The following is a 57,671-nucleotide window of genomic DNA, read 5'->3' on the forward strand; positions in this document are numbered from 1 at the left end:
AGACAATCAAGCATCAGTTGAAACGTCGCTTTTTTAACACCTATCAACAATTTGAAATTCTCTGAGTTTAATTTTAAGGCTTTTTCGTATGTTGTTTCCATAGCTTTAGTATACCACTTTTGAGTTACCGAACAATTCTAGTATGTAATCCTAGAATTCACTATAGATAAATTCTTGAATATTCGAAAAATCAGTCACAAAACAGTAAATCACGATGCTTAAGATAACCGTATAGAAAAATAGCGTCCACAAGATTAAACGGTGTGTGTTAGTTATCTTGGTTTGCAAATTTGTAAAGTTCTTTTTCAACTTCCATCCATCCTTTCACCCCAACGTGCATCACGTCAAATAAAAAGTAATCATCATACTCTCTGTTTCCATAGTTTAGTACTGTTGCACCATGGTTTTTTGCGACATCTTCTATTTTTTTATAAGTTTTTTCTCGCATCTCTCTTGAGACACCTGTGTAGTCGTTCCATTTCCCATTTACTGGGAAAATAATAACCTCAACTTCAATTCCCAATTCCTTAGCAACTGTCAAGAAAAGTTCCATATCTGAATATTCTGGTGACTCTAGGTAACTCAAATCTTTATTAGAATCTTTCAGTGATGCATAGCGGTCTTTTAAGTAAGTATTGTAGTAGTTATTATCAACAGCATAGTCATTATTGTCTGTTTTCTTTTTGACCTCTTCCACAAACTGATTCGTCATCTTCTGCCAATCATAGTCTGGGGTTTTGTCTCCTAGCGAAGGATAATCTGATTTGGCATGCTTTTGATAAAAAGTCTGTTTGAGCTTAAAGGAATACATCGCGTTATCTAACTCTAATAGTTTTTTATCAACAATAGTTCCTTTTCCATCTATGAAATAACTTTTATATTTTTTGTAGATATCATTTTGTTGCTTGTTCCCCTTGGTAATCTCGATAATACGATTGATCAGTTTTTCTTTCGTTTCCTTACTAATCTTGTCATTATCTAGCATGTGGAAGATATGTTCCTGAGAAGCCTTGTTCAAAAAGGCATCTTGATGGGTCCCATCTTTTTCAAACCACTGAACCGACTCTACTATAGCTACTTTTCGCTTACTCATAGATCCTTCAATAGAGCCCAAGGTCGTAGCCTGAATGATGTTTTGAGAATAACTAGTCCCAATCTGCATGATATTAAAATCGTTGTAGTTAAAAATTTTATTTGGATGATAGTCTTCATTTATCGTTGCAACCAACTCTGAAGAACCCAATAAAACCAGTGTATTGGGGGTGATATTGCTTGTTAAAATATCTCTACTTTTATACTTTTCATACGAGGTGCTATAACAAATACTGTTATCCTTGACTTTATAATAATCATCAATCTTCTTGACATACGTCACATTTAAAAGGGCAAGCGTCGCAATTACGAGCACAAGCGATAGTAAAAATGCTTTTAATTTAATCATCTCGTTTTATCCTATCCCTTCAATCTAGCAGATTTCTTTTCAATCTCTTATCTCTATAAAATCGTCAGTAAGATTTTATAGAGTTCACCCGAAAAGATAAAGAAACCAATCATAACCAAATGTATGGTCACAAACCAACTTAATAGCTTATACCAGTTTTTGTTTTTATTTTTTTTATAAAAAGTGCTTTTCTTTTGATACACTTCAAATCCAGCCATCAAGGCACCATGATAAAAACCATAAACAATGTAGCTCACACTGAGACCATGCCAAAAACCCATGACCAACATATTGACCATATAGGCATAGGTTGCATTATGTAATCTATTTTTAAACCATTTTTTCCTGATAACCTGCATCAATACTCTTGAAAATACAAAATCTCTCAACCAGGTCGACAAGGTGATATGCCATCTGGTCCAGAAATCCTTGATATCGACACTCAAGAAAGGTTTGTTAAAATTCATTGGTGTCTGAATACCTAGAATATTACTACTTCCAACGGCCATTAGACTATAGCCTGCAAAGTCGAAGAACAGATACAAGGTATAAAGGTACATGTACTTGATTGAGTAAACGACTGTGCCAGTATTGCTTAGAGCAAGTAATATCTGGTACACATAGGTTGACAAAACAACCTTGTAAAGAAGGCCTAGAACGATACGATACACACCGTTCCCTGCTAACTCTAGATACTCTTTTCGGGGCATGACTTCGTTTATCTCTTTTAAAAATCTCCTACTCCGATCAATCGGACCAGCACTAACTGTTGGGAAAAAGAGCAAAAACTGTAAGTAATCTTTTACACTGATTTTTTCTTTGATCAAGCCATCCGATATTTCTAGCATAATCTGAATGGTCTTAAAGGACATGTAAGAAATTCCAATAAAGGCCAACAAATGCAGAGAAGTCAGGGCAAAAACTTTATTGATCACTAAAGGAAGAATAGAAAGGAAAATCAGAGGTTTCAGCCGCTTTACTTCTATCCTCTGTGCTAGAAAAACTAGAAAATATTGATAAATGACAAAGGCGAGTAAATAGACAATCATTGCTCTACTCTTGCCATAAATAGCTCCTGCAAATAAGAGGGAGAGCACCAAAATATAGTAGTCCTTACGTTTTTCAAAAAAGTTTACCACAAAACCAATCAGTAAAACTGCAAACAGAAGAAGGAAAAACTCATTCCCCTCGAAATAATTCATACCAGCCAAACTCCTTTTTTCTTTTTCTCATCTCTTGATTTATCTTTTGAGGATTAGTTCCTATCATATTACCAAGGATAGTTAACTTTACTCATTATATCATAATTTAAAAACTATAAATACTTCTATTATCTCATTTCCTAAAATAAAAAATTCAACTGACTCTTAGTAATGAGACGAAATTATTCACACCATAAATAAAATTCAAGAACAAAAAATTGATGAAGGAACCAGTGAAGGATTCTGCCTTTTTACTGAAATAGTAATCAACACCAGTATATAAACTTAAAAAATCAAAACGACCAAAATGAAGTGAGAAAGTACTCCTTATTTTGGTCGTTTTTTGTAAGTTATGTTTATTGAGGTATGAATAATTGAGTTTTAATATCTTAGAAAAGTGAGAATACAAGCACAGCTAAGGCTGCACCGATAACAGGTCCCACAACAGGAATCCAAGCATAAGACCAGTCTCCGTCTCCCTTGTTTGAAATTGGCAGAAGGCTATGCATGATACGAGGGCCAAGGTCACGCGCAGGGTTCAAGGCATAACCTGTTGTACCACCTAGTGATAGACCGATACCGACAATCAACGTTCCCACTGCAAAGGTTCCGATACCTGCCTGAAAATCATAAAGTCCCAAAGCAAAGATTGTCAACACCAAAACAAAGGTTCCAAGGATTTCACTGATCAAGTTAGAAACTGTATCCTTGATGGCTGGACCAGTACTGAAAGTTGCCAGTATATTACCTGCATTTTCTTCTGCCTCATAATGCGGTTTAAATTGCAACCAAACCAAAATCTGACCAATCATAGCCCCTGCGAACTGAGCTAGGATGTAAGGGAAAACGGAAGCCCAAGGCAAACCACCTTTTAAGGCCACACCAATAGTCACAGCTGGGTTTAAATGAGCTGGACTGAGCTTGCCAGATACAAATGCTGCAACCGCAACTGCAATCCCCCAACCCATGGTAATCACAATCCAACCTGAGCTGTTGCTCTTGGTTTTAGGAAGAACCACACCTGCAACAACACCATTTCCTAGAAGAATCAGGATTAAAGTTCCTAAAAATTCTCCAAATAATTCATTCATCATCTTTCTGTCTCCATTAAAAAGAAGGGGTGGGCGACAAGGAATGCTGCCCTCCACCTCTTTGATTTTTTCTTAATTTTTTAATTCTGCTAAATCGTTTTGAGCAAGAGCTGCTTCGACATCCGCACGGTAGGCTGCTTTTTCTTCTTCAGTCCAGTCATAGAATCGTCCCATTTCATCCAAAACTGGCTCAACGATGCTATCCAAGCTATCACGCATAAAGAGCATATGGTTGGTACGACGAAGAAGGAAGTCAACTGGGCTAAGTGCCAACTCATTGCGCATTGCATAGTGAAGGGACAAGGTATCTGCCAAGCTGAGACCTGGTGCTTGTTCCAAGCTATGAGCAAGGGCAAAGACCTTAGGTGCATTTGAACCGTAAAGATTTGCCAGATAGTGAGCTTCCTTGCTATCCAATCCACGTGAAACTCCAAGTTGAGCAAAAGCTTCAATTTCTGAGTCAACATTTGCTGGGTTCAATTCTCCACCTGAAACAGGGTAAGTCTTAGAGTTGATGAGTTTGAAACTACGGTCAAATTCTTCTTTGAGGATATCGACCACGCGCTCCATAGCTCCTTCTGCCATCTTACGGTAGTCTGTGATTTTACCACCAGCAAGGGTCAACAGGCCATTCTCATCACGGTCCAAGCTGGAACCACGAGAAACTGCAGATGGATCCAAATGTTTCTCAGATGTGCTGCTTTCAAGCTTGCTGACAGCAGACTCAACATCTTCACGCGTTTTTTCTTTAGAGAGATAAGATTCAACAGTCGCAATCAAGTTGTTAAAGCTTTCATCACTGATGGTTCCGTTGTTTCCACCATTGTAGTCAGAAGCGCTATTACCTGCAATCAATGGACGAAGACCTGCCCAGCTGCTTTCGATATCATCAATGGTGATATTAGCTTCTGGGAAGCGGTTGTTGACAATGCCAAGTAGGTAATCTACATCTTCTTGAGTTACTTTTGGATGTTCCAAATCACCTGTGTAGTCTGTATCAGTTGTACCGAAGTAGGTCTTGTTTTCACGTGGGAGAACAAAGACCATACGACCGTCACCCAAGCCTGTATCAAAGTAAACTGGTTGAGAAACCTTGATTTTGCTTGAATCCACTACCAAGTGAACTCCCTTAGTTGGACGCATTTGTGAGAATTGGGTTCCCTTATTAGACAAATTACGCACCTTGTCGCTCCAAGGACCTGTTGTGTTGATCACCAGACGCGCCTTGATTTCAAAGACTTGGTCTGTCAACAAATCACGAGCTACAACACCAATAATCTTGCCACTTTCGTCAAAGAGGAATCCTTCTGCCTTAACATGGTTGGCAATGAGGGCACCATCTTGGTTGGCACGTTTGATATTTTCAATCACAAGACGCGCATCGTTGTTACGGAAGTCAAGATAAACCCCACCTCCTACCAAGCCTTCTTTCTTCAAGTTTGGCTGGCGTTCCAAGACTTCTTCCTTGCTCAAGACCTTGTTGGCAGCTGGGGTGTTGCTAACACCTGCCAAGAGGTCGTACAAATCCATAGCTACTTTCAAACGGAAGAGGCTAAAGGTCGCTCCATCCTCATCGTAAACTGGCAAGAGCATTGGATCTGGTTTTGGAATGTGTGGAGCGATTTGTTGAACCACTGCACGTTCTGAAACCGTATCTGATACCACTTCTACGTCGAATTGCTTAAGATAACGAAGTCCTCCGTGAACCAATTTTGTTGAACGGCTGGATGTTCCTTCTGCGAAGTCCTGCATTTCGATCAAACCAGTTTCAAGACCACTAGCTGCCGCCTGCAAGGCTACACCAGCCCCTGTGATTCCTCCACCGATAATCAAGAGATCCAGAGTACGTTCCTGCATTTTTTTAATTGATAATTCACGTGTTTTCTTTGAAAATTCCATATTTACACACTTTCTAACTGAGTCGCTTTATTCTTCCAGTATTAGTCATCGATTTCCGCAAAGACTTGCGTTGCTTTCACAGCTTTCTTCCAGCCCTTGTAGAGTTGTTCCTTGCGCGATTCGTTCATCGATGGCTCAAAGAGTTCTCCTGTCTCGTTCAAGAGTTTCAACTCATCCAAGTCTTTCCAGTAGCCTACTGACAAACCTGCTAGGAAGGCTGCTCCTAGGGCAGTTGTTTCCAAGTTTTTGGCGCGTGCGATGTCGATTCCCAAGATGTCTGCTTGGAACTGCATGAGGAAATTATTCATAGCTGCACCACCATCCACCTTCAAGACTTGGATAGCTGTCTGAGCATCTACTTGCATCGTATCGATAATGTCACGCACTTGATAAGCGATCGATTGCAAGGTTGCCTTGATAAAGTCTTCCTTACTTGTTCCACGAGTCAAACCAAAGACAGAACCGCGAGCATTTTGGTTCCAGTATGGTGCTCCTAGTCCTGTAAAGGCTGGAACTACATAAACTTCATCATCATTGTGAGAATCACGAGCGTATTTTTCAGATTCTGGTGAGTTCTCTACCATACGAAGTCCATCACGAAGCCATTGAATCGCACTTCCTGCGATGAAGATAGAACCTTCCAAGGCATAGTAAACCTTGCCGTTGATTCCGTAACCAATGGTTGTCAAGAGGTTATTTTCAGACAACTGCATTTCTTCACCAGTATTCATAATGATGAAAGAACCTGTTCCATAAGTATTCTTGACCATACCAGGCTCAAAAGCTAACTGGCCAAAGAGGGCTGCCTGTTGGTCACCAGCCATACCTGAGATTGGCACTTGTCCACCGTAGAAATGGAATGGCGCTGTCTTACCGTAGATTTCAGAGTTAGAACGCACTTCTGGAAGCATAGCCTTAGGAATATTGAGAATTTCCAAAATCTCATCATCCCATTTGAGTTCTTTAATGTTATAAAGCATGGTACGGGCTGCATTTGAGTAGTCCGTCACGTGAGCCACACCATCAGTCAATTTCCAAACCAACCAAGTATCAATGGTACCAAAGAGCAATTCTCCCTTTTCAGCTCGCTCTTGAGCGCCTTCTACATGGTCCAAAATCCAACGAACCTTGGTAGCTGAGAAGTAAGCATCGATGATCAAACCAGTCTTTTCATGGAATTTTTCCACATAACCTTGGCTTTTTAGTTGCTCAGCCAAAGGAGCTGTCTGGCGTGACTGCCAAACGATAGCGTTATAGATAGGAAGCCCTGTTTTCTTATCCCAGACAACCGTTGTTTCACGCTGGTTGGTAATCCCGATTGCTTCGATTTGATTTGGCTTGACACCACTTTCGATGAAAGCTCCAGCAATAACTGACTGGACAGAGTTCCAAATTTCATTGGCATTGTGCTCAACCCAACCTGCCTGAGGAAAAATCTGAGTAAACTCTTTTTGACTCGAGCTAACCTTTTCTCCTTTTTTGTTAAAAATAATGGCACGAGAACTTGTAGTCCCCTGGTCAATGGCCATGATGTATTTTTCTTGTGACATGTGCTGTCCTCCTGATAAAAATCTTGAGGATGTCTCCTCTTTACACTAACTAGTATACAAAATAAAGCGCTTTCTTGTTTATCAACTTTTTTTAATTTTTAAAAAAATGTGAGGAGATTGTGTGAATTTCACAAAAAGACCTGGAACAACCAAGCCTTTTAAGTGAATAATAACTGACGGATCAATGCCAAATCTTCCATATCCAAGTCATTTTTTAAATAATAAACTGGTGTTTGTTCCTTCTTATGAATCGGATTATTGGTAACCAGCAAATCATAATGCCGAGTTCGGTCATAGGCTTCAATGGTAATGAAACGATTGTATTCCAAATACCGTTTCAAAATGGCAGCCATCCTAGAAAAGACAAGGAAACCAGATGTCAAATCCAGACCAATTCGCATATGCTGACCACCATTTTCTGCCATATATTCTATCAACTGGAGCCATTCCCAGAGAATTTTTTTATCTAAAGCTGTCCCCTGATGAAAAGCGGGCAAGGCATGAAAAATCTTCTCTACTATCCCCTTAAAATCATGTTCCATCAGCAAATAAGGATGACGATTCTCTAACTGGTACTTATAGCGGTCCTGTAAAATATAGCCCTTATATAGGTAGACTTGACCACAAAGCTGACTAAGTTCATAGGTGACATGGTCCTCTGTATAATCACCCAGCAGCTCCTCTTTCTTCATTTCTTGAATCAATTGTGTCAGCAAATCTGCCAACTGACCTCCAAAACCAAGAATATATTCCATAGTATGGAGGGGAAGAATGCGATGAGTTAGGAGGAAAGAGAAAAATATCATCATCTCACCATCCTCAGTTCCTAGAGGAAGGTGTTGCCCAGCAAAAAAGGACGGAGCCTTTCGATGCAAACGAAGGTAGAAAATATTGTCAAAATACCCTCGCATTTTCTCTTCTATAACTTGAAACTGACAGGCATTGACCCGTAGACGTTGTTGACTGATGTGAGTCCAGAGAACCAAGTCCAATTTCTGCCCCGAAGACAAGCTGGCACCGCAGATTTCTTCTAGTGTAGCAATCTCCTGCTTTCTCTCTGGCTTCTGCATGTGACCTTCCCATTCCTGACTCGACCAAACCTTGCGGAAAAGACAGAAATAGAAATAGCGAATCTGATGCTCCGGACCTCGCCAACGGCCATTTTGGATGGATAAATCAAATTCTGACAAAATCTGATTTAAACTAGCCAAGTGGCGACCAAGCGTAGCCTCACTAATCATCAATTCTTGAGCCAGCTGATGGGCTAAAAACTGTTGGTGATAGAGAAGATAAACAAGAATTTGATATTTAACAGCATTCTCCAAAAACAAGCTCCGAATATCTCTTCCCTTGGTAGTTGCACCGATCGATAGACGCAGATTCTCATCTTCTAAGTAGATCGTCAGCTCTAAGCCACTATCCAAAGCCTTGTCATTAAGCAGGGTGACATATTTGGTTAGGGTTGCTTTTGAAAATCCTGTCTCCTCCATTACAGCCTTGACAGTCGTCTGAGACTCTTGTAATAGAAAGGAAAGGATTAAAAATTGGCCAGATTCGGCCTTTTCCATCAAATCTCCTAAATACATTTGTTACCCCTTTCATTTTCTACCTTAAGCATAGCATAAATCTTACAAATGCTGAAATAATCTGCTTCTCTTTTTATTTTCCTGCTGATTTCCTGGTCCATTATCCTGAAAATCAGCAAACACACGTCTCCCCCTTTGGGCATTTTTATGCTAAAATAGTAGCTATGGATAAAATTATTAAAACAATATCAGAAAGCGGAGCCTTTCGTGCTTTTGTCCTTGACAGCACAGAAACCGTCCGCACTGCTCAAGAAAAACATCAAACCCAAGCTAGCTCAACAGTAGCGCTTGGTCGAACTCTTATCGCTAGCCAGATTCTCGCAGCCAATGAAAAAGGAAATACTAAACTTACAGTTAAGGTGCTGGGATCTAGCTCTCTAGGCGCTATCATCACCGTCGCTGATACCAAGGGGAACGTTAAAGGATACGTTCAAAATCCTGGTGTCGACATCAAAAAGACTGCAACTGGTGAAGTCCTAGTCGGACCTTTTGTCGGCAATGGTCAATTCCTTGTTATCACAGACTATGGTACTGGAAATCCTTACAACTCTATGACTCCTCTCATCTCTGGAGAAATCGGTGAAGACTTGGCCTACTACCTGACCGAAAGTCAACAAACTCCTTCAGCCGTCGGCCTCAATGTTCTTTTGGATAAAGACGACAAGGTCAAAGTCGCCGGAGGTTTCCTTCTCCAAGTCTTGCCAGGAGCCAAGGAAGAAGAGATTGCTCGCTTTGAAAAACGTATCCAAGCAATGCCAGCTATCTCAGCCCTTCTGGAAAGTGAAGACCATATCGAAGCCCTCCTCAAGGCTATCTATGGTGACGAATCTTACAAACGTCTATCTGAAGAAGAAATTCGTTTCCAATGTGACTGCAGCAAAGACCGTTTTATGAACGCTCTTGCTAGCCTTCCAAATTCAGACCTTGAGGAAATGAAAGAGGAAGACCACGGGGCAGAAATCACTTGTCAATTCTGCCAAACAACTTATAACTTTGATGAAAACGACCTGGAGGAACTCATTCGTGACAAATCTTAATACACCTTTTATGATTGGCAATGTTGAGATTCCCAATCGTACTGTTTTAGCACCCATGGCTGGCGTGACCAACTCAGCCTTTCGTACCATCGCAAAAGAGCTCGGAGCTGGACTCGTTGTCATGGAAATGGTCTCTGACAAGGGAATCCAATACAACAATGAAAAAACCCTGCACATGCTTCATATCGATGAAGGCGAAAACCCAGTCTCTATCCAACTTTTTGGTAGCGATGAAGACAGCCTCGCACGCGCAGCAGAATTCATCCAAGAAAACACTAAGACCGATATCGTCGATATCAACATGGGCTGCCCTGTTAACAAAATCGTGAAGAACGAAGCTGGCGCTATGTGGCTCAAAGACCCAGACAAGATCTACTCTATCATCAACAAGGTCCAATCTGTCCTTGATATCCCCCTTACTGTCAAAATGCGTACCGGCTGGGCTGACCCGTCTCTTGCAGTAGAAAATGCTCTCGCTGCTGAAGCTGCAGGTGTTTCTGCCCTTGCCATGCATGGACGTACCCGTGAACAAATGTACACTGGCCACGCTGACCTTGAGACCCTTCACAAGGTCGCTCAAGCACTGACCAAGATTCCATTCATCGCCAACGGTGACATCCGTACGGTACAAGAAGCCAAACAGCGTATCGAAGAAGTCGGTGCTGACGCAGTCATGATTGGTCGCGCAGCCATGGGTAATCCCTACCTCTTCAACCAGATCAACCACTACTTTGAAACAGGAGAAATCCTACCTGATTTGACCTTTGAAGACAAGATGAAAATTGCCTACGAACACTTGAAACGCTTGATTAACCTCAAAGGGGAAAATGTCGCAGTTCGTGAATTCCGTGGCCTCGCTCCTCACTACCTTCGTGGTACATCTGGTGCAGCCAAGCTTCGTGGAGCCATTTCACAAGCTAGCACTCTTGCAGAAATTGAGGACCTCTTGCAACTAGACAAAGCATAGTCTCACATCTACAACTCACAAAAACGGCAAAGCTCAAAAATGAGTCTTGCCGTTTTTTATATGTTTTCATCTTGTAAATCTAATTGCTTCACTCTAGCTATATAGTAGGACATAATCAAAAACAAATTGAGGCTGACAATCCATATAGACCATTCATGAAGAAAATGCATCAATACAGCCAAGCTGATTGCACCCACTATGAAACTTCCCACAACAATCCCATAATTTAAGGCCTGACGACGGTATTCTTGGATATTTCCTTCTCTTCTAGCAATGCGATACAAAGCGGCCAACATCTTTCGGTAATTTCCAGACGTCATAAAAATGACATAGGGATGATCTTCAATCAAACTGCCCGTAAATGTTAGCATCATCATTCCTGTTCCAAAAGCGATGAAAGGAACTTCTAATAGAGGAAATCGTGAAAAGAAAGGTAGAATAAGAGTTCCAATAAATAAAGGGAGTAGCATCTTAACCCGCCAGTAGGCCGTTTTACGGTATTCTTTCATGTGCAATGCAAACAGAAATCCTAGAGAAAAGAAAATAATGGAGCAGAATCGTAGCATCGTATTGATGACATTTGAGTCGTGCCAATCAGATATCAGTAGGAGAATATTCCCTGTCTGTGTCGCTACCAAACTATGGTATTGAATATGGCAAAATACATCCAAAGAACCACCTACAAATCCAAGAAATACCCCCATCAGTCGTGTGTTTTGAGGTAAGATTAATTTATCCGCCATGTATTATCACTCGTTTTCCTTTGATTTTTTTATTATACCACTTTCTATTGGAGAAACTAAGTGAAAAACAGTTGACTCACTCTTTTACAGAACGATTTCTAGTAAAAGTTAAAACACCAAATTTTATTATTGAATCAAGGCAACGCTTGAAACTTTACCATCCGCACCTGTTGTAATTTGGATGATTTTTCCTCCTCCGATTTTGGCATTATACTTGCCATCATCAAGAGTGTAAGAGTAGCCTCTAATAGAGTAGTTTTCTTTCTTTCCATCTGCAGTTTCTACTGTAAATTGGCCCCCTGATGAAACCGTAATAGTTTCGCCATTCGCTCCCTTCCAGTTGCCTGCAGCTGCTGATAAATCACCATCGACCATGGTTAAAACACCCTTGTAGCGTTTGTTGTGTTCTGCTTGCTTGTCTTGAAGTTTGCGGTCAGTTGTTGGATCATAGCCTGACTGGTTAGACTGGACTTGAGAATCTTGCTGAGTTGAAGGTGCCTGAGATGGGGCTTGTTGACTAGGAGTTGCTTGTTCTTGTCTTGATTCAGGTGCCGGTTTCGCTTGTGACTGGTCTATCGTTGTAGAAGACTGACCAGAAGATGCCTGGGCCTTTTCAGATGAAGCTGAGCTTGAAGATTTTTGAGTCTTGCTTTCTTTGCTAGAAGAAGCCGCTTTAGAGCTTGATGATTGACTTGTCTTTGCAGAGCTACTGGTTTGAGTGGTTTCGTTTTTATTTCCACAGGCTCCCAGTAGTAAGGTAGAAGCCAATACAGTCGCTGCCATCAATTTGATATAGGTTTTCTTTTTCATTTTTCACTCCTTTGTAATGTTTTCGAAATATTAAGAAACGCTTTTGTAACACAATTGTAACATCGAGGTTTGAATCTGTCAACTATTTAGAGAATCTATTTTAAAAATTGTTCCCTCCACTATTTCAATTCGTAATCGAAACGAAAAAATAGAAAATTTTTTAGATTAGAGTCCTATTTTTTGCATCGCTCTTGTGTAATTCTAAGAAAGATAGCCATTCATAAAAATGATGATAAATAAAGAGGTCGGGAACTTTGTCCCGGCCTCACTTTTTATTTCAATCGATAGGTTTTTCTTGGTTTCTTTTTAGGTACTCGTTTGAGCCCGACTTCTTCTACATATTCTCCGTATTTTACGAGAAAGTTATTGCTGACGATGGGCCGACCAGGATTGATGAGATTGACCAGCTCAGTCCCTTCGTAGACAGTAAACTCCTCCTCCAGCAGATAGAGGAAGGTCGGGTTCCAGTCGAGACGGCCTTGGATTCGTTTGATGGATTCTTGGATAATAGCATAATGGTCAAAAGCAAAGGCTCTCTCGTCCAGCTCCACTCCCTCTAGGTAGCATTTGCCTGTCTGAAAATCGACATCTACGAAAACGACATCCTTGGCATCGTCACCCGCCTGAACGAGGTCTAAGGCACGACTAGGTAGGTACACCAAGTGGGCAATGGTCACTGTCCACCCCCGTGGATCACGCCCAGGGGTCGATACGGTCATCAATTGCTCGATTTTTTCCAAAGGTAGATCGAGATTGACTTCTTCACTCACCTCGCGTTGACAGGCATGTGCAGCATCTTCTCCCTTGTCCATAAAGCCTCCAACTAAGGCCAAACAGTTCTGATAAGGGTGAGCCTTGCGACGGATTAGCAAGAGCTTGATTTGTCCTTCGACAAAGCAGTAGGCTACCATATCCACTGTCACACTTGGTTTTTCATATTGAGGGAGTTCCTGCTTGTAGTACCAGTCTAAAAACTCCTCCTGACTGGCATGAATTTCAAAATATTCTTTTTCCGTCATCCCGGCTGGAATCATCGTATCTGCCATCTTATGCCTCCTTTCGAACTGCCTTGGTCCATTGGTACCAACCCACTAGACTATTGAGTGTGTAAACCCAGTACATCCCTTGGATGTGGATATTTTCACCCCACCAGAGATAAATACTAAAGAGATTGGTTGCAATCCAGAAAATCCATTGCTCACGGTAGAGACGTGTCATCAAAAGCTGACCAACACCATTGGTCGCATCAGTAACACTATCACGGAAAGGGCGAGCGCTATTGATACTTTGGTAAGCCAAGCCCATACCAATCCAGATAATGGCAGTCAAGGCCAAGTACTTGAGCCAGTCAAGAACAGATAATTCCTTAGCTTCAAAGTGGGATTCTTCTGGTTTTTCCTGCTCATTGATACGATTGGACAGCCAAGCATAGAGACCAATCGGCTGCATGACAAAGAAGTAAACGGTCGTCAAAACTTCTCCATAAAAAGTCGCATTCATGGCCAAGATCAAGTAGATAGCCGAGTTAATGGCCCCAAAGAGATAATTGCTTGCACGACCTTCTGCTACCAAGATAACACAGACAATCCCAGTCCAGGATGCAAACAAGCTCAGCCAGTCATGACTTTCCGTATTTTGCGTGAACTCTAAGATCAAAGGAACACTTGAGAGGGCGATGAGATACAACCACTGGAAAAGGCTACGGCCGACAAAGAGATCTCTCCATAGCAAGCGCATGATTCCTGCAAAACCGATCTTACGGGCTTCGGCATGGACATTTTTAAAGTTTTCGATAAATTGTGTGATTTTTTCAGTTAGCTTTTTCATAATTTTCTCCTAATCTGCTTGGTAAATGGCATCGATAGCCACTTTTGCTGCTTCATAATTGCCTAGATAATCCTCCGCTAAATAAACTAGTGGAATGTTGGTTAAATATCGCTCCCTCATCTGATCCAAATGCTGGGAAAAACTGTAGCGAATGTGCTCTTCCGCCATGGTCATATCTCTAAACCCGTCATTGACATAGGAGCCAACAGGCTGCACAAAGAGAATCAAATCCCATTTTTCCTTGGCCAAGATAGAGGCAAAGAGATTGTCAAATGTCTCCCCTGATAAGTCCCCTTGATCCTCGGTCTCCATGTAATAGTCATAATAGCCCTTGGTTACCAAGGAATTGGTATCGGCTATCACTAGGCCTCGATTGGCATTGCTATCGATTAGCTTGGAGGTCTGGTCATACTGTCCCAACAGGAGATAATAATAATCCTTTGGAGTCAATTCATCGTCGCGGACATTGTTTTTGATCTGGTACTCACGCGCGTATTCCAGACTAACGGGCGCATCGTAATACCTAGCCAAATCCTTGGCCAGAGTGGTCTTCCCATTACTGGCACTTCCCATGATCAAGACTTTCTTGGTAAACTGACGACGGAAGGGTTGAGCGATGTATTTCCAATATTTGCTTGGATTTTCTCGAATCATAGTCGCTGAGATACCAAACTTTCTTTCTTGCAAGACAGTACCAAATCCACGTTTAGATAGCTCTTGCTGGTATTCTTCTTCTCCCACAAAAAAAGTCAATTTTTGCTGGGTTTCATCATAGGAAATCTCCGCTAACATCTGGTCCAACCACTCCTGCCAGCCCATAGGATAACGGGGAATGTTGGTCTCATCCAGCTTGCAGACAGAGGTCAACTCGTCATCCCAAAAAGCCTCTCGGATATAGCGAAATCGTTTTTGAAGACTTAAACCTACCTGCTCACCTCGATCTCCCTCGTAGCCTGAAACGACTACCCAGACCTGGTCACACTGGCGCTTCGCTCGCTGAATCAGATCGATATGCCCTTGATGGAGAGGTGCGAAGGTTCCAAATACCACTGCTGTTTTCTTTTTCATAAACGTTTTACCTTTTTATAGTTTTTGATATTTTTATTTTCTATGTTTTTATTATATACTATATTTTTGTTTTGTCAATAGTTTTTTATCATTTTTTATAAAAAGGTGTCAAAAAAAGAGAAGGCCATCTTTATACTACCCCTCAAAAGTTGGACATAAAAACTCTAACTTTTGCGGTTCACTAGCCTTCTCTTTTTATATCTTAGATTCATCTCTATATGAAATGACTTATAATTATTAGATACCAATTATAAGTAAAATCTTTAGGATCTTCAATGGTTAACCAATCAAATGCTAAATATCGAAAGTGGATATTTTTAAAAAACTGAATCATTATTTTCTTCTTTTCATCGCGATGAATGAAGTTCCAATCAAACCAAGGAGACCAAGGATCTCAAGAACTAGATTAGACGCTACTCCTGTAGATGGCAATTTCTTCTTAGTTGCTGATGTAGGATTTCCTTTTGCTACTGTTTCATTTTCAGTAGCCAATGGTTTATGATTAACTTCTTTATTCTGGAATTTTCCAGTTTGGCTCTCTCCTATCTGTGTCTGACTATCTTGGATAGACGGCTTAGTCTGCTTAGGTGTAGTTACATTTTGATTCTTAGAAAGTGTCTTAATCGCAAACAAACTGAAGTGGTTCGTTTTAAAGACAACTTGCCCATTTTCAACTTTAGAAGGAATACGCTCAAGGTCGCCATTTCCCTTTACGTGATAGACGTGAACATCTGAGCCAGTCTGCCCAAGCGCGAGCCGAACAGTTCGTTCTCCATTGACATGAGTTTCCTTGCCTCCTTTAGAAAGAGATAAGTCAAACACACGAACTGTTCCTCCTCCTGTTTTACGAGCAATTTTATCAGCCAACTCTTTCGTCGTTACTTCCTTGAGATGTAACTTATCAGCATCTGTAGGTTTATCAAATACAACCGTAACCTTAGTATTTCCATCAGTTGATGTAAATACTGCTTGTCCAACTTTATTTAACCCATCCGGAGCCTTTGGTACATCTGGGCTCTTAGGTGTATCCGGAACCTGTGGTGCTTCCGGAGCCTTTGGTACATCTGGGCTCTTAGGTGTATCCGGACATCTGGGCTCTTAGGTGTATCCGGAACCTGTGGTGCTTCCGGAGCCTTTGGTACATCTGGGCTCTTAGGTGTATCTGGAGTTTCTGGTTTAGTGGAAGCACTAGAACTTCCTGAAGAGTTGGTGGAACCTGATTGACCTCCTGCAGTGGATCCTGATGGGTTCTGCTCTTTTTCAGCTGGTTTACTTGGAGTACTTCCATCTGATTTTTCTGGTACTTTTGGTTCAGACGAGTTAGCAGAATTTCCTGATGAGCTATTTGAGCCTGAAGCACTAGGATAAGAGTCCGATGAAGAACCTGTGTGAGGTTTTGTACTAGAATCTGATGGAGTAGCGCCGGGGTGGGATGGACTTGGAAGAGAAGGTCTCTTGTTCTCCGGTTCTTTCGGTGTACTTGGTTGCTTGCCTTCTGGCTGAGGAGTTGGGGTGGGTTCTGAACTTGGACGCTTATCCCCTGCTGGATTGATATCTGGACGCGAACTTTCTGGCTGAGATTGATGATTTGGTTTGGTATCTGGAGCTGTCCTTGAAGGTTTTTGAGCACCTGCCTGCGGTCGTCCATGGCCTGATTTAATTTTTTCTAGATTTTCTACCTCTCTCTTAGCTGTTTCTACCTTAGCTTTAGCAGTATTGACTCTGTCAGTATCTTGAGGTGTTTGGTATTCAGCCTCTGCAAGCTCAAGCTCTGCCTTTGCGACTTCTACTTGTGCTTCCGCAATTTCCAGTTCGATTGTTTTTCTAGTATTGGTTGGGTAGTTATGGTGATCTTCTTCTTCTTGAACCTTGGCTTTTTTCTCAGCTTCTTCAACCTTCTTCTGAGCTTCTGCTACCTTGTCCTGTTTCTGAGGCGCTTCCTGATTGGATTTCTTTTCCAATTCTTCTACAATTTTCTTAATTTGATCAAAAGGTGAACGAAAATGTTTGTCAAAATAGTTTGTCAGGCTATCATTTTCCAAACTTCCATAATTATCTTGCGTGGTTTGCTTCATCTCAGCGTCAAATATCTTTTTAATTTCTGAATTGTCTGGATATTTTTTTCTATATTCAGCTACCTGTCTAGTTATAGCTTCAATCTTCGCAAAATTTTGATAATAGATACAGTCACTAATAAATAACTTAACCGACCTCTCTGTGTAAGCGTGTTCTGTTAAACTCTTATTAAAAGCTTCAATTTTTTTATCTAAAATTTCTTTCTGACTTTCCCAAAAATATTTTTTCTGTATCTCATAATCCGGATCATTGTCTGGTAATTTAGGTAATTTATCAACTTCTGCAGCTTCTCTGTTTAACTTTTCCAATTCATGTTGAGCTTCTTTAATCAACTCTTGCAGCTTGTCATTTACTTTTACTTTTTGCACTTGTTGGCTATTTTTCTCAACGTTTCGAGCAAATTCCAACTTCACTCTGAGCGCTTCATCGTTTGTTTTTGCCTCGTCCAATTTTTTCAGTGCATCTTTTTCTAGCTCACGAAGTTTTTGAACGTCAGCATCGTCATAAATCTTATCTTTTTCTAAATGCTTTTCCTTAACGATTTCTTCTTCTTTCTTGCGATAGAGCTCTTGCATTTCCTTTTCAAATTTTGATTTTGTCGAGGTGAAAAACTTGCCCAAACTCTGAAGTAACTTGGCTTTTGCTACGCTTAGCTTATCACGATTCCCTTCTGAAGCCTTAATATCTTTTTGAGCCTCTTGACGGATTTCTGCTATTTTTTTCAGCATAGCATCCTTATCTCCATTCGTAATGCCTTTTTGCTCGAACATCCTTTGGATCTGTTCCTCTTGGTATTTAAGCTCTTCCTCAACTTTGGATAGTTCAGGATATTGAAAGTCTAGTTGGTTTAAGTATTCTCTGTGAACATCAAACAACCCCTCTACATCATTTTCTTCTACCTTAGCAATTTTTTCCTTATAGGATTTCTTTTGCTCTGACGTGAGACCGGATTCGTCTATCTCTTTTTCCAACTTTTCTTTTATTTTAGAAAATCCACCCAATAGTTTTCCACTACCATCAATGATATCTCCCCAGCCAGACTCCGCATTATTTTCTTTTTTATCAGGTGTTGTTGGTGGTACAGAGCTCAGATTTTCTTGATTAGATGCGCCTGGCTGTTCTCCTTGTTGTCCTACTGAAGAATCATCTCCTTGTACACCATCATTTTGAGAGGGATCTTTAGGTGTAGCATGACCATTTTGCTCAGAGCTGGACACCCCTTTTTTAAATTTCTTTACCAATTCATCCAGCTTCGTTTGCCCCTCTTGCTGCAGTTTCTCTATTTTTTCTCTATCGGAAGCTCCACCAATTTTCTCCTGGTACTCTCGTACAATTCCCTTAACTTGCCCGAGAATATCTCCAAATCCAGAAGCAGAATTATCTAATTCATTTAGAAGACTAGTCATATAATTAGACAAACTAACATTAGCTTGTTCAACAGCTTGCTCATGATCTATCCGACTTTCATTATGAAAATTATTCTCTAATTCCACCAACTTTTGAGCATCTGTCTCTGTTTCAATTTGATTTTGATAATAAGCTTTTCGACTACTAGATAAATCCGTATCTTCCAACTCTTTTATCAACTGCTGTCTATATTCCTTCAACTTATCTTGCCCACTAGATGTAACCGTGGGGGTATTCCCACCACCAACCACTTCTGCATGGACTACTCCTCCTAAGAACAGACTAGCAACCACTACACTAGCTACTCCAACACTAAATTTACGAATTGAATAACGTACTTTTCTTTCATAATTTGATTTAAACATATCGATATCCTCTCATATTTTATTTATCTTCAGTATACCCTTCCAATATGAACTGCATATTAAATGGGGTATTTTATTTTTAACCTTTCATTCTTCCATTTGGAATAATCACTTCCTGTAATAGTGTTTCTTCCTCTGCTATTCTATGATATAAAATAGTAGCATATACAGGAAAAATAAAGATAAAAGTTACGTAAGCATGACTCACCAGGGCCAACCCAACTAGTTCCGGTAAAATATTTAAAAAGTAATTAGGATGCTTTACAGTTCTAAAAAGGAAGTGATCTACATATTTGTGATTATTGACAAGCATAAGCTTTACTGTCCAAATATCTCCCAACAAGTGAATCACCAACATCAACATCAGCATAGAAAAAATAAGCAAGACTAAACCAACCATGCTCATGCCATCAAAATTTGTCTTGTGCACCATTGCTTCAACGAAGCAAGAGAGATAAAAAACAATATGAGCCATCGTTAATCGTTTTGTATTCTCAACTCCAAATTCTTTCCCGCCATTGCTAAGGATTCGTTTTTCATTCTCCATCGAACGTTTTAAAAAAATCAATCGAACGAAGAAGGTTACTAAAATAATCGCTAATACCATACCAGTATCCTTTCTTTTTTCTATATTTAAAATAATATTCTCATGTTAAACCTATGTGAACTTTAACAAAAAAAACGGAGAGATTTCCGTTCTGTTACTTTATACAACTAATCTGCTTGCAAGCAAATTTTAAATTCCATTCCCTGTTCATAAGGGAGAAAACTATAGGACATTTGATAACTTTCTAGGATGTTATTCACGATATAGAGTCCCAAACCAGACCCTTCAGACTTGTCTGTAACAACTTGAGAGTGGTAAAAAATATCAAACAAATGATTCAACTCTTCTTGATTAAGAGGTTGGCAGGTATTTTTGATAGAAAGATAGCCATCTTGCTCGGATAGGATTACGCGCCCTTTTTTATCTGAATATTTAATTGCATTACTAATCAGGTTTGTCAAAACCTTATCCAATGCCTTGAGGCTCATGACGACCCTGGTATCATCTGTCAATTGATTTTCAATTTCTATTCCTCTTGAGCGTGCTAATTCCTGATAGCGATATAAAACATCCGTCAAAACAGTCTGGACTATCAAGGTCTCGCTACACTCTGTCCACTCTTGGAACTTAGAGGACTCCAAAACTTCTTCGAGCAAGTGGCTCATTTGATCAATTTGATCGATACTCTTTGCTATATACTTAGGGTGGTCTTTATAATCCCCAATATTGTACTGCATATTCTCTAGAATAATTCGAAGACTGGCTAAAGGGGTTTTCAACTCATGTGACGCTCCACGAACAAAAGAAACTTTCTGCTTTTGCAACCTGATAATCCGTTCATTTCTTCTCTCAGATTCACCAATGACTGCCAGCAAGTTTTCATACACATCATTGATTTGCTTTCCAACTTCCCCAACTTCATCCTTTCGCGTTTCATCAAAGCGAATATCATGATCCAACTCCTGCATCTTACCTGTAACTTTTGAGATATAAAAGAGAGGCTCCAATAAACGTTTCGTATAGAAGTAGGAAAAGAGAAAAGCAAATACAAGCGTTGCTAGAAAGGTATAAGGGAGATAGAGAAGCATAATCCGTGTTGCCTCTTTATAAATATCCACACCTTGAATAAATTGAATGGTTACCTTTTTACCATCAACTGTCGTAATCTGACGGTCAATCGTTACGATATAGTTAGTGGGACTGCCTTCCTTTATTTCCAAGTCATGCACAAGGGAAATTCTCTTGTCCAGTACATCATCTTTCAAATGGGCAGAGATGTGAAGAGACTTCGAATAGGACTCCAGCAAACTAGGCAGTTCATGAAAATTTTTACCTTCTAAGTACCTGCTCATAATAGTCGCACTCTCATTAAACTTCTCACCCTCTTGCTGAATGTAATAAAAAGGAAAGGTCAGATAGATGGCAATGTGGATGACCAAAGCAATTGCACCTAAAAGCGAAAAACTTCTTAAAAATGATTTGGTTAATAATTTAGGATTTTTTATCATAAGCTAATTTTGTATCCGGCATTTTTCACTGTTACAATACAATCCAGATCCAACTTCTTACGAAGATTTCGAATGTAAACATCAACTACTCTATCAAGAGGCAAATCTGCAAAATCATTCGAGATAGACTCGAGTATCTGCTCTCTACTCAAGACCTGGTTCTTATGTTGGATCAAACATTTTAAAACCAACAATTCTTTCGGCTTAATTGCAACCTCCTCGTTCTTGACTCGAGCTTGGTAGGATGTGAAATCCACTGTCACATCTTGATAATGCCAAATATCCTCCACAACATAGTAACGCCTAAGCAGGGCTTGAATCCGTTTGACTAGGAGCACTAGTGAAAATGGTTTTGTCACATGATCATCAGCATAAAGGTCAAATACCTGCATCTGAGTTTCCTCATCTCCGAGTGCACTTAAGACGATTACAGGAATATCATGATTTCCATTAATTTCTTTTAACACCTCAAATCCGCTCCGCTTCGGTAACATCAGATCCAAGACCATCAGATGAATCGGTAACTCATAAAATTTCTCCAAAGCCTCCTGCCCATCCTTTGCTAGAATAACATGATAGCCTTCTTCTCTCAAAAAAGCAGCGACCCCCTCTCTAATCATATCCTCATCATCTACAACTAAAATGTTCATCTATTTCCCTTCTTAACCTATCTAAAAGTCACTCTTTTGCTAGGTTTACATTATTTTCATTTCATACGCAAAAAAAGAAACAGGGCTCTGTTGAAATGATGGAAATTTCAGGAAACTCTGATCTTTTTCATTCTATACAAATCTTAATATTTATTCTTATTATAACCAATATTTACATATTGTCAACTTGTTTCCTTTGGTTTCATAAAAATATAGTAGATTGAAATAAGGTATGAACAAATCGATTAGGAAAGTCAAACTAATTTCTAGAAATATTTTTAGCAGTCGAAGTGTACTATTCTATATTCAATCTATTATAAATACAAAAAAATCAGGATTGCTCCTGATTCTCCATTTTTAAGCAATATCAAATTTTAATTGACCAGCTTTGACACCAATCTTGAGAGTCTTACCTCCTAATAGTTCTCCCTTGAGGAGGAGCTCTGCCAACTTGTCTTCCACCTCTGTTTGCAGGGTTCTGCGAAGTGGGCGAGCTCCCATTTCTGGATCATAACCTTGGCTTGCCAGTAACTTCAACGCTGAAGCTTGCAGTTTCAAGTCGATACCCTTCTCTGCTAGGCTAGCAATCAATGGTTTAACCATGATCTTAACGATTTCCTGCATGTGTTCGCTATCCAAGCTATGGAAGACCACCTTTTCATCAATACGGTTAATAAACTCTGGTCGATAAGTTTTTTTCAACTCTTCAAAGATGCGTTTTTCCATATTTTCCTGGTCAAAACGAATGTCTTTCGCGCCAAAGCCGACCGTCTTGTCATCACGAAGGGCTGTCGCACCAAGGTTTGACGTCATGATGATAATGGTATTTGAAAAATCCACCTTGCGTCCCTTGCTATCTGTCAAGACACCGTCGTCCAAAACCTGCAAGAGAACATTAAAGATATCTGGGTGGGCCTTCTCTACCTCATCAAAGAGGAGAACGGAGTAAGGTTTGTTGCGAACCTTCTCAGTCAACTCCCCACCTTCTTCGTAACCCACATAGCCCGGAGGAGCTCCATTGAGACGGCTGGCCGCGAATTTCTCCATATACTCACTCATATCAAAGCGGATAAGGGCTGATTCGTCATCAAAGAGGACTTCTGCCAGAGCCTTTGCCAATTCGGTCTTACCGACTCCTGTCGGCCCTAGGAACATAAAGGAACCAATCGGACGCTTGTGACTACGAATCCCTGACTGATTGCGGCGAATCGCACGACTAATGCTTGAAACAGCTTGATCTTGACCGATGACACGTTTGTGCAGTTCCGCTTCCAAGTTCAGATATTTCTTGGCATCAGTCTGAGTTAGTTTTTGGACTGGAATCCCTGACAAGCGACTCAAGGTGGTCAAAATATCGGATTCTGTCACCAAGTCTTTATAGACAGGGACTTCCTGCTCCTTTGCGATTAGCTGGGCAGCTTGTTTCCACTTGCCATCCATCAGGGACTTGTCAGCTGGACTCAAGTCGGATTCGACTGCTTTCACCTGCTTGGAGTTGTTTTGCACTGTTGCTGCCGCTTCATCTAAAAGGTCGATGGCAGAGTCTGGTAAGTGACGACTGGTCAAGTAACGATGCGCCATCTTAACAGCTGTTTCAACAGCTTCATCTGTAATTTGTACACGGTGATGTTTCTCATAGGTAGCTTTCAAACCTTGCAAAATGGTCATGCTGTCAGCTAAACTTGGCTCTTCGATCGTCACTTTTGCAAAACGACGAGAAAGGGCAGCATCTTTTTCGATATGTTTTTGGTATTCTTCCTGAGTGGTTGCACCAACTGTTCTCAGAGTTCCGCGAGCCAAGGCTGGCTTCAAGATATTGGCTGCATCCAGAGTCGAATCAATACCGCTACCAGAACCCATGATGGTGTGGAGTTCATCGATAAAGAGAATCACTTTGCCGTCTTCCTCGATATCCTTGATGATGTTGTTCATGCGCTCTTCAAAGTCACCACGGAAGCGTGTCCCTGCAACGACATTCATCAAATCAAGCTCTAACACGCGCATCTTAGCCATTTCCGCAGGTACATCACCACTAGCAATACGCTGAGCAAGCCCAAGCGCCAAGGCTGTTTTCCCGACACCAGCATCCCCAACCAAGACAGGATTGTTCTTGGTCTTCCGACTCAAAATCTGAATCATACGCGAGATTTCCTTGTCACGACCGATAACTGGTTCTAACTTGCCAGAGCGCGCTTGCTCCGTCAGGTCATGCGTGTAATCCTCTAGACCACCGCTCGGAGTCTGCGGCATGCCCATCATATTAGCCATAGAATTCTGCTTGTCGGCTACTGTACGATGACGTTGGCGTAAAGCCTTAAGGTCTTCACGAGTCCAACCTGCCCGTTCTTCTAGATTTCGACGTAGAGCAGCAATCTTGACCTGATCTTTCTTATCTTCATAAGAAAAACCTGCTCTCTCTAAGATACGAGTAGCCAAGGCATTGCCATCATGTAAAATCGCATAGAGAACATGCTCTGTCCCTAGCACCTTAGTATGGACCACTGATGCTACATATTCGGCTTCATCAAAAAGGACCTGCAAACGATGAGAAAACGGCAACTCCGTAAAGGTTTCATCCTGGCTGTAGTCTGTTTCAGTCAGTTCCAAAGCCACCTCTTCTAAACGGTCCATCTCATATGGATAATCATTTAAAGTCGCCCCTGCCACACTGTAACTATGATTGGACATGGCAATCAACAAATGCCATGACTCTAGGTAACGAGCTCCAAAATGGCCAGCAACCATGTAGGCACTTTCGATACATTCATTCAATGCTTTTGAATAATTCATCTTACTTCCCTTTTCTATCTACCTCTTGTATGACCTGTCGTAACATATTAGCACGAACAACTGGAGCTTCTTCTCCTAGAACGCGATCCAAAGCTACTGCCACCAGCAAATTCATCTCCTGCTTGGTCATCAATTCCTGCTCAACCAAAAGCTGCAGAATATCTTCATAAATTTCTTGACTAACTCGCTCACCAATAGAGTAAAGCAGCTCCCTGAGCATTTCATGATGACTAGAAAACTCAATCCGTCCTATACGAATGTAGCCTCCGCCACCACGCTTACTTTCAACCAAGTAGCCTCTACTTTCCGTAAATCGTGTCTTGATCACGTAGTTAATCTGACTAGGAACAACCTGAAAAGTATCTGCCAACTGACTCCGTTGCAACTCCACGATACCAGATTGATCTAAAATCGCCTTGATGTAGGCCTCAATATGATCCGATGTATTTTTAAATCTCATTACAAACCCACCTCTCTCTCTTTAAACCTTGACTATCTTTGACTATTATACCGAAATTTTCTCATTTTTAAAAGAAAAAGGGCGCTGGTAAAGGATAATCTTCACCAACTCCCTATTTTTCTACTTATCTAAACCTAATTCTGCCAAGATTTGACGTTTGTAGGCAATCTTTTGGACTTCCTTGTCCTCATCTTCAGACCAATCTAGTTTAATTTCTGAAACAATCTGCCCAGGGCGATTTTTCAAGATATAGATGCGGTCGCTGAGACTGAGGGCCTCCTCGATACTATGCGTGATGATCAAGGTCGTTAGCTGCAACTGCTTATGAATCTCCAGATACCAAGCGTGGAGTTCCATCTTTGTCATCTCATCCAAGGCGCTAAAGGCTTCGTCTAAAAGAAAGAGTTTGTGCCCAAAAAGGTAGGTACGAAGCAAGGCCACACGCTGGCGCATTCCACCACTAAGTTCATGAGGATACTTATCCCGTACGGCTGTCAGCTGGAAGGTCGCAAGGATTTCATCTGCTCGAGCAATAGCTTCCGCCTTATCCACCTTTTGAATCGAGAGGGGCAGGATGATATTGCCAAGCACCGTCTTGTGCTCCAAGAGAAGATCCTTTTGCAACATATAACTCACGCGACCCTTAGGATTTTCCTCGCCATCAAGGACAATTCGCCCAGACTGGACTTCTAAAATCCCAGCGATTAGGTTAAAGAGAGTGGTCTTTCCAACACCACTTGGACCTAGGATAGAAACCACTTCACCCGAAGTCACCTGCAGGTTGATATCCTCTAAAATCTTTTCATCGCCATAGGCATAGCTTACGTGTTCTAGTCTAATTTCTGTCATTATTTTACAAATTCATTAGTGAAGCCTTTGTCTGTCAAGTCTTCTTTAAGGATACCATTTTCTTTATCCCATTTGTAGAAGGCATTCCAGCGTTCTGCATCAAATTGTCCCCATTTTTTCTTGTCACTTGCGTATTCTTTTGACAAGTATTTTTGAGATTCGATGACAAAGTCACGTTTTTCCTTGAGTTCAGGTGCATTTTTGATAAGAATATCCGCAGCTTCTTCTGGATGTTCCATGGCATATTGGTAGCCTTTTTTGATGGCTTGGATGACTTTACGAGCTTCTTCCTTGTTGTCTTTGAGATAGTCGTTGTTTGCGATAATAACTGGTGAGTAGTAGTCAAACTCCTTGACATAGTCTTTCAAATACATGAAGTTGGCGTCTACGCCTTGAGATTTAGCAAGGATACCATCCCAACCGTAGTAAATCCAAGCAGTGTCAAAAACGCCATTGGCAATTGGTGTGATGGAGTTTGAGTCGTTGTTTGGTACTTTTTCGACCTTTTCGAAGTCTCCACCTTGAGATTCCACCAAGGTTTTCAACATAGCAAGTTCAGTCGGGTCATTCCAAGTTCCGTATTTCTTCCCAACCAAGTCTTTTGGACTGCTGACATTGTCCGATTTACGTGAGATGATTCCAGATGTATTGTGCTCTACGATAGCGGCAACGGCAGTGATTCCTGCTCCTTTTTCCAATTTCTTAGCCATGTAGTCTTGGAAATAGATAGCAAATGGCGCCTTGCCATTGATCACCAAGTCAGACGAGCTTTCTTCAGGTGGCAATTTCAAATCAACATCCACTCCAGCTTCTTTGAAATAGCCTTTTTCCTTGGCCACATAAAGTCCGGTGTGGTTGGTGTTTGGTGTCCAGTCTAGGATAAAGTCAATCTTCTTAAGTTCTGCTTCTTTGTTGTCTTTAGAAGCAGTTCCTTGACCACAAGCTACAAGCACAACAGCTACAAGAGCTGTTACAAGCGTTAAAAACACTTTCCATGTTTTCTTCATTTTCATTTCCTCTTTTCTTTTTCAAAAACGCTCTATTTTAAGTACGTTTCCATTTAATCACATATTTTTCACTGATATCGACCAGCTTCATACCCAAAAGACTGATAATCGACACCAGAATAATAATGGCAAACATGGTATCATACTGAAACAGTTTTTTAGACTGAATCATATAAACACCAAGACCTTCAAAACCTCCTAGCCACTCGGACACCACGGTTGTGATAAAGGCGTAGGAGACACTGACCCTCAGACCTGCATAAAAGTAAGGCAGGCTAACCGGGATTTTAAAATGCCACAGGATTTGCCAAGGGTTTGCTCGCATCAGACCAAATAAGGTCAGCATATCCTTGTCACAATGTCTAAAACCGTCCAAGATACTGACAATGATAGGGAAGGTTGTCGTCAGAATAATCAAGACAATCTTGGGCAAAATCCCATAACCCAACCACAAGACCAATATAGGCGCTATGGCAATTGTCGGAATGGTCTGGATAACCACCATCATAGGATAGATAAGATCATTGAGCCAAGAGAGACTATCCATGAGCACAGCCATGAGACAGGCAATAAAGACACCCAGAATTAGACCTAGTAAAGCCACTCTCAAGGTCGCCCAACTATGGTGCCAGAGAAATTCTCTGTCACGAACAAAGGACTGGAGAATTTCAAGAGGAGTTGGCAGGATAAACTTGGGTAAAAGTTTGAATATTCCCGCTAACTGCCAGACCGACAAGACTCCGAGAAATCCCAAAAGACTAATCTGTCGTCTCATCATACTTTTCAAGTTTGTCATCAATACTTAAAATCTCTCCTACATTTATTTTGATATTGGCAAAGACATTATCTGCCTCCTGCCCAGCCACTTCAAGCGCTTCTTTGAGAATGCGCATGAGCTCATCAAACTCCCCTTCCAAGACCGTTTCAAATGGTGTCACTACCATAATCACTTCTTGAGCTTGCAGATAAGCAATGACCTGATCAATAACAGCAATTCGATCAACCCCCTGCGATAAGGGTAAAACTTGCAAGGCAATGCTTGCTTTCATAAAAACCTCCTCTTCTCGTTTTCCTTTGACAAAAAGAAAAACCTTTACCATATATGGAAAAGGTGCAAAATTAGGCCAAGTATCGTTCCCTACGCTGGCATTACCCAGATCAGGTGCGGTCGAAGTTTAACACTTCCTCTCAGACTGTACACAGACTCCCATATATTATATGGACATATGATAGCGCAAAACAAAAAAAATGTCAAGGAAACTGCTTACAGAAAAGAGCAGGAAATTTTTCCTGCCCCCAATTTTCTATACTCGTACTCCATCACTGTTTACTCTGTAGCCATCCACCGTCGTATTGACAGCTAAGGCGCCTGAAGAGTAAGAATAATACCACTTACCTGAAACTTGATACCAACCTGTTTTCATTGCTCCTGAACTATCCAGATAGTACCATAGACCATTTTCCTTTAACCACCCTGTCTGCATTTCACCAGATGATTTCAAATAATACCAGCTAGAACCATCCTTCAACCAGCCTGTTGATTTAGACCCATTTGATTTGAAATGATACCAACTACCATTTATTTTTTTCCAACCAACAGTCAGAACATCATTGGAACTACCTTCTGTTTGATTCTGCGATGACGCAACCTCCTCTAACTGAATATAACGACGACTTCCACTATAAGATATATAACTCAACCACTTGTACCCATCTTTTTCAAGTACCTGATCATAATGAACACTCTCACCTGGAGAATAATATGCAATTGAAGTTGAACTAACTAAAGGTTGATTTTTTATAGCTGCCTTATTCTTAAAATAATGTGTTCCTCCTGTCGAAGAAGGTTGACTATTGAATACTTTGCCACTACTTACTACATTACCCCCATCCAAATCTTTAAAATGAATAAATCCTGTCATCGTATTCGCTTTTATAATTCGTTTATTATAGGATCCTGTATAACCATAGTTGTATTCCTCAATTTCTATATTATCCCCCATTACATTTGAAACCCAGGCAACATGACCATATCCTCCTGCAGTAGACCAAGCAATAGATCCAATCGTTGGTACACTATCTACACGATAGCCTTCACGACGAGCACGATGCCCCCATTCATTCGCATTTCCATAAGCCCTTGGAATCTCAAAACCATTGACACTACTCAAACGAAAGGCTGCAAAAGAAGTACACTGACGAGAATACATGCGCCACTGATCAATCTCCTGACTCCCATTTTTATAATAAGCAGGATAATCATCCCCACGCGCAATCGACCCATTCCCTCCAGAATAGGCATAGACACTATCACCCGCTGCTAGCATCAATCCTACTACTAAAAAAGGAACAACCTTTTTAACTGACATCTTCAAACAATAACTTGTTCCTCTTGCTATAAACGGTAAAATTTTCATTCTTCCTCCTTGAAAAATAATATAAATCGAAGATTACCTTCACTTAAACTATTCGGAGAAAAAAGAAAAAGTGAGAAAATTTCTCACTTTAGTCAAGATAATGAATCAAATTCTTTTCAGTAAGGATATCTGAGTAAGTAAAGGACTCAACATAAACATTAGCTTGTTTATCTCCTTCAACATTCCCAAATTCCACGATAAATAGGGATGGATAAACTTCAATTAGCTTACCCAATCTATTTTTTTGGCGCTTACGTCCATTTTCCAAAGTCATTTCAATTACATGACCCTCATGCGCCTTGATTTCTTCTTTAATTTTTTTCATCTTAGCTACATCTGTAAATGCATCTGTCATTTTATGCCTCCCTTTTTGAGATACTTGAAAATTTATTGTATTCTTTTTGGAAAATTAATTCCACTGTTCCACGAGCTCCACTACGGTTTTTCTCGATAATAACTTCTACCTTATTATTTGGTATGCCTTCCTCTTCTTCACCACCACGCTCATAGTAATCGTCTCGATAAAGAAAGGCTACGATATCAGCGTCCTGCTCAATAGACCCAGATTCACGAATATCAGACAAGACCGGTCTCTTGTCCTGACGTTGTTCTACACCACGAGAAAGCTGACTTAGAGCGATTACGGGAACTTTCAGTTCCTTGGCTAGGATTTTCAACTGACGTGAAATCTCTGAAACCTCTTGTTGACGATTTTCTCGACCAGTTCCCGTAATCAATTGAAGGTAGTCTATCAAAATCAAACCAAGATTCCCAGTTTCTTGAGCCAGTTTGCGTGATCGCGAACGAATTTCCGTGATCCGAATACCTGGTGTATCATCGATATAGATACTTGCATTCGCGAGATTCCCTTGAGCAATGGTATATTTTTGCCATTCCTCATCGGTCAATTGACCCGTACGGATAGAATGCGACTCCACCAACCCTTCTGCCGCTAACATACGGTCCACTAGACTTTCCGCACCCATTTCGAGCGAAAAGATAGCAACCGTTTTGTCCAACTTGGTCCCAATATTCTGAGCAATATTCAAGGCAAAGGCTGTCTTACCAACCGCTGGACGAGCTGCTAGAATAATCAACTCCTCCTCATGCAAACCAGTCGTCATATGATCTAAATCACGATAACCTGTCGCAATACCAGTAATATCGGTCGTTTGTTGCGAGCGAGCTTCCAGATTTCCAAAGTTGACGTTCAACACATCTCGAATATTCTTAAATCCACTTCGATTTGCATTTTCACTGACATCAATCAACCCTTTTTCAGCCTGAGCAATGATTTCATCAGCTGGTTGTGAAGCCTCGTAAGCTTGGTTGACAGAGTCTGTCAACTTGGCAATTAGTCGCCGTAGCATGGCTTTTTCAGCAACAATCTTAGCATAATACTCCGCATTAGCAGAAGTTGGCACAGAATTGACAATCTCAACCAAGTAAGACAAGCCACCAATATTCTGTAAGTCACCTTGATTATCAAGAATGGTGCGAACCGTTGTTGCATCTATAGCATCTCCACGATCGGATAAGTCAACCATAGCTTGGAAAATCAAACGATGGGCATACTTAAAAAAGTCCCGAGACTCAATATATTCTCGCACAAAAACAAGCTTACTCTCGTCAATAAAGATAGCCCCCAAAACGGATTGCTCAGCTAAGATATCTTGAGGTTGTACTCGTAACTCTTCTACTTCTGCCATCAGACTTCCCTTCCTTTTACAATCTTGTCAAGAAGGTGTAAATTTATCCTTCTTTCACACGAAGATTGATTACACTTGTGATATCTTGATAGATTTTCACTGGCACATCAATCAAACCAACCGCTCGAATCGGAGCTTGTACTTGAATATGGCGTTTATCAATCTTAATTCCAAATTGCTTTTGCAATTCTTCTGCAATTTTCTTATTGGTAATAGAACCAAAAGTACGGCCATCTGGACCAACTTTTTCAACAAATTCTACAACAGTTTCTTCTGCTTCAAGTTGGGCTTTAATTGCTTTTGCTTCTGCAATCATCTCAGCGTGAGCTTTTTCTTCAGATTTTTGTTTACCACGAAGCTCACCTACCGCTTGAGCAGTCGCTTCTTTAGCTAGATTTTTTTTGATAAGAAAGTTTTGCGCATACCCTGTTGGTACTTCCTTAATTTCGCCTTTTTTACCTTTTCCTTTAACATCTGCTAAAAAGATTACCTTCATTCTTCTTTCTCCTTTTCCTTTATTTCATTTAATACAATTTCTGTCAGTTTTTCACCTGCTTCTGACAAGGTTAAATCTTTAATTTGAGCTGCTGCCAAATTAAAGTGGCCGCCACCTCCCAGCTCTTCCATGATCCGTTGTACATTCAGCTTACTACGACTGCGAGCTGAGATAGAGATAAACCCTTGTGTATTCTTCGCAAGAACAAAACTCGCTTCAATACCTGACATAGCTAACATGGCATCTGCTGCCTTACTAATAACAACTGTATCATAGCATTTCGAGTCCTTAGCCTCTGCTATCAGTACATCTGAACCTAATTTACGCCCCTGTAAAATCAGTTCATTGACCTCACGATATTCTTCAAAATCTGTCGCAGCAATTTCTTGGATAGCAATACTATCACTTCCTCTCGTTCTGAGATAGCTAGCAACATCAAATGTCCGACTAGTCACTCGTGAGGTGAAATTTTTAGTATCCAACATCATACCAGCCATTAAAACACTTGCTTGCATACGACTCAAACGATTTTTCTTAGAATTCTGGAACTGAATCAATTCCGTTACCAACTCACTGGCACTGCTGGCACCACTTTCGATATAAGTGATAACGGCATTATCAGGAAAATCCTGATCCCTTCTGTGGTGGTCAATAACAATGGTCTGTGTAAACAAATCATAAAATTCTTTCGATAAAGTTAAGGCAGTCTTTGAATGGTCTACCAGAATCAACAAAGAACGATTGGTCACTAATCCCATTGCCTCCTTAACCGACAACAACTTCGTAACTCCTTCTTTTTCTAAGAATGAAACAGCTCGTTCAATATCTGGTGACATTTGATCTTCATCATAAAGAGCATAGCTATTTTCAGTCACATTACTAGAAAACAACTGCATACCTACAGCAGAGCCCAAAGCATCCATATCTAGATTTTTGTGACCAACTACAAAAACCTGATCCACACTTCGAATTTTATCTGAAATAGCCGTCATCATAGCGCGCGTACGTGTCCTTGTACGTTTGATTGACGCCGCAGATCCACCACCAAAATAAACGGGATTTTTCGTTTCGTCATTCTCCTTGACAACCACCTGGTCGCCACCACGCACTTCAGCCAAGTTCAAGTTGAGCAATGCAACTTTCCCGATTTCATCATGATATCCATCACCATAAGAAAATCCCATACTTAGGGTCAAAGGCAACTGTCTCTGTTTCGCCTCTTCTCTGAAAGCATCGATAACAGAAAATTTATCATTCATCAATCCCTCAAGTACCGTGTAGTCCGTAAATAGATAAAAGCGATCCATACTTACTCGACGGGAGAACATGGCATGTTTACCAGCAAATTCTGAAACAAAATTGGCCACAAAACTATTGATATGACTGATATCAGACTCGGATGTTTCATCTTCTAAATCATCGTAGTTGTCAACAGAAACGATCCCAATCACAGGTCGACTCGTTACTAACTCAACAGTCGCTTCATATTCACCAGACACATCAAAGAAGTAAAGAACCCCAGATACCTTGTCCATATGAACCGAATAACGGGTCTCACCCAAGGTGGCATAAGAACCTGGATTTCCTACCGATGCCTTAATAATTGTTTGAATTAACGCCACATCAATCTCGCCCATTTCATTAGTCAAAATCAATTCAGCATAAGGATTAAACCATTCAACTTCACCTGACGACAAGTCTAATTTAATAACTCCAACAGGCATCTGTTCTAACAAGGTTGTCAAACTTTCTTCAGCTTGGTGGTTTACATACTGGATTTGTTCTACTTCACTCCTTGAGTAGTAGTCTCTCTGATGGATGAACAATAAAATATATGAACCCAAAATAAGTAGCAAAAGAAATAGCGTTACCAGTGTATTCGTTACAAAAACAAGTTGCACAGATAGCACTCCGAACGCCACTATTCCTAATATTAAGGGGAAAATAGGACTTACATAAAATTTTTTCATTCCAAACCTCTTGGCACCCATTATACCATAATAACCACCAAAAAGCGACTTTTTAAAAGTGTAATCAGTAATTCTATCCATTGTAAGAAAAAGGAGGTTTACAATTCAGTAAACCTCCCTTTACACATATTGAAATTAAGATTCTTTAACTTCTAACAGACCAATTTCGCCATCTTCACGACGATAAATCACATTGGTTGTTTGATCTTCAACATCCACATAGATAAAGAAATCATGTCCCAACAAATCCATCTGTAGAATAGCTTCTTCCAAATCCATTGGTTTTAAATCAATTTGTTTTGAACGAACAACTCTAGACTGGACAACATTTGGATCTTCCACCAAAGCATCTGTAAATAATTGACTAGTTGCCACCTTATTTTTATTTTTACGCTCGATTTTTGTTTTATTTTTACGAATCTGACGTTCAATTTTATCGGTTACAAGGTCAATTGAACCATACATATCTTGAGACACATCTTCTGCACGAAGAGTAATAGAGCCAAGCGGAATCGTTACTTCCACTTTAGCAGTTTTTTCACGATACACCTTCAAGTTAACTCGAGCATCCAACTCTTGTTCAGCTTGAAAATACTTTTCGATCTTTTCGAGTTTAGAAACTACATAATCACGAATTGCTTCTGTTACTTCTAGGTTTTCACCACGGATACTATATTTAATCATATGAGTACCTTCTTTCTAAACATTTTTGTTTTTCTGATTTCATTATAACGCTTTCATTTTATTTTTGCAAATTTTTTCCTCATCTTACAAGGGAAAAAGTTTTTACATCCTCAGCACCAGCTTCTTCCAGCAGTTTCTTCACACGATTTATAGTTGTTCCAGTAGTATAAATATCATCTATAAGTAGGATTTTTTTAGGAATAGTGACTTCACTTTTAATAAAGAACGGAAGTTCTGTTGCCAAGCGTTCTGAGCGACTTTTAGAAGAACTAGCTCTCTCTTCTCTTTTATCTAATAAATCCAGATATTTGAATCTTGCTGCATCTACCAAGCCCTTAACCTGATTAAATCCTCTGTCAAGCAATCTTTTAGGACTTAGGGGAATTACAACAAATTGATACTCTTTGTACTTTTTCAACTCCTCACTTAAAAATGAAGCGAAAACTTTTCTTAAAAGGAAGTCTCCATCAAACTTATATCGACTGAAAAAATCTTTCATAACTTGATTGTAAGTAAAAATCGCTCTATGGGAGACCTCAATTCCTTCTTTACACCAAAATTGACAATCTTGACACTTTGTTGACAATCCTGTTTTCATACAGTTTGGACAGCTCTCTTCTCCAATCCTCTCAAAAGTAGAGTCACAGTCTGAACAAAGACAAGAGTCATCATTCTTCAGAAGTAAGAGACTACTAAAAGTTAAAACAGTCTTCATAGTCTGCCCACATAACAAACACTTCATAAGCCTGCCTCCTTGTTCATCTGCTGAATTTCCTTAATCGCCTTCTTGATTGAATCATTTAATCCGTCATGAAAGAAAAGCAAATCTCCTGTCGGTCTATCCATGCTTCGTCCAACTCGTCCACCAATCTGAATCAAACTAGACTTGGTAAACAAACGATGATTGGCCTCTACTACAAAAACATCCACACAAGGGAAGGTAACTCCACGTTCCAATATCGTCGTACTGATAAGTATTGTCAGTTCTCCATCTCGAAAAGCTTGTACTTGCTCTAATCGATCTTCTGTTACGGAAGAAACAAAACCAATTTTCTCATTTGGAAATTGCTCCTGTAAGATTTCCTTTAGCTGCTCCCCTTTCTTAATTTCTGATGCAAAAATGAGTAACGGATAAGCTGTCTTTCTCTGTTTCTCAATATAAGTCTTTAACTTTGGTGACAAACGATTTTTATCCAGATAGCGATTAAAATTCGATAACCAAACTGGTTTAGGGATAATCAACGGATTCCCATGGAATCGTCTAGGTAAGCTCAGTCTTTTTAATTCTCCTAAACGGACTTTCCTATCTAACTCATCTGTCGAAGTCGCTGTTAAAAAGATTCTCAGCCCATTCTCCTTTACACTATTCTTGACAGCATGGTAAAGCGTTGGATTATCAACATAAGGAAAGGCATCTACTTCATCCACTATCAGCAAATCAAAAGCTTGATAAAATTTCAATAACTGATGGGTCGTCGCAACAACTAATGGGGTTCGGAAATACGGTTCTGATTCTCCATGTAGAAGAGCTATCTCGCAAGAAAAATCCTGTTGCAGGCGCTTATACAGCTCCAAACAAACATCTATGCGAGGACTAGCCAAGCATACTGCACCTCCCGCATTAATCACTTTAGCCACTACTTGATAAATCATTTCTGTCTTTCCAGCTCCTGTCACCGCATGTACCAATGTTGACTCTTGCTTGTCTACTGCTTGAATCAGTCCCTCTGACACCTGCTCTTGAAAAGGAGTTAATTGACCACGCCATTTAAGAACATCTTGCTTCGGAAAATCCTCCTGCGGAAAATAGTATAAAGCTTGATCACTCCTAACTCTCTTCATCAGCAAGCACTCTCGACAATAGTAAGCACCGATGGGCAAATACCATTCCTCTAGAATAATACTATTACAACGTTGACAGAAAAATTTCCCCTTCTCCTTTCTCATTGCTGGAAGTTTCTCCGCCAACTGACGTTCCTCTTCTGTTAATTCATTCTCCGTAAACAAACGACCGAGATAATTTGGATTTACTTTCATACTTCTTTATTCGTAAAAACCTAGCGCTTTAGATGATTTTTTAGTACAATTAAATCATGGAATTTAGAACAATTAAAGAGGACGGACAAGTCCAAGAAGAAATCAAAAAATCTCGCTTTATCTGTCATGCCAAGTGTGTTTATAGCGAAGAAGAGGCTCGTGACTTCATTACTGCCATCAAAAAAGAACACTACAAAGCTACGCATAACTGCTCTGCTTTTATTATTGGGGAACGTAGTGAAATTAAACGTACAAGTGATGATGGTGAGCCCAGTGGTACTGCTGGCGTTCCCATGCTTGGGGTACTAGAAAATCACAATCTCACCAATGTCTGTGTGGTAGTGACACGCTACTTTGGTGGCATTAAACTAGGCGCTGGAGGATTGATTCGTGCTTACGCCGGCAGTGTGGCCTTAGCTGTCAAAGAAATTGGCATCATTGAAATAAAAGAACAGCCTGGCATTGCTATTCAAATGTCTTACGCTCAGTACCAAGAGTACAGTAACTTCCTTAAAGAACATAATCTCATGGAGCTGGATACAAATTTTACAGATCAAGTCGATACGATGATTTATGTTGATAAAGAAGAAAAAGAAACTATTAAAGCTGCACTTGTAGAGTTTTTTAATGGAAAAGTCACTTTAACTGACCAAGGTTTACGCGAAGTTGAAATTCCTGTAAACTTAGTGTAAACAATGGATAATACAGTGTTTCACTAACATTTTCACCGCTACTTTAATTAGCAACATAAAAAGATATTTGACAAGACCTACTAGAAAATGAAGCAATTCAAAAAGAAAACGGATAACGTTATATAGTAGATTGAAATAAGATGCGAACAAATTGATTAGGAAAGTCAAATTAATGTATAGAAATATTTTAGCAACCATGGCGTACTATTCCAGATTCAATCCACTATACTTTACACCTATTTACTAGAACTAGCTTATCACAATCACTTGAAAATTAATGGCTTGGATCTATGATATAAAAAAATCCTATCACTTCGATAGGATTTCTATATTTTACAAATGGTATAGATAGCGTTATACTATAGATATCTTATACAAAGAGGTATTCATATGTCTATTTATAACAACATTACTGAACTAATCGGCCAAACTCCGATTGTTAAACTCAACAACATTGTGCCAGAAGGTGCTGCGGACGTCTATGTAAAGCTTGAAGCATTTAACCCTGGTTCATCGGTAAAAGACCGCATTGCCCTTAGCATGATTGAAAAAGCTGAACAAGACGGTATTCTGAAACCTAGTTCTACTATTGTTGAAGCAACAAGTGGAAACACTGGTATTGGACTTTCATGGGTAGGTGCTGCTAAAGGGTATAAAGTTGTCATTGTTATGCCTGAAACTATGAGTGTAGAACGCCGTAAGATTATCCAAGCCTATGGCGCTGAACTCGTCCTTACGCCTGGTAGTGAAGGAATGAAAGGTGCTATCGCCAAGGCTCAAGAAATCGCTGCTGAACGCGATGGTTTCCTTCCTCTTCAATTTGACAATCCAGCAAATCCAGAAGTACACGAAAGAACAACAGGAGCTGAGATATTAGCTGCTTTCGGTAAAGATGGATTAGATGCCTTTGTCGCTGGAGTTGGTACTGGTGGTACAATTTCTGGTGTTTCTCATGCACTCAAAGCAGCAAATTCAAATATTCAAGTTTTTGCAGTAGAAGCAGACGAATCTGCTATTCTATCTGGTGAAAAACCTGGTCCTCACAAAATTCAAGGTATCTCAGCTGGATTTATTCCTGATACACTGGATACAAAGGCTTATGATGGTATCGTTCGTGTAACATCAGACAACGCTCTCGCACTCGGCCGTGAAATTGGCGGAAAAGAAGGCTTCCTTGTAGGGATTTCTTCAGCTGCAGCTATCTACGGAGCCATCGAGGTTGCCAAAAAATTAGGTACAGGTAAGAAAGTCCTGGCTCTAGCACCAGATAACGGTGAACGTTATCTATCTACAGCACTCTATGAATTTGAAGTTTAGTCTCCTAAATACAATTGGCCCTTATTATAGGGCTTTTTGTTTTATACTCAATGAAAATAAAAGAGCAAACTAGGAAGCTAGCCGCAGGCTGCACTTGAGTACTGTAAGGCGACGCTGACGTGGTTTGAAGAGATTTTCGAAGAGTATTAACTATTTCTAAGCGAGTAATGCTGGGTAAAAAACAATTTCAGGAGAAATCTAAGCCCTATACAAAAAAGGAAGCAAATTTGCTTCCTTTCTATGATTAGTTATTCAAGGCTGCTGCCATTGTAGCTGCAACTTCAGCTTCAAAGTCGTTTGCAGCTTTCTCGATACCTTCACCAACTTCAAAGCGAGCGAACTCAACTACTGAAGCGTTAACAGATTCAAGGTATGCTTCAACTGTCTTGCTATCATCCATGATGTAAACTTGTGCAAGAAGTGTGTATGCTTGGTCAACTTTAGTGTTGTCAAGCATGAAGCGATCCATTTTACCTGGGATGATTTTGTCCCAGATTTTTTCTGGTTTGCCTTCTGCAGCCAACTCAGCTTTGATGTCAGCTTCAGCTTGAGCAATCACTTCATCAGTCAATTGTGCTTTTGAGCCATATTTCAAGTGTGGAAGAGCTGGTTTGTTAACCATTGCACGGCTTTCGTTGTCTTGGTCGATAACGTGGTTCAATTGTGCCAACTCATCTTTAACGAATTGCTCATCCAATTCTTTGTAAGAAAGAACTGTTGGTTTCATTGCTGCGATGTGCATTGACAATTGCTTAGCAAGTGCTTCGTCTCCACCTTCAACAACTGAAATAACACCGATACGTCCACCGTTATGTTGGTATGCTCCAAAGTGTTGCGCGTCTGTTTTTTCAATCAATGCAAAGCGACGGAATGAGATTTTTTCTCCGATAGTTGCTGTTGCAGATACGTATGCAGCTTCAAGAGTTTCACCTGAAGGCATTGTCAAAGCAAGAGCTTCTTCATTATTAGCAGGTTTTCCTTCAGCAATAACTTTAGCTGTAGTATTTACCAATTCAACGAATTGAGCGTTTTTCGCAACGAAGTCAGTTTCAGCGTTTACTTCAATAACTGCTGCAACATTACCGTTAACATAAACACCAGTCAAACCTTCTGCAGCAACACGGTCAGCTTTCTTAGCTGCCTTAGCCATACCTTTTTCACGAAGCAATTCAATCGCTTTTTCGATGTCACCGTCTGTTTCTACAAGCGCTTTTTTAGCGTCCATAACACCGGCACCAGATTTTTCACGCAACTCTTTTACAAGTTTAGCTGTAATTTCTGCCATTTTGATTCTCCTATATTTTTTAAAAATAGGAGAGCCGGGCTAAGCCCCGCCCTCCTAGGTAATTACTATTTATATAAATTAAGCGTTGTCGCCTTCTACAACTTCAACGATTTCTTCGATTGAATCTGCTTGAGCTTCTGAAGCTGCAAATTCTGCTTCAACTGCTGCATCTTCACCTTGACGTCCTTCGATGATAGCGTCAGCCAATTTAGCTGTGATCAATTTAACAGCGCGGATAGCATCATCGTTAGCTGGGATGATTACATCGATATCATCTGGATCAGTGTTTGTGTCAACCATCGCTACAACTGGGATTCCCAATTTCTTAGCTTCTTTAACAGCGATTTGCTCTTTATGTGGGTCAACTACGTACATAACATCTGGGATACGAGGCATATCTTCGATACCACCCAAGAATTTTTCAAGACGTGCACGTTGTTTGTTAAGAAGTGCAACTTCTTTCTTAGGAAGAACTTCGAAAGTTCCATCTTCTTCCATACGTTTGATTTCTTTCAAACGAGCGATACGTTTTTGGATTGTTCCCCAGTTTGTAAGAGTTCCACCCAACCAACGGTGGTTAATGAAGTATTGACCTGAACGTACTGCTTCTTCAGCAACTGCATCAGCCGCTTGTTTCTTAGTACCAACGAACAATACAACTGCATCGTTAGCTGCTGCATCACGCATGAAGTTGTATGCTTGGTCAGCGTATTTTACAGTTTGTTGCAAGTCGATAACGTGGATTCCGTTACGTTCTGTAAAGATGTATTTAGCCATCTTAGGGTTCCAGCGACGAGTTTGGTGACCAAAGTGTACACCAGCCTCAAGAAGTTGTTTCATTGAAATTACTGCCATGAGTATTTCTCCTTTTTGTTTTTTTCCTCTTCTTGACTTCAACTCGCAAAACAACCCAAAGGCAACTGTTTCACAATTCATCAAGAATGAGTATTATCGTTCACACGACAAATTTCATTTTACCATACTTTTTCAATATTTTCAAGTTTTTTTGATATAATTTTTAATAGGGATTGTCACGGTAAAACATGAAAAAGAGGGCTCTATTCGAGTCCCTCTGTAAATTAATCTGCATAAATATATGTTACAAAACCTGACGACGTAGTTGTCGGATTGAACCACCCACGATGATTTCCAAGCGTGCGATTACCAGCATAATTTGATTCTGACACTTGGATACGTGTTGTTGATTCTACAGCAGTGACTACCGCTACGTGTCCATATCCACCATCATTCCAACATGCAATCGCACCAACTTGAGGTGTAGATCCTGTACGGAAACCTGCAGCTGCTGCACTTGTAGCCCATTGTGCTCCGTTACCCCAGTAGTCTCCAGCCCAAGGTGCCAATGTCTTAGCTCCCCATGTACACTCACCAACTGGATAGCTTGAAGCATTTGTACTGTATGTTGGACGTTGTTTGACTGCCACAGGAGTGTATGTTGTTGATTCCGAAGAAGCTACAGCTTGAACCTGTGCTGCAAAAGTCGTATTTCCAGAAGCAACAACTGTTTGTTGTTGACTTACTTGTTTTACCTTGTAAGCTGCTTCTGCCGCTGCTGCTGCTTCTGCTGCTGCTTCTGCTTCTGCTTTTTTCTCTAGCAAACTTGCTTTTTCATCTTCTGCTGTCGCTTTTTCAGCAGCAAGATTTAATTCTGCAGCCTTCAACTCAGCTTGTTTCGTTGTTAGGGCTTGTGCATCATCAGACAATTTCTGTTGATTTGCAATAACTGTATTAATTGCGTCATTGTTCGCCACTTGTTTCTCAGAAATTGCTTTTTTATCTGCTTTTTGTTGTTCCAACATTTTGTTGTTAGCAGATACGATTTCATTCATTGCTGCTACACGTGAAATAGCTTCTGTAATTGACTTCGAGTTTACAATCGTATTGATGTAGCTGGTTGCAGCTCCATTTGTTTGAGCACTACGAGCTTGTTTTTCCAAAGAATCATTGCGAGACACAATATTTTTAGAAAGTTCTGTAATCTCACTCTCAAGTTTTTTGGATTCTGCTTGTAATCTATCATTTTCAGCTTGCAAGTTAGATTGCTCAGCTTGAATAGCTGATACTTGCTCCTGAATTTGGTCAACTTGTTTTTGGGCTTCTTGTTGTTGTGCTGTTAAGTTACTAATTTTATTATCTTGAGCAGCAATTTTGTCATCAGTCGTTTCTGCATGCGCAGTTGTTAAAACAGCTACTTGAGAAACCATTACTGTACTTAATAAAAGTGACGCTAAGATTTTTTTCTTCATATTACGTAGATACTCCTTCTTTTAAAGACAATACTAGTATACCAAAAAAAGGCCTAATGAATATTACGCCTTTGTTACATTTTTGTTTCTTTCTCATAGATAATATTTTTCAAAAATAAACTGAAAAATAAGCATCCACACAAGATTTAAAATCATGGATGGTACTAGGCTATAAACGATAAAAATCGGCAGACTATCTACAGTTAAACCTACCACTAATGCAAAGAGATAAGCTCCCATATCAAATAGAAAACTCATAACAATCATAGCCAAGATTCTTGTCCAACGATTCAACAAAATAACACTATTCAATTTATGAAGAAACGCTCCCAATAAGATAAATAAGAGAGTTGCGATCCCTATTAGATGGAAAAAGTAAACATCGTAAACCAAGCCTATCACAAAACAATAGACTAGGTAGAGATACTCTGATACTTCTATCGTCTCAAATAAGAGAAATAGAAAAAGAAAATGACTAGCCAAATGTACATGGGGGAAAAATGAACCCAGAAGCTGGCTAATATGGGCGTCAATTAGAACAAAGAAAGGAAGCAATAAAAACACTCCAACCCGCTTCAACTGTCTCATTATGAATTCCCCACTAATTCTATCACATCCACATTATGAGTATCTGCACTCAACTTAACAGTTACTTCTCGTGTCAAATAATCCGTACTATGCGTTGTGGCAACCACTTCACCAACAGGAATATCCGCAACGTTAAAGTTTCCTAATCCCCCCGTTGTCACCTTATCGCCTGTACTAATATCGCTATTGCTATTTAATTGGCTAATTTTAAGAACTTCATTTTCCTTGTCGTAGCCAACAATAATTCCATAAATTGTGGTAGTGCCGTGTTGAATTTTAACAGAAATCTTATCAGCATTTTCCGTATTTGTCAGAAGGTTGACCATAGTAGAGTTCTCCTCTACTTTTGAAACGCTCCCAATCAAACCACCATTTGCAATGGCTAACATGTTCTCAGAAGCCCCTTTTGATTTGCCTGCATCCAGGGTCAATTCCTGTTTCCAAGATACCGGAGAACGCATAATAACATCTGCTGCTAAAGTCTTTGTGGCTGGCAATTTAGACTTCATATCAAGCAATTGGCGCAGTTGTTCATTTTCTGTCTTTAAACTTTCTGCCTCATTTGATTTAACTTCTAACTGGTAAATCTGTTTCTTCAAACTTTCATTTTCATTATATGTTCGTGTCAAATGAGCCAAATCTGATTTGACAGAATCAAACCACCGAAAAGGTTTTTGTACAACTCTATCAACCAATGAAATTCCATCTCCTAATTTTGTCACAATTGTACTTGAATAAGTCGTAGCTAAGAGAGCTGAGACAAGCAGAACAGTGACAAAAACAATAATGACATATTTTGATTTTTTAAAACGGTTCATATCCCTACCTTTATATCAAAAACTGTTACAGTAACTTTTTTATCAATTCCTGAAATCTACTAAGATTTTAAGAAAAATAAGCAACAACCAAGTACGAGAATAACAAGAATTGCTAGCGTATCCTTTCGAGTCCATTTCAATTGTCTGTATTGACTTCTACCTTTTCCACCCTGATAACCACGCGCTTCCATGGCGATAGCCAAAGAATCTGCACGTTTTAAACTTGTCGCAAAAAGAGGAATCAAAATAGGAATCATGGCCTTTACTTTTTGAACAATACTTCCTTCTCCAAAATCCACTCCACGCGCTTTCTGCGCATTCATAATCCGCGTCGTATCATCCATCAATGTTGGGACAAAACGTAGACTCATGGACAGCATCAATCCAATTTCATGAACTGGAACTCTCACACGTTTTAAAGGCGCTAACAAAGCTTCGACAGCTGAGGCCAAACTTAAGGGCATGGTCGTTAAGGTTAACAAAGTTGAAAAGAAAATTATCAATACAAAGCGACAAAAAATAATTCCAGCTTGTTGCAAAGCATAATCTGTGATTCTCACAAACGAAAACTCAAATAAAACATTCCCATTAGAAATGAAAAACAATTGAAAAATAGTTGTGAAGGCAATCAAGAAAAACATAGACTTCAAGCCCTGAATAAAAAATGAAAGAGATACTCCTGACAAGGCAATAAATATCCCTGCCGCTATAAAAAGAATCAGATTCGTCAAGGGATTATTAGCCCAAAAAACGATCAAAATCAGTAGCATCATAGCCAGTAATTTGCTACGTGGATCCAACCGGTGAACAATCGAATCCCCTGGGATATAACGCCCCAAAATCATACTATCCATTTAGCGACTCCTTGAACTCCTCTATCTTAATCGGTAATCGTTTAAATGACACGCCTCTATCAGCCAATCGTTTACAAAAAGCTGTAATTTTAGGTACTCCCAACTGAACTTCTTCCATAAAAACAACATCTTGAAAGACATCACTTGGTTTGCCACCCTTCACTAAACGTCCCTTTTCCATTACATAGACTTGATTCGCATATTCAGCTACATCATCCATCAAATGCGTTACCAAGACGATGGTCATCCCTGACTGGTGGAGTTTTTTGAACAAATTCATCAATTCTTTTCTCCCAAGAGGATCTAGGCCTGCTGTGGGCTCATCTAAGACTAATATGGCTGGTTCCATGGCAAGTATGCCTGCAATGGCGACACGTCTCATTTGTCCACCTGATAGCTCAAACGGACTGCGATCAAAAAGTGATTCATCAATTCCAACCAGAGCCAGTTTTTCCCGTGCAATCTTCACAGCATCTTCTTCAGAAACTCCAAAATTTTGTGGTCCAAAAGCAACGTCTTTCAATACTGTTTCTTCAAAAATTTGATTTTCAGCAAACTGAAATACCAAGCCAACCTGTTTTCTAATTTGACGAATATCTTTATTTTTAGAATTCGAGGTGATTAAGGTATCAAAAACTCGTACACTTCCTTGACTTGGCACCAATAAACCATTTAAAAGTTGTAAAATAGTTGATTTACCGCTACCTGTGTGGCCAATTAAAGCCGTATAAGAACCATCTTCAATCGTTAAAGAAACATCCGACAAAGCTGTTGAAGCTAAGGGAGTACCTTCTTGATATGTAAAACTCACATTTTCTAGAGCAATTCCCATAGCTTATCCTCTAGTTCACTTTCTGTCAAATAATTTTCAGGCAAATCATAGCCATTCTGGCTCAAAGAATTTTTTAATTGATTGGCAAAAGGATCGTCTAATCCAATTTGATCTAAATCATTTCGAGAGAAAAGTTCTCTTGGACTGTTGGTTGATTCAATCGACCCTTTTTTCATGACCAATACGCGGTCACTTATGGCAACTTCTTCCAAATCATGTGTAATGGAAATAATCGTCATATCATAGTCTTTCCGAATTCCTTTTACTGTCTCAATCAGTTCTCTACGCCCCTCAGGATCCAACATACTCGTTGCTTCATCTAAGATTAAAATAGATGGTCTTAGGGCTACAACACCTGCAATGGCCACACGTTGCTTTTGGCCACCTGATAGACGCGCTGGCTCTCTCTTTTTAAAGTCCAACATGCCAACTAAAACCAGAGCTTCCTCCACTCTCTTTTTCATTTCTTGACGAGAAAGGCCCTGATTTTCCAAACCAAAGGCAACATCATCTTCAACAGTTGCTCCAACAAATTGATTGTCTGGATTTTGAAAAACCATACCGATTTGACGACGTATATTCCAAACATTTTCCTCAGTCAGCCGTTGGCCATCAATTACAATCTCTCCAGATTCTGCTTCTAGTAAGCCATCAATTAATCGAACCGTCGTTGATTTACCACTACCATTATGCCCTACAATCGAAAGCCATTCTCCACGTTTCACGTGAAACGTAATATCCTTCACATCATAGTATTCTTGACTTTCCTTATAACGAAAAGAAAGTTTTTTTACATCAATTATTGATTTCATTTCGAACCAAATGTCCCTTTAAATACATAGGCACTACCCTTGAAATAATCATAGCCAGAGTAGATAGTGAAAAATAAGGCTACATAAAGTAGAACTTGACCAAGCAAAGTCCAATGTAATAGCAAGAAAATAATCGCAAACATCTGACTAAAAGTTTTAATTTTTCCAGGCATTGCTGCTGCTAAAACTGTTCCACCAGTTTCAACCAGTAACAGCCTTAAACCTGTCACAGCCAACTCACGACAGATGATTACTGCAACAATCCAAGCTGGAGCCATACCTAACTCAATCAGCATAATAAAAGCCGACATAACTAGTAGTTTATCCGCCATAGGATCTGCAAATTTACCGAAATTACTGATCACATTCCATTTACGAGCTAAATATCCGTCTAAATAATCTGTAATACTGGCAACAGCAAAGATAATAGCTGCCACTATATGACTCTCTATCGAATTTCCTATCGTTAAAATAAAGATAAAGATGGGAATAAAGAAAATTCGACCTATTGTTAAGAGATTTGGAATTTGTTCTTTTTTCATTTGTTTTTCCTTAATTTTTAGTAAAGGTTATCGTAATTGTCCCAGTATAAGCTGTTAATTTCGATAAATCAACAGTCTGATTATCTACTGTCAAAGCAACACCTTTTACAACACCTAAAGTAATGGTTACAGAATTTTTAGTTGAAACGGTTGTTTCCACACTTTTATTATCCGGTGATAAGGTCACTCCACCCTCAAGTTCACTTTCTGAAATACTAACCCAACTTCTAGCATCTGAAACCGATAATTGCAATTTTGCAGTTTCCTTACTTGTTTTATAAGCTATTTCTACATGATTTCCTTCACCTGATACACTTATAGCCGATTCTACACTAGAAGAACTGCTAGATGAACTACTACTTGAGGATTGGGGAACAGAGCTAGTTGAACTTGTTGATTGAACCACACTGTAATTAGAAAGAGAAGGCCCCTCTGGTTGAGTTTGAATATAGTTCCAAACATAATAGGTCACAAAAATTAAAATCGATAAAGCAAAAAGGATAAAATAAAATAAAGGTAAAAATGATGTTTTTTTCTTATTTTTCTTACTTGAACGTCTGCGCCCTGTCAACTCATCTTCATCAACATCCACTTCCTCATAAGTAATCATACTCCCAGAATCATAAGCATCCAAAACAATTTGGTCATCTAACTCAACAGCCCATGCATATTTTTTCAAGAAAGAACGCGTGTAAAAAGGACTTGGAAGTTGATCGAAATCGTCTGCTTCCATTGCTTCCAACATATCTAACTGGATGTCTGTCTTTTTCTGCAATTCATCTAAACTCAATCCCTGATTGATTCTAGCTAATCGTAAAACCTCACCAATTGTTTTTTTCCTCATACTTGTCATCCCTTCTTTCTAGTGTCTATTATGATAGGTTACTACGATGGGAATATTGTAAAATCAACTATATCCCCTTCATCTATTAAGTGATGCCCTGCTTCAAGGACATCCTCTAAAGTAATTTCCTGTAAAATCTTTGGCAAATCAAAAATTGTCTCACCATGTTCAAAAGCATCATATTGCGTTGCAATAAATTCAAGAGAGTTCATGCTACTAAAAAATTCTCCAAACATCTCTCTTTTGATAATATCTAGATGTTCCTCTGTAATATCTAAATCCTTTGTAAAATTACGAATGGCCTTCCTAAACTGATGAGATAAAGCAACTGGCTCTTTCGTATCCATTGTCAACATAACAAAATGAAAACGACTTGTTACTTCAATTTCAAGAGATAAGGAAGCATCTATTTTACCTGATTCATATAAATTTTGAAAACGATCCGAAGTCCAACCAAACATCATTGCAAATAATAATTTTAATAAAATATGATGTCGATAGCAATCCGCCTCAGAAACTTCTCGCTTACCTCTAATCCCAATCGCTAGTTTGGGCGAAGATACTTCCATTCTCATACTGTCTGTTGGCTTCACATCTTGTAAAAGCAACTTTTCTTTTGATACTTCCTGAAAATCTGAATCTTTCAGGTCTTTTCTTTCAAAATAGTCTTGTACTTGCTCCACATCAAAATTACCAACTAAAAGCAGAGACATGTTTACAGGTTTGTAAAACCTTGTAAAATTTTCTTGCAAATTAGTTAGATTAATTTGGGAAATGGACTCCTCGCTTCCAACTATATCCGTTGCTAAAGGTGTACCAGGATACAAATTTGCTAAGGTTGAAAAGAATAAACACGAATCTGGATCATCTTGGTACATTTCTCGTTCCTGCTGGATAATATCCTGCTCTCTCAAAATGGAAGCTTCAGTAAAGTGTGCTGATGTTACCAATTCATCAAGTAAATCTAAATTCTCTAAGAGATAATCCGTCGATGAAAAAAGATAGTTTGTTTTTGTAAAGCTTGTAAAGGCATTGCTATCTGCACCTAGACTCGTAAAAGCTGACATCATATCGCTAGAATCTTCCCTCTCAAATAATTTATGTTCAAGAAAATGAGCAATTCCTGCAGGATATTTTTTTACATCTCCGTCAACTTCTGTGACAAGCGTATCTATCGAACCAAACTGTACAGTTACACTCCCGTAAACATCTTTAAATTCCTTTTTAGGCAAAAGATCAACTGTCAATCCATTTGACAAACGAGTTCGATAAACCATTTCTTTTACAGCTGGATAGTATTTTTCTTTAAAAGCAACCTTTGTCATTCTATTCCTTCCATAAAGTAAATCGCTTGTAGTTTCACATTATTAGCTGCTCTACAAATAGCATCTTTGTCAACTTGATCGAGTTTTGCAATCAAACTTTTAAAGTCTGCTGAAGATTTTCCAAGTAAGGCATTTTGATAAGCACGTTCAATCAATGAAGATTGATTATCTTGAGAAAGTAACAAAGACCGACGAATCATTTCCTTGGTCTGCTCTAACTCAAGATCTGTAAAATAACCTTTTTTTAAATCAAGCAGTTGATTATTCATCATTTTTCGAGCCTGATTCCGATTTTCTCGATCGATACCAGCATACATCCTTAAAAATCCACTAAATAAATCAAGCTGACTTGAAATGGTATAAGCTAATCCAGCATTTTCACGGACATTTGTAAAGAGTTTAGAGTGAGCAAATCCACCCAGTAAACCATTCATTACAATCATGGGTAAATGTTGCTCATCACCATATTCAGCAGAGCAATGATAGCCCAACTCTAAAATAGACTGTCCCACATTTTTCCTAACCATTCTTTCCTGAAGGATATTGGAATAAGGTTGACAATACTGAACCTTCACATCACCTTCTCGACCTTTAAAACCAAATGATTCTAATACATTTTGAATTTCAACCTCATTAAAATCACCTAAGAAAAAGAAATCTATTCGATCTTTGTCCAAAAATTCTTGGAAACAAGAATAAGAACTTTGTGGAGTTTCAGCTAAAATACGACTTCGTAAATCACGATACTCCAATTGGAGACATTCATCATGAAAAAATAATTTATCTAATTCTTTATGTGCAAAATAAAAAGAATCATCCATATCAGCTGCTAAACTTGCTAGCAATTGCTTTTTCTCAATTTCAAATAAGGCCGAATCAAATCCATTATCAACTACCACGGGTGAAAAAAGAGTTTCTTTTACTAGTTCCAAAACCTGAGCAGTTAGCACATTTTTCCTACTTAAAAACTCATCACGAACATAAGTAAATGTCAATTCTACAATGTGACTTTGCCCTCTTCTGAAACAATTGGTTGACATATCTGTACCGTATAGACTAGCCAAGTGTCTTCTCAAATCTTGAGAAGTAGGGTACATCAGATTAGCAGTCTCTAGCATACTCGCACTCAACATGCGACCTGCAATCGTATCAAGAGATAATGGAGCGGTAAAACGCACGGTGATTTTGTTCGTTTTAAACTTCTTTGATTGGATAAAATGTGTTGAAATTCCATGCACTAACTCCATGATTTACCTCCTTATATACAGACTTCTATTATATCACGAAAACCTGAAATTTTCTTGTTCTCTGTAACAGTTTTGAAATAAAAATCGCTTACATTTCTTCCTGTTTCTATCACTATTTTTAGGAAAATATGGTATAATACCAAAGATTGAGGTGAATTATGGAATACAAATTATTTGAAGAATTTATTACCCTCCAAGCACTACTCAAAGAACTTGGAATTACACATAGCGGAGGAGCTATCAAATCATTTCTCTCTGAACATTCTGTTTACTTTAATGGGGAATTAGAGAGTCGTCGTGGTAAAAAACTTCGCATTGGTGATAAAATTGACATACCTGACATGAATATTGACATCTTGTTGACACAACCTACTTCTGAGGAGCAAGAGGAATATCAAGCTGATAAAGTTGAAAAAGAACAGATCGCTAAACTTGTCAAAGAGATGAATAAGGGAGTTAAAAAAGATAAATCGAAACCTACTTCAGCACCTAAAAACAAACAAGCTCCGCGATTCCCTGGTAGATAATCATGTGGCTACAAAACCTATCTCTCAAAACTTTTCGTAATTATAAAGAAACGAAAATAGACTTCAATCCTAAATTAAATGTCTTTTTAGGACGCAATGCACAAGGAAAAACAAATATGCTAGAGGCTATCTATTTTTTAGCCTTAACGCGTAGTCATCGAACTCGAACAGATAAAAATCTCATTCATTTTGATGAAGAACAACTTTATCTTTCAGGTCTCGTTCAGAAAAAAACTGGATCCATTCCCCTAGAAATCGAACTAACACAAAAAGGCCGTGTGACAAAAGTTAATCACTTAAAACAGGCGCGCCTTTCAGATTATGTGGGACACATGAATGTTGTTTTATTTGCTCCTGAAGATTTACAACTAATTAAAGGAGCACCTTCGGTTCGACGGAAATTCATTGATATGGAACTTGGACAAATTAAGCCAATCTATCTATCTGACTTAACCAATTATAATCATATCCTAAAACAAAGAAATACTTATCTAAAATCAACTCAAAAAATAGATAAAACCTTCCTTTCTGTGTTGGATGATCAGCTAGTTGATTATGGATGTCGTGTAATGAATCACCGCTTAGATTTCATAAAAAAACTAGAATCATTTGGGCGTAAGAAACATTTTGAACTTTCTAATCAGATTGAAGAGTTGTCAATATCCTATCAATCTTCTGTAAAACCAACTGAAAAAGAAGATTTATCAGAATCTTTCAAAATTGCTTTAGAAAAAAGTAGATCCAGAGATTTATTTAAAAAGAATACTGGTGTCGGTCCTCATCGAGATGACATTTCTTTTTATATAAATGGGATGGATGCTAGTTTTGGAAGTCAAGGTCAACATCGTAGTCTCGTCCTTTCTATAAAATTAGCAGAAATCGAGTTAATGGAAAGTATTACTACAGAATCTCCGATATTATTGCTTGACGATGTTATGAGCGAGCTTGACAATACCAGACAACTAAAATTATTAGAAACGATTTCTCAGTCAATCCAAACCTTTATTACAACAACAAGCTTAGATCATCTTCAAAATCTACCAGAAAATCTAAGTATTTTCACTATTCAAGATGGTAAAGTTGTTGTAAACAAAACTTGACAATATTGTAAAAGAGCTCCTGTTTTCACAGGAGTTCTTTTCATTATTTTTTACATAGAATAATTTGGTGCCTCATTAGTAATTTGTACATCATGAGGGTGGCTTTCTTTCAAACCAGCACCAGACATTTCAATAAATTGAGCATTATCGTGTAGTTCTTTAAGGTTAGCTGCACCACAGTAACCCATACCAGAGCGGATACCACCAATCATTTGGAAGACGATATCAGCTGCCGCTCCTTTATAAGCAACACGACCTTCAATTCCTTCTGGAACAAGTTTATTTGCTTCATTGACAGAACCTTGGAAGTAACGATCGCTTGAGCCTTTTTTCATAGCAGCAATTGATCCCATACCACGGTAAGTCTTGAACTTACGTCCTTGGAAGATTTCAGTTTCACCTGGAGCTTCATCAGTTCCAGCAAACATTGATCCAAGCATAACAGCATTTCCACCTGCAGCAAGAGCTTTTACAATATCTCCAGAATACTTGATTCCACCGTCAGCAATGATCGTTTTTCCATATTCACGCGCAACAGCTGCAGCATCATAGATAGCTGTTACTTGTGGAACACCAACACCAGCAATCACACGAGTAGTACAGATAGAACCTGGTCCAATACCAACCTTGACAACATCTACACCTGCTTCGTAAAGGGCACGCGCTCCCTCAGCAGTAGCAATATTTCCAGCAATCAAAGTACGATCTGGGAAGTGAGCACGAATCTCAGCAATTTTACGCAAGACACCTGCAGAATGACCATGTGCAGTATCAATAACAATCGCATCCGCCCCTGCCTCAAAAAGCGCCTCTGCACGTTCAAATGTATCTGAAGTAACACCTACTGCACCTGCAACTAGAAGACGACCAAACTCATCTTTAGCAGCATTTGGAAACTCAATAACTTTTTCAATATCTTTGATAGTAATCAAACCAGAAAGACGACCTTCTTTATCTACCAAAGGAAGTTTTTCAATACGGTGTTCTTGAAGAATACTCTCAGCTGTTGCAAGGTCTGTACCCACAGGAGCAGTAACAAGATTTTCACTAGTCATATGGTTTGAGATTGGTTGGTTATAATCTGAAATAAAACGAAGATCTCGATTTGTCAAAATACCAACCAATTTACGATTTTCAAGTGTTTCAACAACTGGAACACCACTGATACGGTAACGACCCATAAGTTCATCTGCTTCAGCAATTGTATGTTCAGGAGTCAAGAAGAACGGATCAATAATAACCCCATTTTCAGAACGTTTTACCTTGCGAACCTCGTCCGCTTGTTGAGCAATTGACATGTTTTTATGGATAACTCCGAGACCACCTGCACGAGCAATAGCAATAGCCATTTGACTCTCTGTTACTGTGTCCATGGCAGCGGTAATAATTGGGATATTTAAAGTCAAATTATCTGCCAATTTAGTTGTTAAATCTGCATCGTTAGGCAACACATGACTTTCAGCTGGAATAAGCAATACATCATCAAAGGTAAAACCTTTTTTCAAAAATTTAGTGTCCCAATTAGACATTCGAAGTTTCCTCTTTTCTTTCTTTTTGAGCTTGACTCTTTTTATATTGTATCTATCATACCATTCTATAAAAATTTGTCAAATGTTACAGGGGTAAATAAAAAACTATCTTTTCTTTGAGATAGAAATGATAGTTTCTTGTAAAAATAAACTTAGTTAAAGTAATGAAGTCCCATTGCTCCTTTAACATCAGATAGGGTTTGACCTGCAACTTCACGCGCTCTTTCACTACCTTTTTGAAGCATATTATACACTTCTCCCATATCCTTAGCAAATTCGATACGGCGCTCACGAATAGGACCAAGTTCACGTTCTAATATTTCAAGTAGATAACGCTTGGTCTTCACATCACCAAGACCACCTCGTTGATAATGTTCTTTCATTTCAGCAATTTCTTGAGCATCTTCTGGACGACCAAAAACATCTAGATAATGGAAAACCATATTTCCTTCAATTTTACCTGGATCCTCAACGCGGATATGATTTGGATCTGTATACATACTCATTACTTTTTTACGCAAAGTATCCGCATCATCAGCTAAATAAATACCATTATTAAGGGATTTAGACATTTTAGCATTTCCATCCAAACCAGGCAAACGCCCTGCTCTCTCATTTTCTGGATAAATACCTTCTGGTTCCACCAAGACATCACAGTTATATGCATTGTTAAAAGAACGAACAATTTCACGAGTCTGCTCAATCATTGGTTTCTGATCTGTCCCAACAGGAACATAATTAGCTTTGAAAGCAGTAATGTCAGCTGCTTGAGCGATTGGATAGACCAAGAATCCTGTAGGAATACTTTCCCCAAATCCTTTTTGAGCAATCTCTGTCTTGACAGTTGGATTTCGCTCCAGACGTGCTAATGAAACCAGATTCATATAGTACATAGATAGTTCAGCCAGCTCTGGAATCTGGCTTTGAATAAAGATAGTCGATTTATTTGGATCCAATCCAACTGCAAGATAATCCAAAGCCACATTTCCGATAGACTCTACAATGGTTTGAGGATCTTTGGCGTGATCTGTCAAGGCTTGTTGGTCAGCCAAGAACACAAACATATCATACTTATCCTCTTCCTGTAAGAATACTCGATTTTTGAGACTTCCAACATAATGTCCAATATGCAATTTTCCTGTTGGACGGTCTCCTGTTAAAATAATGGGTTTAGTCATTTTGTTCTCCTTCGATATAGTCCCTTCAATTATAGCATTTTTTTAATGAAATAACCGTAATTTATCAAAATAAATCAGCCTTGCTATTCACGATTTTGTGTAAAGTATACTGTAAATATAATTTACACAAAATTGACAGATAAAAATTTGAATATTTCCGTATTTTCTAGTAGAATAAGTATATTACACATATAGGAGAAAAACATTGCTTACAGTATCTGATGTTTCACTACGTTTTAGTGATCGTAAACTTTTTGATGATGTCAATATCAAATTTACAGAAGGAAATACCTATGGATTAATCGGTGCTAATGGTGCCGGAAAATCAACCTTTTTAAAAATTTTAGCTGGAGATATCGAACCTACTACTGGTCACATCTCTCTTGGTCCAGATGAACGTCTCTCTGTTCTTCGTCAAAATCACTTTGACTATGAAGATGAACGTGCCATTGATGTCGTTATCATGGGAAATGAAAAACTTTATAGCATCATGAAGGAAAAAGATGCTATCTACATGAAGGAAGATTTCTCAGACGAAGATGGAGTGCGTGCTGCCGAACTTGAAGGAGAGTTTGCCGAGCTTGGAGGCTGGGAAGCAGAAAGTGAAGCCTCTCAACTACTTCAAAACCTAAACATTCCAGAAGAATTGCACTATCAAAATATGAGCGAATTGGCCAACGGTGAAAAAGTAAAGGTTCTCCTCGCCAAAGCACTTTTTGGTAAACCAGATGTTCTTCTTTTGGACGAGCCAACTAACGGTTTGGATATCCAATCTATTACTTGGCTAGAAGACTTCTTGATTGACTTTGATAACACAGTTATCGTAGTGTCCCATGACCGTCACTTCTTAAACAAAGTATGTACTCACATGGCCGACCTTGACTTTGGAAAAATCAAACTCTATGTCGGAAACTACGACTTCTGGAAGGAATCTTCTGAGCTTGCTGCTAAATTGCTAGCCGACCGTAATGCCAAAGCAGAAGAAAAAATTAAGCAATTGCAAGAATTCGTTGCTCGTTTCTCTGCCAATGCTTCTAAATCAAGACAAGCAACCTCACGTAAGAAAATGCTTGATAAGATTGAGCTAGAAGAGATTGTGCCATCTAGTCGTAAATATCCATTTATCAACTTTAAAGCGGAGCGTGAAATTGGTAATGATCTCTTGACAGTAGAAAATCTAACTGTAAAGATTGATGGTGAGACTATTTTAGATAATATCAGCTTTATCTTGCGTCCAGGTGATAAGACAGCTCTTATTGGACAAAATGATATTCAAACGACTGCATTAATTCGTGCAATCATGGGAGATATTGACTATGAAGGAACTGTCAAATGGGGAGTGACCACTAGTCAATCTTACCTGCCAAAAGATAACTCAGCTGATTTCGCAGGGGGAGAATCAATTCTTGACTGGTTGCGTCAATTTGCAAGTAAAGAAGAAGATGACAATACTTTCCTACGCGGTTTCCTCGGCCGTATGCTCTTCTCCGGAGATGAAGTTAACAAACCTGTAAACGTCTTATCAGGAGGAGAAAAAGTTCGTGTCATGCTTTCAAAACTCATGCTCTTAAAATCAAATGTCCTTGTACTTGATGATCCAACAAATCACTTGGACTTGGAATCTATCTCAAGCTTGAACGATGGATTGAAAAACTTTAAAGAATCAATCATCTTTGCCAGCCATGACCACGAGTTTATTCAAACTTTGGCTAATCATATCATTGTCTTGTCTAAAAATGGCGTCATCGATCGTATCGATGAAACCTATGATGAATTCCTAGAAAATGAAGAAGTACAAGCAAAAGTTAAAGAACTTTGGAAAGACTAAATAAAACTTCAAAACTCAGTTGGGTTAACCAGCTGAGTTTTCTAACATTTTATGAGGTAACATGAAATTATTTTTTAAAACATATTGGACCTATTTTGTTTCTTTCATCATTCCCGTAGTCATTATGACAGGAGTATATCTATCTCAAGGTATCTACTGGAATAGTGACAACTCTCCTCTATTAGGAGATGGCTTTCATCAATACGTTATTTTTGATGTAACTTTACGAAATATCCTACATGGAAATGGTAGTTTGTTTTACACCTTTACAAGTGGTCTAGGACTAAACTTCTATGCCCTATCTAGTTATTACTTGGGTAGTTTTCTCGCGCCTCTGGTTTACTTTTTTGATTTAACGAATATGCCAGATGCTGTCTATCTGACAACTCTCTTAAAATTTGGATTGATTGGTCTGTCAACCTTCTTTAGTTTAAATAAATTATTTAAAAATATCCCTCATACTTTAAAACTAGCCTTATCCACTTCCTATGCTCTGATGAGTTTCACTGTCAGTCAATTAGAGATAAAAACCTGGTTGGATGTTTTTATCTTGATTCCTTTAATTATAACTGGTTTACACCTACTTATAACTGAAAAGAAATTCTCATTATACTTTACAAGTCTGTCAATCTTATTTATCCAAAACTATTATTTTGGATATATGACAGCATTGTTTCTTGTTTTCTGGTATCTCTGTCAAATTTCTTGGGACTTTAAAACTCGAAAATCATCTTTTCTTGATTTCATAATCACCTCCGTTTTAGCTTGTATGGCTAGTTTGATTATGACTCTTCCCACTCTGTTTGATTTACAGACACATGGGGAAAAATTAACTGAAGTTACAAAGTTTCAAACTGAAAGTAGCTGGTATCTTGATCTCTTTGCTAAGCAATTCATTGGTTCCTTTGACACAACAAAGTATGGGGCCATCCCAATGATTTTTGTTGGACTGTTTCCCTTTATTTTGACTATTTTATTTTTTACAATGAAATCTATTAAGTTTCACGTGAAACTTATCTATGCAATTTTCTTTGCATTTCTAATTGCAAGCTTTTATATTGAAGCTCTTGATTTATTTTGGCAAGGCATGCATACTCCAAACATGTTTTTACATCGCTATGCTTGGATTTTCTCTACCTTGTTAATTTACACAGCAGCGGAAGTTTTAAATCGTCTGAGAGAAATTAAAATCTGGAACTTTTTAGTTTCGCTTTTTCTTGTACTAACAGGATTTTTAGCTACCATCTATCTAAAATCACATTATTCTTTTTTAACAAATTTGAATATTCTGCTTACTCTTGAATTTTTGATTGTCTATTCTCTTTTACTCCTTGCAGTTATCAAAAAGTTTATCTCTGTGAATCTATTTGCTATTCTAATCTATTTATTTATAATGGTTGAAATAAGTTTAAATGCTTCATCTCAAATGGACGGAATTGCTAAGGAATGGGGATTTGCTTCTCGAAGTGCATATAGTAGAGATATCCTAGCTATGGAATCTTTCTCAACATATATTGGAAATTCATTTACTCGTACTGAGAAACTACAAACTCAGACAGGAAATGACAGTATGAAATTCAACTACAATGGAATCTCTCAATTTTCATCTGTTCGAAATCGTTCAGCAAGCTCTACTTTGGATAAACTTGGGTTTAAATCCTCTGGGACTAATCTCAATCTACGTTATGGCAATAATAGTATTTTGGCTGATAGTTTATTTGGAATCCAGTACAATATCTCAGAAAGTCCTAGTGATAAGTATGGTTTCCAAGATGTATATCAAAAAGATAATCTTACCCTATATGAAAATCAATTCTCTCTTCCGATTGCATTTGCTAGTCAATCTGTTTACAATGATGTCAAGTTCAATGAACACACTTTGGATAATCAGGC

General features: G+C 39.1%; 50 protein-coding genes, 3 pseudogenes and 1 riboswitch (1 of these 54 running past the window's edge). Of the genes and pseudogenes, 8 read left to right on the forward strand and 45 right to left on the reverse strand.

The window, feature by feature from the left end; genetic code table 11:
- The 7 genes and pseudogenes from FGQ53_RS00650 to FGQ53_RS00680 all read right to left on the reverse strand — a co-directional run.
- Positions 1 to 101, reverse strand: a pseudogene (locus FGQ53_RS00650) (IS5/IS1182 family transposase); the annotation flags it as partial.
- Between the two features lie 167 nt (positions 102 to 268).
- The gene (dltD, locus tag FGQ53_RS00655; protein ID WP_138335146.1) at positions 269 to 1,441 is read right to left on the reverse strand and encodes a D-alanyl-lipoteichoic acid biosynthesis protein DltD; all 1,173 of its coding nucleotides are present in this window, start codon (positions 1,439 to 1,441) and stop codon (positions 269 to 271) included.
- 53 nt (positions 1,442 to 1,494) lie between these two features.
- Complete coding sequence (gene dltB / locus FGQ53_RS00660; RefSeq protein ID WP_138335147.1) at positions 1,495 to 2,643, reverse strand: D-alanyl-lipoteichoic acid biosynthesis protein DltB; 1,149 nt, start codon at positions 2,641 to 2,643, stop codon at positions 1,495 to 1,497.
- 389 nt (positions 2,644 to 3,032) lie between these two features.
- The gene (locus FGQ53_RS00665) at positions 3,033 to 3,737 is read right to left on the reverse strand and encodes an MIP/aquaporin family protein (protein WP_138335148.1); all 705 of its coding nucleotides are present in this window, start codon (positions 3,735 to 3,737) and stop codon (positions 3,033 to 3,035) included.
- A 69-nt stretch (positions 3,738 to 3,806) separates the two neighbouring features.
- Positions 3,807 to 5,633 carry a type 1 glycerol-3-phosphate oxidase gene (gene glpO, locus FGQ53_RS00670; protein ID WP_138335149.1) on the reverse strand — a complete coding sequence of 609 codons (1,827 nt, stop codon included), beginning with the start codon at positions 5,631 to 5,633 and terminating at the stop codon, positions 3,807 to 3,809.
- 41 nt (positions 5,634 to 5,674) lie between these two features.
- Positions 5,675 to 7,183 (reverse strand): glycerol kinase GlpK, encoded by a 1,509-nt coding sequence (glpK, locus tag FGQ53_RS00675; RefSeq protein ID WP_138335150.1) that lies wholly within the window; start codon positions 7,181 to 7,183, stop codon positions 5,675 to 5,677.
- Positions 7,184 to 7,341: 158 nt separating this feature from the next.
- Positions 7,342 to 8,769: a helix-turn-helix domain-containing protein gene (locus FGQ53_RS00680; RefSeq protein WP_138335151.1), complete on the reverse strand. Its 1,428-nt coding sequence runs from the start codon at positions 8,767 to 8,769 to the stop codon at positions 7,342 to 7,344.
- Positions 8,770 to 8,933: 164 nt separating this feature from the next.
- On the opposite strand from FGQ53_RS00680, the gene hslO reads away from it, so the two are divergent.
- Positions 8,934 to 9,806 (forward strand): Hsp33 family molecular chaperone HslO, encoded by an 873-nt coding sequence (gene hslO / locus FGQ53_RS00685; RefSeq protein WP_138335152.1) that lies wholly within the window; start codon positions 8,934 to 8,936, stop codon positions 9,804 to 9,806.
- A complete protein-coding gene (gene dusB, locus FGQ53_RS00690; protein ID WP_049539430.1) occupies positions 9,793 to 10,773 on the forward strand; it encodes a tRNA dihydrouridine synthase DusB in 981 nt (326 codons plus the stop codon). Before hslO ends, dusB begins: the two co-directional genes overlap by 14 nt.
- A gap of 56 nt (positions 10,774 to 10,829) precedes the next feature.
- On the opposite strand, the gene FGQ53_RS00695 is transcribed toward dusB, so the two are convergent.
- The 24 genes and pseudogenes from FGQ53_RS00695 to FGQ53_RS00815 form a co-directional block, all read right to left on the reverse strand.
- Entirely contained in the window at positions 10,830 to 11,516 is a 687-nt protein-coding gene (locus FGQ53_RS00695; protein WP_138335153.1) for a YoaK family protein, read from the reverse strand.
- A 126-nt stretch (positions 11,517 to 11,642) separates the two neighbouring features.
- A complete protein-coding gene (locus tag FGQ53_RS00700; RefSeq protein ID WP_138335154.1) occupies positions 11,643 to 12,326 on the reverse strand; it encodes a hypothetical protein in 684 nt (227 codons plus the stop codon).
- A 272-nt stretch (positions 12,327 to 12,598) separates the two neighbouring features.
- Positions 12,599 to 13,372 carry an NUDIX domain-containing protein gene (locus FGQ53_RS00705; RefSeq protein ID WP_138335155.1) on the reverse strand — a complete coding sequence of 258 codons (774 nt, stop codon included), beginning with the start codon at positions 13,370 to 13,372 and terminating at the stop codon, positions 12,599 to 12,601.
- Between the two features lies 1 nt (position 13,373).
- Positions 13,374 to 14,153 (reverse strand): nicotinamide riboside transporter PnuC, encoded by a 780-nt coding sequence (gene pnuC / locus FGQ53_RS00710; protein ID WP_138335156.1) that lies wholly within the window; start codon positions 14,151 to 14,153, stop codon positions 13,374 to 13,376.
- A 9-nt stretch (positions 14,154 to 14,162) separates the two neighbouring features.
- Positions 14,163 to 15,221: an AAA family ATPase gene (locus tag FGQ53_RS00715; protein ID WP_138335157.1), complete on the reverse strand. Its 1,059-nt coding sequence runs from the start codon at positions 15,219 to 15,221 to the stop codon at positions 14,163 to 14,165.
- A 333-nt stretch (positions 15,222 to 15,554) separates the two neighbouring features.
- Positions 15,555 to 16,396: pseudogene (locus tag FGQ53_RS00720) on the reverse strand (LPXTG cell wall anchor domain-containing protein); the annotation flags it as partial.
- A gap of 840 nt (positions 16,397 to 17,236) precedes the next feature.
- Positions 17,237 to 19,069, reverse strand: a pseudogene (locus FGQ53_RS11880) (GAG-binding domain-containing protein); the annotation flags it as partial.
- Between the two features lie 79 nt (positions 19,070 to 19,148).
- Complete coding sequence (locus FGQ53_RS00735) at positions 19,149 to 19,676, reverse strand: isoprenylcysteine carboxyl methyltransferase family protein (RefSeq protein WP_138335158.1); 528 nt, start codon at positions 19,674 to 19,676, stop codon at positions 19,149 to 19,151.
- 107 nt (positions 19,677 to 19,783) lie between these two features.
- Positions 19,784 to 21,124: a sensor histidine kinase BgrS gene (gene bgrS / locus FGQ53_RS00740; RefSeq protein WP_138335159.1), complete on the reverse strand. Its 1,341-nt coding sequence runs from the start codon at positions 21,122 to 21,124 to the stop codon at positions 19,784 to 19,786.
- A complete protein-coding gene (gene bgrR, locus FGQ53_RS00745; RefSeq protein ID WP_138335160.1) occupies positions 21,121 to 21,774 on the reverse strand; it encodes a response regulator transcription factor BgrR in 654 nt (217 codons plus the stop codon). Before bgrR ends, bgrS begins: the two co-directional genes overlap by 4 nt.
- A gap of 357 nt (positions 21,775 to 22,131) precedes the next feature.
- Positions 22,132 to 24,564 carry an ATP-dependent Clp protease ATP-binding subunit gene (locus FGQ53_RS00750; RefSeq protein WP_138335161.1) on the reverse strand — a complete coding sequence of 811 codons (2,433 nt, stop codon included), beginning with the start codon at positions 24,562 to 24,564 and terminating at the stop codon, positions 22,132 to 22,134.
- A 1-nt stretch (position 24,565) separates the two neighbouring features.
- Positions 24,566 to 25,024, reverse strand: coding sequence for a CtsR family transcriptional regulator (locus tag FGQ53_RS00755; protein WP_004261972.1), 459 nt, complete (start codon positions 25,022 to 25,024; stop codon positions 24,566 to 24,568).
- Positions 25,025 to 25,144: 120 nt separating this feature from the next.
- Positions 25,145 to 25,873, reverse strand: a complete 729-nt coding sequence (locus tag FGQ53_RS00760; protein ID WP_138335162.1) for an ABC transporter ATP-binding protein — start codon at positions 25,871 to 25,873, stop codon at positions 25,145 to 25,147.
- Positions 25,873 to 26,880 (reverse strand): ABC transporter substrate-binding protein, encoded by a 1,008-nt coding sequence (locus tag FGQ53_RS00765; protein WP_138335163.1) that lies wholly within the window; start codon positions 26,878 to 26,880, stop codon positions 25,873 to 25,875. Before FGQ53_RS00765 ends, FGQ53_RS00760 begins: the two co-directional genes overlap by 1 nt.
- Positions 26,881 to 26,917: 37 nt before the next feature.
- Positions 26,918 to 27,676 carry an ABC transporter permease gene (locus FGQ53_RS00770; protein ID WP_171019048.1) on the reverse strand — a complete coding sequence of 253 codons (759 nt, stop codon included), beginning with the start codon at positions 27,674 to 27,676 and terminating at the stop codon, positions 26,918 to 26,920.
- Positions 27,639 to 27,929, reverse strand: a complete 291-nt coding sequence (locus FGQ53_RS00775) for a thiamine-binding protein (protein ID WP_138335165.1) — start codon at positions 27,927 to 27,929, stop codon at positions 27,639 to 27,641. Before FGQ53_RS00775 ends, FGQ53_RS00770 begins: the two co-directional genes overlap by 38 nt.
- Positions 27,930 to 27,998: 69 nt before the next feature.
- A riboswitch (TPP riboswitch) is annotated at positions 27,999 to 28,101 on the reverse strand.
- 83 nt (positions 28,102 to 28,184) lie between these two features.
- Complete coding sequence (cbpD, locus tag FGQ53_RS00780) at positions 28,185 to 29,297, reverse strand: choline binding-anchored murein hydrolase CbpD (RefSeq protein WP_138335166.1); 1,113 nt, start codon at positions 29,295 to 29,297, stop codon at positions 28,185 to 28,187.
- A gap of 88 nt (positions 29,298 to 29,385) precedes the next feature.
- A complete protein-coding gene (locus tag FGQ53_RS00785) occupies positions 29,386 to 29,652 on the reverse strand; it encodes a Veg family protein (RefSeq protein WP_000128619.1) in 267 nt (88 codons plus the stop codon).
- 1 nt (position 29,653) lies between these two features.
- On the reverse strand, positions 29,654 to 31,006 hold the full coding sequence (gene dnaB, locus FGQ53_RS00790; RefSeq protein ID WP_138335167.1) for a replicative DNA helicase: 1,353 nt from the start codon (positions 31,004 to 31,006) through the stop codon (positions 29,654 to 29,656).
- 43 nt (positions 31,007 to 31,049) lie between these two features.
- Positions 31,050 to 31,502 carry a 50S ribosomal protein L9 gene (gene rplI / locus FGQ53_RS00795; protein WP_000864214.1) on the reverse strand — a complete coding sequence of 151 codons (453 nt, stop codon included), beginning with the start codon at positions 31,500 to 31,502 and terminating at the stop codon, positions 31,050 to 31,052.
- Positions 31,499 to 33,472 (reverse strand): DHH family phosphoesterase, encoded by a 1,974-nt coding sequence (locus FGQ53_RS00800; RefSeq protein WP_138335168.1) that lies wholly within the window; start codon positions 33,470 to 33,472, stop codon positions 31,499 to 31,501. The genes rplI and FGQ53_RS00800 overlap by 4 nt, the downstream gene beginning before the upstream one ends.
- Positions 33,473 to 33,607: 135 nt before the next feature.
- A complete protein-coding gene (gene hpf / locus FGQ53_RS00805; RefSeq protein ID WP_000599100.1) occupies positions 33,608 to 34,156 on the reverse strand; it encodes a ribosome hibernation-promoting factor, HPF/YfiA family in 549 nt (182 codons plus the stop codon).
- Positions 34,157 to 34,235: 79 nt separating this feature from the next.
- Positions 34,236 to 34,898 carry a ComF family protein gene (locus FGQ53_RS00810; protein ID WP_138335169.1) on the reverse strand — a complete coding sequence of 221 codons (663 nt, stop codon included), beginning with the start codon at positions 34,896 to 34,898 and terminating at the stop codon, positions 34,236 to 34,238.
- Complete coding sequence (locus FGQ53_RS00815) at positions 34,895 to 36,193, reverse strand: DEAD/DEAH box helicase (RefSeq protein ID WP_138335170.1); 1,299 nt, start codon at positions 36,191 to 36,193, stop codon at positions 34,895 to 34,897. The genes FGQ53_RS00810 and FGQ53_RS00815 overlap by 4 nt, the downstream gene beginning before the upstream one ends.
- A gap of 56 nt (positions 36,194 to 36,249) precedes the next feature.
- On the opposite strand from FGQ53_RS00815, the gene FGQ53_RS00820 reads away from it, so the two are divergent.
- Positions 36,250 to 36,885, forward strand: a complete 636-nt coding sequence (locus FGQ53_RS00820) for a YigZ family protein (RefSeq protein ID WP_138335171.1) — start codon at positions 36,250 to 36,252, stop codon at positions 36,883 to 36,885.
- A 390-nt stretch (positions 36,886 to 37,275) separates the two neighbouring features.
- Entirely contained in the window at positions 37,276 to 38,202 is a 927-nt protein-coding gene (gene cysK, locus FGQ53_RS00825; protein WP_138335172.1) for a cysteine synthase A, read from the forward strand.
- Positions 38,203 to 38,446: 244 nt separating this feature from the next.
- On the opposite strand, the gene tsf is transcribed toward cysK, so the two are convergent.
- The 12 genes from tsf to yfmF all read right to left on the reverse strand — a co-directional run bounded on the left by tsf (position 38,447) and on the right by yfmF (position 49,616).
- Positions 38,447 to 39,487, reverse strand: a complete 1,041-nt coding sequence (tsf, locus tag FGQ53_RS00830) for a translation elongation factor Ts (protein WP_033682512.1) — start codon at positions 39,485 to 39,487, stop codon at positions 38,447 to 38,449.
- Between the two features lie 78 nt (positions 39,488 to 39,565).
- Complete coding sequence (gene rpsB / locus FGQ53_RS00835; RefSeq protein ID WP_138335173.1) at positions 39,566 to 40,342, reverse strand: 30S ribosomal protein S2; 777 nt, start codon at positions 40,340 to 40,342, stop codon at positions 39,566 to 39,568.
- A gap of 224 nt (positions 40,343 to 40,566) precedes the next feature.
- The gene (gene pcsB, locus FGQ53_RS00840; protein WP_138335174.1) at positions 40,567 to 41,754 is read right to left on the reverse strand and encodes a peptidoglycan hydrolase PcsB; all 1,188 of its coding nucleotides are present in this window, start codon (positions 41,752 to 41,754) and stop codon (positions 40,567 to 40,569) included.
- 93 nt (positions 41,755 to 41,847) lie between these two features.
- On the reverse strand, positions 41,848 to 42,342 hold the full coding sequence (mreD, locus tag FGQ53_RS00845; RefSeq protein ID WP_020900975.1) for a rod shape-determining protein MreD: 495 nt from the start codon (positions 42,340 to 42,342) through the stop codon (positions 41,848 to 41,850).
- Positions 42,342 to 43,160, reverse strand: coding sequence for a rod shape-determining protein MreC (gene mreC, locus FGQ53_RS00850; RefSeq protein ID WP_138335175.1), 819 nt, complete (start codon positions 43,158 to 43,160; stop codon positions 42,342 to 42,344). Before mreC ends, mreD begins: the two co-directional genes overlap by 1 nt.
- A gap of 59 nt (positions 43,161 to 43,219) precedes the next feature.
- Entirely contained in the window at positions 43,220 to 44,014 is a 795-nt protein-coding gene (locus FGQ53_RS00855) for an energy-coupling factor transporter transmembrane component T family protein (protein ID WP_138335176.1), read from the reverse strand.
- Positions 44,007 to 44,846: an energy-coupling factor transporter ATPase gene (locus tag FGQ53_RS00860; protein ID WP_138335177.1), complete on the reverse strand. Its 840-nt coding sequence runs from the start codon at positions 44,844 to 44,846 to the stop codon at positions 44,007 to 44,009. Before FGQ53_RS00860 ends, FGQ53_RS00855 begins: the two co-directional genes overlap by 8 nt.
- A complete protein-coding gene (locus tag FGQ53_RS00865; protein WP_138335178.1) occupies positions 44,831 to 45,658 on the reverse strand; it encodes an energy-coupling factor ABC transporter ATP-binding protein in 828 nt (275 codons plus the stop codon). Before FGQ53_RS00865 ends, FGQ53_RS00860 begins: the two co-directional genes overlap by 16 nt.
- The gene (gene pgsA, locus FGQ53_RS00870) at positions 45,655 to 46,200 is read right to left on the reverse strand and encodes a CDP-diacylglycerol--glycerol-3-phosphate 3-phosphatidyltransferase (RefSeq protein WP_138335179.1); all 546 of its coding nucleotides are present in this window, start codon (positions 46,198 to 46,200) and stop codon (positions 45,655 to 45,657) included. Before pgsA ends, FGQ53_RS00865 begins: the two co-directional genes overlap by 4 nt.
- A gap of 10 nt (positions 46,201 to 46,210) precedes the next feature.
- Positions 46,211 to 47,044, reverse strand: a complete 834-nt coding sequence (gene rodZ / locus FGQ53_RS00875) for a cytoskeleton protein RodZ (protein ID WP_171019049.1) — start codon at positions 47,042 to 47,044, stop codon at positions 46,211 to 46,213.
- Positions 47,045 to 47,085: 41 nt separating this feature from the next.
- Positions 47,086 to 48,369 carry an EF-P 5-aminopentanol modification-associated protein YfmH gene (gene yfmH, locus FGQ53_RS00880; protein ID WP_138335181.1) on the reverse strand — a complete coding sequence of 428 codons (1,284 nt, stop codon included), beginning with the start codon at positions 48,367 to 48,369 and terminating at the stop codon, positions 47,086 to 47,088.
- Positions 48,366 to 49,616, reverse strand: a complete 1,251-nt coding sequence (gene yfmF / locus FGQ53_RS00885; RefSeq protein ID WP_138335182.1) for an EF-P 5-aminopentanol modification-associated protein YfmF — start codon at positions 49,614 to 49,616, stop codon at positions 48,366 to 48,368. The genes yfmH and yfmF overlap by 4 nt, the downstream gene beginning before the upstream one ends.
- 158 nt (positions 49,617 to 49,774) lie before the next feature.
- Between yfmF and yaaA the strand changes: the two genes are divergently transcribed.
- Together yaaA and recF are read left to right on the forward strand one after the other, a co-directional pair.
- Positions 49,775 to 50,143 carry a S4 domain-containing protein YaaA gene (yaaA, locus tag FGQ53_RS00890; protein WP_138335183.1) on the forward strand — a complete coding sequence of 123 codons (369 nt, stop codon included), beginning with the start codon at positions 49,775 to 49,777 and terminating at the stop codon, positions 50,141 to 50,143.
- 2 nt (positions 50,144 to 50,145) lie between these two features.
- A complete protein-coding gene (gene recF, locus FGQ53_RS00895) occupies positions 50,146 to 51,243 on the forward strand; it encodes a DNA replication/repair protein RecF (protein ID WP_138335184.1) in 1,098 nt (365 codons plus the stop codon).
- 50 nt (positions 51,244 to 51,293) lie between these two features.
- On the opposite strand, the gene guaB is transcribed toward recF, so the two are convergent.
- Both guaB and trpS read right to left on the reverse strand, forming a co-directional pair.
- Entirely contained in the window at positions 51,294 to 52,772 is a 1,479-nt protein-coding gene (gene guaB / locus FGQ53_RS00900) for an IMP dehydrogenase (RefSeq protein WP_138335185.1), read from the reverse strand.
- A 152-nt stretch (positions 52,773 to 52,924) separates the two neighbouring features.
- Entirely contained in the window at positions 52,925 to 53,950 is a 1,026-nt protein-coding gene (gene trpS / locus FGQ53_RS00905) for a tryptophan--tRNA ligase (protein WP_138335186.1), read from the reverse strand.
- 205 nt (positions 53,951 to 54,155) lie between these two features.
- Between trpS and FGQ53_RS00910 the strand changes: the two genes are divergently transcribed.
- Together FGQ53_RS00910 and FGQ53_RS00915 are read left to right on the forward strand one after the other, a co-directional pair.
- Positions 54,156 to 55,778: an ATP-binding cassette domain-containing protein gene (locus FGQ53_RS00910; RefSeq protein WP_101786251.1), complete on the forward strand. Its 1,623-nt coding sequence runs from the start codon at positions 54,156 to 54,158 to the stop codon at positions 55,776 to 55,778.
- 61 nt (positions 55,779 to 55,839) lie between these two features.
- A protein-coding gene (locus FGQ53_RS00915; protein ID WP_138335187.1) for a YfhO family protein crosses the window boundary here: on the forward strand, positions 55,840 to 57,671 show its 5' portion. Its footprint extends 712 nt past the window's final position; the window shows 1,832 of its 2,544 coding nt (coding positions 1–1,832); it begins with the start codon at positions 55,840 to 55,842; the stop codon falls past the right edge of the window.

The sequence above is a fragment of the Streptococcus mitis genome (assembly GCF_005844455.1).
Classification (GTDB): Bacteria; Bacillota; Bacilli; order Lactobacillales; family Streptococcaceae; genus Streptococcus; species Streptococcus mitis_BF.

Excerpts from the sequence above, each read along its gene's own strand:
- dltD (WP_138335146.1), bottom strand. The coding sequence starts at position 1,441 with ATGATTAAATTAAAAGCATTTTTACTATCGCTTGTGCTCGTAATTGCG.
- dltB (WP_138335147.1), bottom strand. The coding sequence starts at position 2,643 with ATGAATTATTTCGAGGGGAATGAGTTTTTCCTTCTTCTGTTTGCAGTT.
- FGQ53_RS00665 (WP_138335148.1), bottom strand. The coding sequence starts at position 3,737 with ATGATGAATGAATTATTTGGAGAATTTTTAGGAACTTTAATCCTGATT.
- glpO (WP_138335149.1), bottom strand. The coding sequence starts at position 5,633 with ATGGAATTTTCAAAGAAAACACGTGAATTATCAATTAAAAAAATGCAG.
- glpK (WP_138335150.1), bottom strand. The coding sequence starts at position 7,183 with ATGTCACAAGAAAAATACATCATGGCCATTGACCAGGGGACTACAAGT.
- FGQ53_RS00680 (WP_138335151.1), bottom strand. The coding sequence starts at position 8,769 with ATGTATTTAGGAGATTTGATGGAAAAGGCCGAATCTGGCCAATTTTTA.
- hslO (WP_138335152.1), top strand. The coding sequence starts at position 8,934 with ATGGATAAAATTATTAAAACAATATCAGAAAGCGGAGCCTTTCGTGCT.
- FGQ53_RS00695 (WP_138335153.1), bottom strand. The coding sequence starts at position 11,516 with ATGGCGGATAAATTAATCTTACCTCAAAACACACGACTGATGGGGGTA.
- FGQ53_RS00700 (WP_138335154.1), bottom strand. The coding sequence starts at position 12,326 with ATGAAAAAGAAAACCTATATCAAATTGATGGCAGCGACTGTATTGGCT.
- FGQ53_RS00705 (WP_138335155.1), bottom strand. The coding sequence starts at position 13,372 with ATGGCAGATACGATGATTCCAGCCGGGATGACGGAAAAAGAATATTTT.
- pnuC (WP_138335156.1), bottom strand. The coding sequence starts at position 14,153 with ATGAAAAAGCTAACTGAAAAAATCACACAATTTATCGAAAACTTTAAA.
- FGQ53_RS00715 (WP_138335157.1), bottom strand. The coding sequence starts at position 15,221 with ATGAAAAAGAAAACAGCAGTGGTATTTGGAACCTTCGCACCTCTCCAT.
- FGQ53_RS00735 (WP_138335158.1), bottom strand. The coding sequence starts at position 19,676 with ATGGTATTAGCGATTATTTTAGTAACCTTCTTCGTTCGATTGATTTTT.
- bgrS (WP_138335159.1), bottom strand. The coding sequence starts at position 21,124 with ATGATAAAAAATCCTAAATTATTAACCAAATCATTTTTAAGAAGTTTT.
- bgrR (WP_138335160.1), bottom strand. The coding sequence starts at position 21,774 with ATGAACATTTTAGTTGTAGATGATGAGGATATGATTAGAGAGGGGGTC.
- FGQ53_RS00750 (WP_138335161.1), bottom strand. The coding sequence starts at position 24,564 with ATGAATTATTCAAAAGCATTGAATGAATGTATCGAAAGTGCCTACATG.
- FGQ53_RS00755 (WP_004261972.1), bottom strand. The coding sequence starts at position 25,024 with ATGAGATTTAAAAATACATCGGATCATATTGAGGCCTACATCAAGGCG.
- FGQ53_RS00760 (WP_138335162.1), bottom strand. The coding sequence starts at position 25,873 with ATGACAGAAATTAGACTAGAACACGTAAGCTATGCCTATGGCGATGAA.
- FGQ53_RS00765 (WP_138335163.1), bottom strand. The coding sequence starts at position 26,880 with ATGAAGAAAACATGGAAAGTGTTTTTAACGCTTGTAACAGCTCTTGTA.
- FGQ53_RS00770 (WP_171019048.1), bottom strand. The coding sequence starts at position 27,676 with ATGACAAACTTGAAAAGTATGATGAGACGACAGATTAGTCTTTTGGGA.
- FGQ53_RS00775 (WP_138335165.1), bottom strand. The coding sequence starts at position 27,929 with ATGAAAGCAAGCATTGCCTTGCAAGTTTTACCCTTATCGCAGGGGGTT.
- cbpD (WP_138335166.1), bottom strand. The coding sequence starts at position 29,297 with ATGAAAATTTTACCGTTTATAGCAAGAGGAACAAGTTATTGTTTGAAG.
- FGQ53_RS00785 (WP_000128619.1), bottom strand. The coding sequence starts at position 29,652 with ATGACAGATGCATTTACAGATGTAGCTAAGATGAAAAAAATTAAAGAA.
- dnaB (WP_138335167.1), bottom strand. The coding sequence starts at position 31,006 with ATGGCAGAAGTAGAAGAGTTACGAGTACAACCTCAAGATATCTTAGCT.
- rplI (WP_000864214.1), bottom strand. The coding sequence starts at position 31,502 with ATGAAGGTAATCTTTTTAGCAGATGTTAAAGGAAAAGGTAAAAAAGGC.
- FGQ53_RS00800 (WP_138335168.1), bottom strand. The coding sequence starts at position 33,472 with ATGAAAAAATTTTATGTAAGTCCTATTTTCCCCTTAATATTAGGAATA.
- hpf (WP_000599100.1), bottom strand. The coding sequence starts at position 34,156 with ATGATTAAATATAGTATCCGTGGTGAAAACCTAGAAGTAACAGAAGCA.
- FGQ53_RS00810 (WP_138335169.1), bottom strand. The coding sequence starts at position 34,898 with ATGAAGTGTTTGTTATGTGGGCAGACTATGAAGACTGTTTTAACTTTT.
- FGQ53_RS00815 (WP_138335170.1), bottom strand. The coding sequence starts at position 36,193 with ATGAAAGTAAATCCAAATTATCTCGGTCGTTTGTTTACGGAGAATGAA.
- FGQ53_RS00820 (WP_138335171.1), top strand. The coding sequence starts at position 36,250 with ATGGAATTTAGAACAATTAAAGAGGACGGACAAGTCCAAGAAGAAATC.
- cysK (WP_138335172.1), top strand. The coding sequence starts at position 37,276 with ATGTCTATTTATAACAACATTACTGAACTAATCGGCCAAACTCCGATT.
- tsf (WP_033682512.1), bottom strand. The coding sequence starts at position 39,487 with ATGGCAGAAATTACAGCTAAACTTGTAAAAGAGTTGCGTGAAAAATCT.
- rpsB (WP_138335173.1), bottom strand. The coding sequence starts at position 40,342 with ATGGCAGTAATTTCAATGAAACAACTTCTTGAGGCTGGTGTACACTTT.
- pcsB (WP_138335174.1), bottom strand. The coding sequence starts at position 41,754 with ATGAAGAAAAAAATCTTAGCGTCACTTTTATTAAGTACAGTAATGGTT.
- mreD (WP_020900975.1), bottom strand. The coding sequence starts at position 42,342 with ATGAGACAGTTGAAGCGGGTTGGAGTGTTTTTATTGCTTCCTTTCTTT.
- mreC (WP_138335175.1), bottom strand. The coding sequence starts at position 43,160 with ATGAACCGTTTTAAAAAATCAAAATATGTCATTATTGTTTTTGTCACT.
- FGQ53_RS00855 (WP_138335176.1), bottom strand. The coding sequence starts at position 44,014 with ATGGATAGTATGATTTTGGGGCGTTATATCCCAGGGGATTCGATTGTT.
- FGQ53_RS00860 (WP_138335177.1), bottom strand. The coding sequence starts at position 44,846 with ATGGGAATTGCTCTAGAAAATGTGAGTTTTACATATCAAGAAGGTACT.
- FGQ53_RS00865 (WP_138335178.1), bottom strand. The coding sequence starts at position 45,658 with ATGAAATCAATAATTGATGTAAAAAAACTTTCTTTTCGTTATAAGGAA.
- pgsA (WP_138335179.1), bottom strand. The coding sequence starts at position 46,200 with ATGAAAAAAGAACAAATTCCAAATCTCTTAACAATAGGTCGAATTTTC.
- rodZ (WP_171019049.1), bottom strand. The coding sequence starts at position 47,044 with ATGAGGAAAAAAACAATTGGTGAGGTTTTACGATTAGCTAGAATCAAT.
- yfmH (WP_138335181.1), bottom strand. The coding sequence starts at position 48,369 with ATGACAAAGGTTGCTTTTAAAGAAAAATACTATCCAGCTGTAAAAGAA.
- yfmF (WP_138335182.1), bottom strand. The coding sequence starts at position 49,616 with ATGGAGTTAGTGCATGGAATTTCAACACATTTTATCCAATCAAAGAAG.
- yaaA (WP_138335183.1), top strand. The coding sequence starts at position 49,775 with ATGGAATACAAATTATTTGAAGAATTTATTACCCTCCAAGCACTACTC.
- recF (WP_138335184.1), top strand. The coding sequence starts at position 50,146 with ATGTGGCTACAAAACCTATCTCTCAAAACTTTTCGTAATTATAAAGAA.
- guaB (WP_138335185.1), bottom strand. The coding sequence starts at position 52,772 with ATGTCTAATTGGGACACTAAATTTTTGAAAAAAGGTTTTACCTTTGAT.
- trpS (WP_138335186.1), bottom strand. The coding sequence starts at position 53,950 with ATGACTAAACCCATTATTTTAACAGGAGACCGTCCAACAGGAAAATTG.